This is a genomic window from Paracoccus kondratievae (genome assembly GCF_009301415.1).
GTDB lineage: Bacteria > Pseudomonadota > Alphaproteobacteria > Rhodobacterales > Rhodobacteraceae > Paracoccus > Paracoccus kondratievae.
The window spans coordinates 2,197,161-2,253,539 of sequence record NZ_CP045072.1 but is presented as its reverse complement, the minus strand read 5'-3'; the positions used below and the strand labels follow the sequence as shown (position 1 = coordinate 2,253,539).

Below are 56,379 nucleotides of genomic sequence, written 5' to 3'. Positions count from 1 at the left end.
CCACAGCCTGGACGAGCTGCGCACCCCGGTGCGCGAAGGGATCACTGGCGCCCGTGTTCCCGGCTCGATCGGTTTCAGCGCCATTCGTGGCGGCGATATCGTGGGCGAACACGATGTGATCTTTGCCACTGCGGGTGAACGGGTGGTGCTGCGCCATGTTGCCACCGACCGCGCCATCTTTGCCCGCGGTGCGTTGCGCGCTGCGCTGTGGGGACAGGACAAGGGGCCGGGGGAATACGACATGGCCGACGTTCTGGGGCTTTGACAGGGGCGCGTCCCGCATTAGGTTTCCTGTGATGACCCTGCTTGCGACGCTTGATCATGCCGATGCCGACCTGACCGCATGCCTTGCGCGGATCATGGCGGCTGTTCTGAAACCCGGCGACGTGGTCGCGTTGCAGGGGCCGGTCGGTGCGGGCAAGACGCATTTCGCCCGCGCCCTTATCCGCGCACGTCAGGGTGCGGGGGCCGAAGAGGTGCCCAGCCCGACCTTTACCCTTGTCCAGACCTATGCCGACCCGATGGGGACCGAGATCTGGCACGCCGATCTTTACCGGCTGACCCATCCCGACGAGCTGGAAGAGCTGGGCCTTGATGATGCCATGCGTGAGGCGATCGTGCTGATCGAATGGCCCGAACACGGCGGCCCCCTGCCCGATCCGCTGACCATCGGGCTGGAGCCCTTGCCCGAGGCGCCCGATCTGCGCCGTATCACGATTGCCGGGGCCGAGCCGCATTGGGGCGCGATGACCCGCCTGCCCGCCATTGCCCGGCTGATCCATCGCGCCGGCTGGTCCGAGGCGCGGCTGGTCCCGCTGGCCGGAGATGCCTCGTCGCGGCGCTACTTCAGGCTGATCGAACCGGACGGGCGCAGTGCGGTGCTGATGGATGCCTCGCCCGGTGTGACCGCGCCCTATGTGGCGATGACGCAATGGCTGCGCGCCCTTGACCTGCATGCGCCCGGGATACTCGCCACCGATCAGGCGCAGGGCCTGCTGCTGATCGAGGATCTGGGCGACGATCTGGTTGCCCGCGTGCTTGAGGCCCAGCCCGAGCTTGCGCCGCGTATCTATGATCGCATGACCGACCTTCTGGTGCAGCTGCATGGGCACGAGCCGCCCGATTTCGTGCTGCGCCTCGATGGGGCGGAACTGGCCCATCAGGTCGGGCTTTTTGCCGAATATTACCCCGCCGCCGCTGGCGCGCCCGGCAAGGGGGCCGAGGTCGCCCCGGTGATCGAACGGCTGCATGCCGAACTGGCCGCGGACATGCCTCCGGTGCTGGGTCTGCGTGACTTTCACGCCGAGAATGTCGTCTGGCGCGACGATGCTCCGCTGGGGCTTCTGGATTTTCAGGACGCGGTGGCGGTGCACCCGGCCTATGACCTTGTCTCGGCATTGCAGGATGCGCGCCGCGATGTCGCGCCCGAGATCGAAGAGGCCCAGATCGCCCGTTACATCGCCGCGACCGGGGTTGATGAGGCGCGGTTCCGTGCCGTCTATGCGCTGCTGGGCGCGCAGCGCAACCTGCGCATCATGGGTATCTTTACCCGGCTGGCACAGCGCGACGGCAAGCGGCGCTACCTGGCGTTCATGCCGCGCGTCTGGGCGGCGATCCAGCGCGACCTGACCCATCCTGCGCTGGCCCCGCTGGTCGAGGCACTGGAGGGTGTCCCCGCCCCCACGCCCAAGGTGATCGAAGGGATTGCCGGATGAGCTTGCCGATGATGGTCTTTGCTGCGGGCAAGGGCACCCGCATGGCGCCGTTGACCGACCGGGTACCGAAACCGTTGATCAAGGTCGGCAGCCAGACGCTGCTTGACCGGGCGCTGGCGCTGGGACGGCAGGCGGGCGCCACCCGGCTGGCGGTGAACATCCACCATCTGGGCCAGCAGATACGTGACCACCTTGCCGGACAGGATGTCGCCATTTCGGACGAATCCGATCTGTTGCTTGAAACCGGGGGCGGGCTGCGCAAGGCACTGCCGTTGCTGGGCCCGGGCCCGGTCATCACCGTGAATCCCGATGTGATCTGGACTGGTCCGAACCCGGTCCGCGCGCTGCTTGATGGCTGGCGCGAGGATATGGACGCGCTTTTGATGCTGGTGCCGCTTGCGCAGACGCGTGGCCGTCAGGGGGGCGGAGATTTCAGCCTTGACCCCGCAGGCCGGCTGATCCGCAAGGGGGACCTGGTCTATGGCGGCGCGCAGATCATCCGGCACGACCGGCTGGCCGAGATCCCCGATGAGGTGTTTTCGCTGAACCGCCTGTGGGACCTGATGATTGCCGAGGGCCGGGCTTACGGCCTTGTCCACCCCGGCCTGTGGTGTGACGTTGGCCGGCCTGACTGCATCCCGCTGGCCGAGGCACTGATTGATGAGTGACTGGCAGAACGGCCTGTTCGCCCTGCCCTGCGGAGCCGATTTTCCCGGCGCGCTGGCCGAGGGGCTGATCCGCCGCATGGAGGGCCGCCCCCCGCAAGAGATGGCACGGGTCACGGTCTATGCGAACTCGGGTCAGTCGCTGATGGCGCTGCGTCAGGCCTTTATCCGGCGCGGGCCGCTGCTTTTGCCGCAATTGCGACTGATCGCCGATCTGGGCGGCGGCGCGGCCACCGCGCCTCTGGCCCGCCGGCTGGAGCTGGGGCGGCTGATAGACGCGGCGCTGCGGGCCGATCCCGATCTGGCGCAAGGGCAGTCGGTGCCGGAACTGGCGGCATCGCTTGCGGCGCTGATGGCCGAGATGCAGCTTGAGGGGCTTGGTCCCGACGCGCTTGAAAAGATCGACGCCAGCGAACATGCCCAGCATTGGGGTCGGGCGCTGGCCTTTCTCAAGATTGCGGCGGGCTACTATCTTGCCGATCCGCCGCAGGACCGCGAGGCCCGGCAGCGCGCCGCGGCCGAGGCGCTTGCCGCTGCCTGGGCGCGGGGCGAGAAATTGCCGCAAGGGCCGGTGATTGTCGCGGGCTCGACTGGCTCGCATGGCGCGACCCGGGATTTCATGCGCGCCGTGGCCCGCCTGCCGATGGGGGCGGTGGTGCTGCCCGGGTTTGATGCCGACCTGCCGCAATCGGTCTGGGACGGGCTGGATGTCATGGCCGAGGATCACCCCCAGGCCCGCTATGCGCCCTTTCTGGAGGAATTCGGCCCACCCCGCGAATGGGTCGAGGGTGCGGCCCCTGATCCGGCACGCAACAGGCTGATTTCGCTGGCGCTGCGGCCTGCACCAGTCACCGACCAATGGATTGAGGAAGGTCCGCAGCTTGGCGATCTGCCGCCTGCGACCGCAAACCTGACACTGATCGAAGCCGAAAGTCCCGGCGAAGAGGCCGAGGCCGTCGCGCTTATCATCCGCAAGGCGGTCGGGGATGCCCGGCCGGTGACACTGATTGCCGCTGACCGCATGCTGACCCGTCGCGTGCAGTCAGCGCTGGACCGCTGGGGCATCATCCCTGACGATTCCGCCGGTCAGCCCCTGCCACTGACCGCGCCCGGCCTGTTCCTGCGTCATGTCGCCGATCTTTTCGGGACGGAAATGATGGTGGACGCGTTGCTGGTGCTGCTTAAGCATCCGGTGACGGCAACCGGGCTTGGCGCTGATTACCGGCGCGAACACAACCGCCACACCCGCGATCTGGAATTGCACCTGCGTCGCAACGGCCCCGCCTTTCCCGATGGTAAGGCGCTGCGGGACTGGGCGGACAGGGGCGATGCCTCTAGCAAACCCTGGGCGCTGTGGCTGGCAGGTCTGCTTGAGCGGATCGTGCCGCTGGCCCGCGACCGGGCACCGCGCCCGCTGGCCGACCGGCTGCGCGATCTGCGCGCCTTGGCCGAAGAGCTGGCCGCGGGTCCGGGGGGGGATGCAGAATCGTCCGGACTGTGGGCCAAGGCATCGGGCGGGCTTGCGCGCGGGGTGCTTGACCATCTGGCCGCTCATGCCGCCATGGGCCATGATCTGCGTCCGGGCGAATTCCGCGATCTGCTTTACGAAGAGCTGCAAGGTCAGGCGGTGCGGCAGGATGTGGCCGCCCATCCTCTGGTCCGTTTTCGCGGCCCGCGTGAGGCCCGGACCGAGGCGGTCGGACCCGAGGCCGGACTGGTCATCCTGTCCGGCCTGAACGAGGGAGGCTGGCCGCAGGCGCTGCCCCCTGATCCCTGGCTGTCGCGGCCGATGCGGCTGGCAGCGGGGCTGACCCTGCCCGAACGGCGCGTGGGTCTTGCCGCGCATGACTTTCAGCAGGCGGTTGGCGCTGCGCAGGTGGTGCTGACCCGCGCCCGCCGCGATGCCGAGGCCGAGACGATCCCCTCGCGCTGGCTGAACCGGCTTGTGAACCTGCTTGGCGGCCTGCCCGCCCAGCAGGGGCCCGAAGCGCTGGAGGCGATGCGCAGCCGCGGTCGGTACTGGCTTGATCTTGTCGAGGTCCAGGCCCGTCCGCGCATTCAGCCTGAGCCTGCGCCGCGTCCTTCGCCTGTCCCGCCGCCCCCGGCGCTGCGTGAAATGTCGGTGACCGAGGTGCGGACACTGATCCGCGACCCCTATTCGGTCTATGCCCGCCGGGTTCTGGGCCTGCGCGCGCTGGATCCCTTGCGCCCCGAGCCGGACGCGGCCGAGCGGGGCAACGTCCTGCATGTGATCATGGACCGCTTTCTGCGTGGCCTTCCCGAACTGCCCGAGACACCTGCGGCGATGAAATCGCGCTTGCTGTCCATCACCGATGAGGTGCTTGAGGCCGAGGTGCCATGGCCCTCGGCGCGGCTTTTCTGGCGGGCGCGTATCGCCGGTATTGCTGATCGGCTGATCGCGGATGAGGTCGACCGGCTGTCGCGCGGCACCCCGACCGTGGTCGAGGAATACGGCGCCCTGAGTGTCGAGGGGCTGGATTTCCGTCTGATCGCCCGACCCGACCGGCTGGATCTGCTGCAGGACGGCCGGGTGCATGTCTATGACTACAAATCCGGCCCGCCCCCGACCGATAAGCAGATCCGGCATTTCGACAAGCAACTGCCGCTTGAGGCGGCGATGGTTCAGAACGGAGCCTTTCAGGCGCTGGGTCCGGCTGAGGTCGAAGGGATCAGCTATATCCAGCTTGGCGGCGAGGGAAAAACCCAGGGCCGCGAGTTCAGCCCCGAACTTGCCGAGGAAACCTGGCAGGGCTTTGTGACCCTGATCCGCCGTTATCTGACGGGCGAGCGCGGCTTTACCGCCCGTCTGGCGATGGAGCGGTCGGACCATGCCAGCGACTATGACCACCTGTCACGGCATGGGGAATGGGACACGACCGAGATGCCGAAAAAGCAGAGGTTCGGCGATGATGGATGAGGCGACGCTGGCGCAGGTGCGGGCGGCGGACCCGCATCGCTCGACCTGGCTGACCGCGAATGCGGGCTCGGGCAAGACACGGGTGCTGACCGACCGCGTGGCGCGGCTTCTGCTGGCCGGAACCGCACCCGAGCGCATCCTGTGCCTGACCTATACCAAGGCCGCAGCGACCGAGATGCAGAACCGTCTTTTGTCGCGACTGGGTAAATGGGCGATGCTGCCCGAGGCCGATCTGCGCGCCGAGCTGGCCCGGCTGGGCGAGGCGGGCGCGCCTGATCTGCCTGCCGCGCGCCGGCTGTTTGCCCGCGCAATCGAGACGCCGGGCGGGCTGAAGGTCCAGACGATCCACAGCTTTTGCGCCGGGGTCCTGCGCCGCTTTCCGATCGAGGCCGGGGTGCCCCACGGCTTTACCGAACTTGATGACCGCAGCGCCGCCCTGATCCGCGCCGAGATCATCGAGGAGATGGCCCGCGATCAGGTGCCTGAATTGCAGGACCTTCTGCTTTTGCATTCCGGCGACAAACTTGACGCCTTTCTTGCCGGGTTGCGAGGGTTCGATGCACCTGCGGACCGCGATACGCTATGGGCGGCCAGCGGGCTTGAACCTGGCGAGGACATGCAGGCGCTGCTGGCGGAATGTTTCGCGGATGGCGCGATGGTCATTCCGGCGCTGATCCCGCATCTGCTGAAAGGCCGCAGCACCGACCAGAAGGCGGCAGAAAAGCTGATGCCCGGCAATTGGACGCAGCCGGGGCTGGCCGAGCTTGCGATCCTTGAATCGGTGCTGCTGACCGGTGCGGGGGCGAAGCAACCCTTCAGCGCCAAATATGACAGCTTTCCGACCAAGGATCTGCGCAACGGTCCCTGCGCCGGGCTGATCGACGACCTTGCCATCCTGATGGAGCGGGTCGAGGCCGCCCGCCCTCGTCGTGTTGCCCTGACCCATGCTGAGCGGACGCTGGCGCTGCACCGCTTTGGCCATGCGTTTCTGACCCGCTATCGCGCCCATAAGGCGGCGCATGGCCATCTGGACTTTGACGATCTGATCGAACGCACCGCACGGCTGTTGTCCGAAAACAGTATGGCGCAATGGGTGCTTTTCCGGCTGGATGGCGGCATTGATCATATCCTTGTCGATGAGGCGCAGGACACAAGTCCCGCCCAATGGCAGGTGATCGAACGGCTGACGGATGAGTTCACCTCGGGTCAGGGGGCGCGAACGGACCGGCGCAGCCTTTTTGTCGTTGGCGACCCCAAACAGTCGATCTATTCGTTTCAGGGTGCCGATATCGCCGTATTCGAGGCCCGGCGCGCGGGCTTTGCCGAGGCGTTCGAGGCGGTCCAGAACCCCATGCAGATGCTTGAGCTGCGCCATTCTTTCCGCAGTTCGACCGCGATCCTGTCGCTGGTCGATCAGGTCTTTGCCGGTGATGCGGCGCGCGGGCTTGGCGATCCGCCACAGCACCGCGCCTTTCGGGATAAGATGCCGGGCCGGGTGGATCTGTGGCCGCCGATCCCCAAACCTGAAAAGCCCGAACCGGGGGACTGGACCGCTCCGGTCGATCAGCCGGCCGAGAATTCGGAAACGGTGCAGCTGGCCCGCGCCATCGCCGCCGCGGTCGGTGACATGCTGGGCCAACCGATCTTTGACGCCAAGATCGGCAGGGCACGCCGGATCCGCGCAGGGGATGTGCTGATCCTTGTCCAGCGCCGGTCTGAGCTTTTTGCCGAGATCATCGCGGCGCTGAAGGCGGCAGACCTGCCTGTCGCCGGTGCCGACCGGCTGAAACTGGCCGGAGAGCTGGCGGTTCGTGACATCCGCGCCCTGCTGTCGGTGCTGGCCACGCCCGAGGATGATCTGTCGCTGGCCGCCTGCCTGCGCTCGCCGCTGTTCGGTCTGTCCGAAGAGGAACTTTATCGCCTCGCCTCGGGACGAAAACGTGGCGAATACCTGTGGCGGCGGTTGCGCGAATCCCAGCACCGTCATGCGGTCGAGGTGCTGTCCGATCTGATGGGTCAGACCGGCTTTATGCGCCCCTATGACCTGATCCAGCGCCTGCTGATCCGCCATGGCGGGCGCGAGCGGCTGATCGCCCGTCTGGGTCCCGAGGCCGAGGACGGCATAGATGAGCTGCTGTCCCAGGCGCTGAGCTATGAAAGCATGGAGACCCCCTCGCTGACCGGGTTTCTGGTCTGGCTGACCGGGGGCGATGTCGAGGTACGCCGTCAGGCCGGTTCCGCCGGAGATGGCGAAGGGTTGATCCGGGTGATGACCGTGCACGGCTCGAAAGGTCTGGAAAGCCCGATCGTCATCATGCCCGACTGCGCGACACGCCGTGCCCCGCGCGAGATGCCGGTACTGGTCGGGCCGGACGGGCTGGCGCTGTGGCGGGGCCGCAATGGCGAGCGTCCCGAGCCGGTCGAAGAGCTGGCCGCGCTGCAAACCGAGCGTCAGCTACAGGAACGCAAGCGGTTGCTCTATGTAGGTCTGACGCGCGCAGAAAGCTGGCTGATCGTTGCCGCAGCCGGTGATACCGGCGTGGGCGAGGACAGCTGGCACGCGATGGTCGAGGCTGGCATGGGCCGCAGCGATCTGACCCAAACACGCCTGCCCGCCCCTTGGGGCGGCGAGATCCGCCGCCTGTCTTTTGGCGACTGGCCCGAGAATGCGCCCGAAGCTATCCGGGAAAGCCGCGCACCTCTGGATGAGCCGCAGTGGCTGCGTTCGTCCCCGCCGCCTGCGCCGCCAAAGGCCCGGCCGGTGGCAGCGACCGCTTTGGGTGGGGCCAAGGTGATTGGTACCCCCGGCGATGGTGATGGCGACGCCGAGGCGGCAATGCTTGCCGGGACCCGGCTGCATCTGCTGCTTGAGCATCTGCCCGACCGTGACCCCTCGGACTGGCCCGGGGTCGCCCGCGACGTGCTTGCCGATGCCGAGGGCGGATTGCCCGGCTCCGAAGAGATGAGCGCGCTGCTGGATGAGGTTCGCGCGGTGATCGAGGCCCCGGACCTTGCGCAGGTCTTTGCCTTGTCAGACAAGGCCGAGGTGCTGACCGAGGTAGCTTTGGCCGCCGATATTCCGGGTATCGGCACCCTGACCGGTGCGGTGGACCGGCTGGTGATCGAGCCGGGACGGATCGTCGCCGTTGACTACAAATCGAACCGCGAAGTGCCCGACCGGCCCGAGGCGGTGCCCTTGGGCATTCTGCGCCAGATGGCCGCCTATCGCGCTGCGCTGCGCCAGATCTGGCCCGATGCGCAGGTCGGGGTTGCGGTTCTGTGGACGGTCGCGCGCAGCCTGATGGTGCTGCCGGATGCGCTGCTGGATCGGGTCATGGCGGGCCTTGACCCCGGCACCGACGGTGCATAGCTCTTGTCCGATACGCCCCGCCGGTGCCAGCCGGCACATTGCAGGAGAGCCCTATGGCCAACACTCAAGCCGTTACCGACGCCGAATTCGACAGCGAAGTCCGTCAGTCCTCGACCCCTGTCGTGGTCGATTTCTGGGCCGAATGGTGCGGGCCTTGCCGCCAGATCGGCCCCTCGCTGGAAGAGCTGGCAGCCGAATACGAAGGTCGTGTGAAAATCGTCAAAATCAACGTGGACGAGAACCCCGAAAGCCCCGCCGCCCTTGGCGTGCGCGGTATTCCGGCGCTTTTCCTGTTCAAGGACGGGCAAGTCGTTTCGAACAAGATCGGCGCTGCGCCTAAAGCTGCGCTGAAAGCCTGGATCGACGAGTCGATCTGATCCTTTACGCGTCGGGGGCGGTGCCGATAGGCCAGCCGCCCCTGCGCATTGCATCAATGATCCGCGCCCCTGCATCGGGCCGCGAGGCATTGATCGAATTTTCCTGAAGAAACCAGAACAGGTAGCGATCGAAATCCGGGGCATGTGTCTCGGCGCGGGCCAGCGCCTCTGCCACGCCCAGATCGGCGACATTCAGGCCGATATGGTGAAAGTCGATCTGCCCGAACAGCACCGCAGGCTTGCCCAACAGATAGCCGTCAAAAGCGACAGCGCTGTTTTGCGTCGCGACAAAGGCGCAGTCGCGCAAGATCCGCATCGTGTCGCCGCCGATTTTCAGGTTGGGGTAGCGCGCAGCAAGCTGGTCCAGCGCGGCATGGTCGGCGTCGTCATAGATCTCTCTTGGGTGCAGGGTGGCGACGGTCGGGCGCCCGGTGGCAGCAACGGCATCAAGCATCTCGACCGGGCTCGTGCTCTGGAATGACCGGCAGCGGCGGATGTGGCCCTGTAGCGGCACCAGCACTGTCTTGCCCCGCTGCGGCGGCGGCCCGGGCAGGACCCTTGTGCGCAGCCGCTCGGCAAAGGTGTGCGCTGCCTCGGGATCGACGGTTGCGGGGTCGTAGCTGCGTTTTGCGACCTGAAAGCGCCAGCGCTGCTGCACCGGCTCGATCTGCCAGAACGGATAGTGATAGGCGCGGCGAAAGGTCAGCGCCCGCTCATGCGTGGGGGCCTCCATGTGAAACAGCGCATATCCGCCCCGCAGGGGGGCCGCCATCCGCGCCATATGGCCGGTTTCGTGCCATTCGACCTGCCAGCCCGCGCCTTCGACCGCGCGGCGCAGAACGGCCATGAAGTTAAAGCTGCCTGCCCGGGCCGATCGCAGCATCGAACCTTCCAGATAGACACGCAGGATTGGCGCTTTGGTCATGCCGGCAAGCTATCGGCCCGCGCGGCGCTGTGGAAGGGGGCGGGTTGCGAAAGCGGCCATGGACCCATATCTGACGCGGCAGGGCTGAGATCGGAGATAGGCATGTCCGAAGACAAATTTCCCGGCTGGCACGGAACCACGATTCTGGCGGTGCGGCGCAATGGCCGTGTCGTCGTCGCCGGGGACGGGCAGGTCAGCGTTGGCCAGACGGTCATGAAGGGCACGGCACGCAAGGTGCGCCGGCTAAACCCGGGCGGGCATGACGTTGTCGTTGGTTTTGCCGGTTCGACCGCCGATGCCTTTACCCTGCTGGAACGGCTGGAAAAGAAGCTTGAGGCGGCGCCCGGGCAACTGGCCCGCGCCTGTGTCGATTTGGCCAAGGACTGGCGCATGGACAAATACCTGCGCAATCTTGAGGCCATGCTGATCGTGACCGATGGCAAGGATATTTTCGTCGTCACCGGCGCGGGCGACGTGCTTGAGCCTGAACATGACGTGGCGGCCATCGGTTCGGGCGGGAACTTTGCCCTTGCCGCTGCGCGGGGGCTGATGGAAAGCGACCTGGATGCCGAGGCTGTCGCGCGCAAGGCGATGGCGATTGCCGCCGATATCTGCGTCTACACCAACGGAAATCTGACGGTCGAGGTGCTGGGCTGACGCCCGCCGCCCGTGAGCAGGAAACAGGAAGGCCGCCGGTAGCCCCTGACAGGAAAGGTAGAGCATGAGTGACTTGACGCCGCGCGAGATTGTCTCGGAGCTGGATCGCTTCATCATCGGGCAAAGGGACGCCAAGCGCGCCGTGGCCGTGGCGCTGCGCAACCGCTGGCGGCGGCGGCAGCTTGGCGACGATCTGCGCGACGAGGTCTATCCCAAGAACATCCTGATGATCGGCCCGACCGGTGTCGGTAAGACCGAGATCAGCCGCCGCCTTGCCAAGCTGGCCCGCGCCCCTTTCCTGAAGGTCGAGGCGACCAAGTTCACCGAGGTCGGCTATGTCGGCCGCGACGTCGAACAGATCATCCGCGACCTGACCGATGCCGCGATCATCGAGACGCGTGAGCGTATGCGCGAACAGGTCAAGGCCCGCGCCCATAAATCGGCTGAGGACCGCGTTGTTGCCGCCCTTGCCGGCGAAGGCGCCCGCGAGCAGACCCGCGAGATGTTCCGCGAAAAGCTGAAACGTGGTGAGCTGGACGACAAGGTGATCGAGCTTGAGCTGCGCGACAGCTCGAACCCCCTGGGCATGATGGAGATCCCCGGCCAGCCCGGTGCCATGGGCGGGATGATGGATCTGTCAGGTCTTTTCAAGGCTTTCGGTGGCCGGCAGGTTCGCCGCAAGATCACCGTCGCGGAAAGCTATGAACTGTTGATCGCGGAAGAGGCAGACAAGCTTTTGGATGACGAGGTGGTCCGCGCCGCCGCGCTTGAGGCGGTGCAGGAAAACGGCATCGTCTTTATTGATGAGATCGACAAGGTCGCCGCGCGTACCGATGCAAGGGGCGGCGATGTCTCGCGCGAGGGGGTGCAGCGCGACCTGCTGCCGCTGATCGAGGGGACCACGGTTTCCACAAAATACGGCCCGGTCAGGACGGATCACATCCTGTTCATCACCAGCGGCGCTTTCCACATCGCCAAGCCATCGGACCTGCTGCCCGAACTTCAGGGCCGCCTGCCGATCCGGGTCGAGCTGCGGGCCCTGACCGAAGAGGACTTTATCCGCATCCTGACCGAGACCGACAACGCCCTGACCCGGCAATACACGGGCCTGATGGCGACCGAGGGGGTGACGGTCCAGTTTACCGATGATGGTATTCGTGCGCTTGCCCGGATCGCTGCCGAGGTGAACAGCTCGGTCGAGAACATCGGTGCCCGCCGCCTTTACACGGTGATGGAGCGGGTGTTCGAAGAGCTGTCCTTCAGCGCTCCCGACCGCTCGGGCGAGACGGTGGTGGTCGATGAAGCCTTTGTCGAAAAGCATCTGGGCGATCTGGCGCGTTCGACCGACCTGTCTCGCTATGTGCTTTAGGGAACCCTGACGCCTTTCCCACCGTTGTGCAGATGACGCAACGGTGGGGAACGCTTATGGGATATGTCTTCGGATTCATCATCTTCGCGCTGGATGTCTGGGCCATTGCCTCGATCATCAACACGAATGAAACCACGACGACCAAGCTGATCTGGATCGCGCTGGTGGCTATCCTGCCCGTGGTCGGGTTGATCATCTGGTGGCTGGCGGGTCCCAAGGCGAATTACGGCTGAGGACTTTCCCGCCGCGTCGCGGCATGGCATTGTCCCCCGCAAGTCTGAAAGGCGGGGGATATGTCGGCGCGGATCCTGTTTTCGCTTATCTTGTTGCTCGCGGCTTGTGCGCCACGGGGTGATATCACCATCGCCCCCGAGGCGGCGGGGGTCGGTCATGTCGAGCGCATCTATATCGCTACCAACCGCACCCCCGATGGCCGTGGTCAGGAGCAGGTAAGCTTTGGCCGCGTCGATGTCTCGGTCCCGCCCGAGCGCCAGCCCGGCTCGATCACCTATCCCCGCAGGGGGGCAAGGCCAGATCCCCGACGCGACTTTCTGGTTTCAGAATTTGTGCGCTATCCCCGCCCCCGGGATTTCCGCGCCGATCTGCGCCATGCCATCGCCGCGCGGCCCGCAGGCGACCGCGACGTAGTCCTGTTCGTTCATGGTTACAACAATACCTTTGCCGAGGGGCTTTATCGCTTTGCCCAGCTTGAACATGACCTGAGCCTGCCCGGAGTGCCGCTGCATTTCTCATGGCCATCACGCGGGCAGCCGCTGGCCTATGCGGCAGATCGCGAAACCATCCTTTATTCCCGCGATGCACTGGAAAGCAGCATCGACATCGCCACTGATGCGGGTGCCGGCAAGGTCATTCTGGTGGCACATTCGATGGGTGCTGCGCTGCTGATGGAGAGCCTGCGCCAGATGGCCATCGGCGGCAAACGTCAGACGCTTGACCGTATCGGCGGGGTGGTGCTGCTGTCGCCCGATATCAACGTCGACCTGTTCCGGATGCAGGCCAAAGCGATCGGGCGGCTGCCGCAACCCTTTGTCATCTTTACCTCGGGGCGGGATCGGGCGCTTAGCCTTTCGGCGCTGATCTCGGCCGAAGAGGTGCGGCTGGGCAGTCTGACCGATGCGGCGCCGGTGGCGGATCTGCCGGTGACACTGGTCGATGTCGGTGCCTTTTCGACCGGAGACGGGCATTTCAACGTCGCCACCTCTCCGGCACTGTTGCAGATCCTGTCACAGGCGCAAGAGCTGAACCAGAAATTCTCGCTCGATGCCTCGGGCGGGCTGGGGCCGCTGACCCGCGCCACGCTGCATGCCGAGCGTGCGGCCCAGATCGTGATCTCGCCCGCTTTCTAGCGGCGCAGATAAACGTAATAGGCGCCTTCACCGCCGTGGCGGCGATGCGCTGGACGGACCTGCAGCACGGCTGTGCTTAGTGGCGGCATATGCAGCCAATGCGGCACATTGTGGCGCAGGGCCCCGGGCCTGACCGGCAGCGGCGCATCCGGCCCGCCTGCCCGTCCCTTGCCGGTGATGACCAGAACCAGCCGTAATCGGTCTGCCCGCGCCTGCATGATAAAGCGGGTCAGCACCGGCTGGGCGACGGCCAGTGTCATGCCATGCAGGTCGATCCGCGCCTCGGGCGACAGCTTGCCGCGCGTCATCTGGCGATGGGTCTTGTGATCCATGCGCAGGGGCTGGGCGTCCAGCGCCTCATTCGGCAAGGGGGACAGGTCGATGCGGGTCGAGGCGGCATCCTTGCGGTTGCCAAGCCGCAGTCCGGCTAGCGAGGGCGGCGGCACCGGCTCGGCCGCCTGCCGCGAGGGCGCTATCTTTGTCGGGGTCAGTGCCGGGGGCGGATCATCCGCTGGTGCGGGATGCCTGCCCCCGGGGTGCAATGGATCGACGCTGGCGGCGACGCGGGACCACAGGACCTTGTCCTCGGTCGAAAGTCCCCGCCGCCGCTTCATGGTTCAGGCCGTGGCAACAAGCTGCCAGTTCGGATCATCCTGACCCATGCGGCGGGCAAAGGTCCAGATGTCGCGCTGTTTGCGGGCAGCCTTGGGATCGCCTTCGACCACATTGCCTTCGGCATCGCGGGTGGCGACGATCATTTCGCCGACGAAGCGCACCGAAAGCTCGGCCATGCCGGTCGCCTGCGTGAACTCGGCCGCTGCAAGCGCGGTTTCGCGGGTGCCAAGGAACTGCGCCTCGGTGGTCAGGCCGCGCGATTTGCGATCCTCGATCACCGCATCAAAGGCCTGCGCGATCTCGGGGGCGAGAAAGGCGCGGACCTCGGACAGGTCGCCGCGTTCAAAGGCCATCAGGATCATTTCATAGGCAGCTTTTGCGCCGGACAGGAACGGGCCAACGGCAAAATCGGGTTCAAGCCGCTTCATCTCGGCCAAAGCCCTGGCGGTGGGGCTGCCCGGTTCGGCGTGATCGGCGATGTCGCTGTCACCCGGTTCGGCTGTGCCGTCGATAACGTCGAACCGGCTGCGCTGCGCCGGTTCTTCGGGCACGCGTGGCGGTTCGAATCCATCTCGTGTGCCCAGGACCCCCCTTAGACGCAGGATCAGGAACACGGCAATCGCCGCCAGGACGATCAGTTGCAGCAGGGGGTTCGACATCAACGGACCTAACGAGCTTTGTAACGGCGGTTTGCATGCTTATGTAGGGTGGAGACCGGCCCAAGTCCAGTTGACGCCGGAAAGAGAAGCTGCCGGAGGATAAGGCTTTATGTGGCTGTTCTTGCCATTCGTGGTTTTGCCGATCATCGAAATCGCGCTGTTCATCCAGGTCGGAGGCGCGATCGGCGTCCTGCCAACCATCGCGCTGGTCATCGGCTCGGCGTTTTTGGGGGTGGCAGTGATGCGCTGGCAAAGCACGCGTGCTGCGATGGATCTGCAACGTGCGATGCAAGAATTTCGCGCGCCCGGCCGGCCTATGGCCCATGGTGCGCTGGTGATGATCGGCGGCATGCTTCTGGTGGTGCCCGGGCTTTTCACCAGCATGCTTGGACTGTTGCTGCTGATCCCGCCGGTGCGCAGTCTGATCCTGCGACAGATGGCCTCACGTGTTCAGGTCTCGGGTATGGGGCTGCACTATAGCCAAAGCGGCGCTGATTTCGGCACCGATTATCCGGCGGGTTTTCGGCCCGGTCGGGGCGGGCGCGAGGATGGCGTGATCGACGGCGAATATTCGGTTCAGGACGACCCGCCAGCCCCGGTGCGCGAGGGTCTGACCGATCAAAGCGGGACCGGCGGGAAACCCGGCAACTCGGGCTGGACCCGGCATTGAGTGGCGGGCCGGGCGGTGCTAGAACCGCCTCAAGATCCGAGGAGAACTTGATGAGCGACGAAAACAACAACGGCGCTGGCGCGCCCGATGCCCAGAACCCCGGGCAGAATGCGGGCCAGCAGCCAGCGGTGCGCCTGCAGATCCTGACGCAATATGTCCGCGACCTGTCCTTTGAGAATGTGGTTGCGCAAAAGGGTCTGCCCTCGGGCGAGGTCCAGCCCGAGATCAGCGTGCAGGTCAGCCTGGACGCCCGCAAGCGCCCGGCCGACAACCAGTACGAAGTGATCAGCAAATTCCGCGTGCAGTCCTCGAACGCCAAGGACAAGTCGCCGCTGTTTCTGTGCGAACTGGATTATGGCGGGATCTTTCTGGTCGAGGGCGTGCCCGAGGACCAGTTGCATCCGTTCCTGATGATCGAATGCCCGCGGCTGATGTTCCCCTATGTGCGACGCATCGTTTCGGACGTGACGCGTGACGGTGGCTTCCCGCCCTTTAACATGGACCCGGTGGATTTCGTGACGTTGTACCGGCAGGAAATTGCCCGGCGCATGCAGGACCAGCGTCCTGCCGATCAGCCGCTGTCCTGAACCGTTCACTTCTAAGTGAGACTGGTCCCTTGGGGTCTGCGGTTTCCTGACCGCAGACCCTTTGCATGTCTGGCGTGGGCCTGACGGCCCTGCCCATTGCAAAAAAGACGGAGCGCAGCATGACAAAAGGCACAAAACGGGCCTGGCAGAGGATGCTGTCAGGGCGGCGGCTGGATCTTCTGGACCCGACCCCGGTCGATATCGAGATCGGCGACATTGCCCATGGTTTAGCCTTTGTCGCGCGCTGGAACGGGCAGACCCGGGGCGACTGGGCTTATACGGTGGCCGAACATTCACTGTTGGTCGTGGAGATCCACGACCGCATAAATCCCGGATGCGATCCGCGCTGGCGTTTGGCCGCACTGCTGCACGATGCACCGGAATATGTGATTGGGGACATGATCTCCCCGGTAAAAGCCGCGCTTGGCAGTGAATATGGAGAAATGGATGCGCGTTTGACGGCGGCAATTCATCGCCGCTTTGGTTTACCCGCGCAATTACCCGCCCCGGTTAAGCGCGCAATAAAGCGTGCCGACCGGATTTCGGCCTGGCTGGAAGCCATTCAGATTGCCGGGTTTTCCAGGGCAGAAGCAGATCGGTTATTTCCAGTTCCACAACCAGAAATTGTACAAGGGCTGGAAATACGTTTGCGTCCACCACTGGAAACCCGCAACGCGTTTCTACGCCGCTTTTCCGAACTCATAACAGAATTAGACAAATACTAATAAACATAAAGCAAGTCACCGCATGGAGAATGCAGTAACGGCCTAGATTTCCATATCTTTCAGATTTTTACCTGCGTCCAGAGCTTCTTGTACCCAGCGGGGCTTGCGTCCGCGGCCGGTCCAGGTCTGGGACGGATCCTCGGGGTTCGCGTATTTGGGTGCGACTTTGCCGCGTGCTTGCTTGGCAACGGTCAACTCGGCCAGGTTAAAGCCAAATTCCCGGGCAGCACTCTCGGCTGCGGCCAAAGCTTCACGCTTGCGACGGTCTTCAAAAGTCGAAATAGCGCGATCAAGCTTATTCCGCAGGTCCCGAAGCTCGCGTAAGGACAGGGCGTCCAGATCGATGCTCATACGTTTATCCTTATTCTGCAGTTTGTGTGCCTCAATATTTGCATTCTGCATTGGAATGCAATCTTTTTCAGGCCTCTGCTATTAACGTGGGCTGCGCTTTGCCAAAATTCTTTGTAGGGTCCGGCGATGCATATGCAGCCGCCTTGCCGTCTCGCTGACATTACGATCACATTGTTCGTAAACGCGCTGAATATGCTCCCAGCGCACCCGATCAGCAGACATGGGGGTTTCGGGCGGGGGCGGCAGCGTCTCATTCCGCGACAGCAGCGCGCGGGTCACATCATCGGCATCAGCAGGTTTTGACAGGTAATCGGTCGCGCCCATTTTGACCGCCGCCACGGCTGTGGCGATCGCGCCGTAGCCGGTCAGAACGACGATGCGGGCGTCTTCGCGGGCCTCGCGCAGGGCATCGACGACATCCAGCCCGTAGCCATCTTCCAGCCGCAGATCGACCACCGCATAGGCCGGGGCGCGTTCAGCGACTGCGGCGCGGGCCTCGGCGACCGAGGCGGCGCGAATGACGTTAAAGCCACGTTTTTCCATGGCGCGCGCCAGACGGTTCAGAAAGATCTCGTCGTCATCGACCAGAAGCAGACTGGGGTCGGGTCCGATTGCGTAATCCTCTGCCATATTTGCTCGCCTTTGAACGCTGTGTGTTGATTAGGGGGTTTTTCCGGATCGGTCAAACTCTGCCGCTACGGTAACGAAACAGGCAGAGCGGTCTGCAACCTCTTGCGCCGGAATGTCGCGGCCAAAGATTTCGACCGTCCCGGCGGCGGGAATGATCAGGTAAGTGCTGGTGGTATGGTCCACGAGATAGTTTTCCGGATCGTCCTGATCATTCACCATGTAATAGCTGCGCCAGGATTTTGCGACCTTTGCGATTTCATCGGGGGTCCCGGTCAGCCCGATCATCCGTGGATGCATGGCCTGGGCGAAGCCTTTCAGCACCTCGGGCGTGTCGCGCCCGGGATCGACAGAGATAAAGACCGGCCTGACCGCGATGCCCTGTTGATCAAGGATCGAAACCGCCTCGGCATTGCGCGCATTGTCTAGCGGGCAGACATCGGGGCAATAAGTATAGCCGAAATAAAGCAGTGCGGGTTCTGCCAGCACCTGCCCGTCGCTGACACGCTGCCCGTTTTGATCGGTCAGTTCAAATGACCCGCCCAACCCGCCAAAATCACCAGAGACCGTGCCTTTACGGCAAACGGCAAAGGGATCAGCCCGACCCGGAGAAAGCCAGAACGCGCCGGCGACAAGCAAAATTCCCGCAATCAGGCTGCCAAAGATCAGGATTCTGCGGTCTTTGCTCGTCATCGTGACGCACCTTTGCGGCTGTGCGGCGCATTGATCGCCCATTCTGCCGTGGCTATCAATGCGAAACCCTGTCTCAAGCAGAAAGACCCGACGTGCCCCTCGGCCTTGTCTCTCGCCGCATCGACCTGTTCCCCGGACAGCCCGCGCCCGAACCGATCCGCCTGCGTACGCTGATCCTGCTGCGCTGGGTGGCCATTGCCGGACAGCTTGCCGCCGTTGGCGCCGCGCTGGTGATCGGCGCGGGCTTTCCCCTGCTTGGGGTTCTCTTGGTGATCGGGCTGGCCGTGGCGCTGAACGTGATGCTGATGGCGCGTCCGGGCCGACGCATCCCGGCGCGCGAGGCCGCCTGGCAGCTGGGCTTTGATCTGGCGCAGGTTGCGACCTTGCTTGCACTGACCGGGGGGCTTGCGAACCCGTTTGCCCTGCTGTTGCTGGCCCCGGTGACGATTGCTGCAACGGCTCTGCCGCCTCGGCACCTGCTGGCGCTGGGGATTGCCACTTTCCTTATGGTCACTCTGGCTGCGATTTTTGCCCAGCCGCTGACCTTTGGACCGCAGGGGCTGGTGGCGCTGCGCGAGCCACTTCTGGTCGGGCACTGGTTCGCCATTGTCATCGGCGCGGTGTTTTTCTCGGCCTATGCCCGTCTGGTTGCGGGTGAGGTCAATGCCACCTCGGACGCGCTGTTCGCTGCCCGTCTGGCACTGGAGCGGGAACAAAAGCTGCAACATCTGGGCGGTGTCGTCGCCGCAGCCGCGCATGAGCTGGGAACGCCCCTGGCCACCATCAAGCTGGTCAGCGCCGAGCTTGCCGACGAGCTTGCCGACGCCCTGCCTGATCGTGAGGATCTGGCCGAGGACGTCGCTCTGGTCCGCCAGTCCGCGGATCGTTGCCGGGACATTCTGAACTCGATGGGCGGTGCGGGGCGCGATGACCTGCTGATTCGGTCAGCACCCCTGACCGAGGTTCTGGCCGAGGCAGCCTCGCCCCACCAGGATCGCGGGGCCGAGATCTCGATCCTGCCCGCGCCCGAGCGGCTGATTGTCCAGCGCGACGCCGCGGTGATCCACGGCCTGCGCAACCTGATCCAGAATGCTGTCGATTTCGCCTCGGGCCGGGTGACGATTGAGACCGGGGCCGACCGTCGCAATATCTGGGTGCGGATCGTCGATGACGGTCCCGGCTTCCCCTCGGGGCTGCTGCCGCGCATTGGCAGCCCGTTTCTGACCACCCGCCCCCGGGCCGAGGACGGGCGCAGCTACGAGGGGATGGGGTTGGGCCTCTTTATTGCCAAGGCGCTGTTGGAACGCTCTGGTGCGTGGCTGAACTTTGCCAACGCCCCCCAAGGCGGTGCCCAAGTCGTGGTGACCTGGCCGCGCGAGATGATCGAGGCTGAAAATCGGGCGGCTTTGGGGCCAAATCCTGAAATTCGCTCATAATTTTCAAATAGCGTTAACCACTTTTTAAAGTATCCGCTTCAGGCTGTAAGCGTTGGTCTTGCTCAGGGATGCTTTGCCATGGTCGTGCATTTCCTTATCGCCTTCCTGGCGGCGGCGCTGGCGGTGCTGCTGGCACTGGCGTTGATCCGGCTGCTGGACCGGCAAGGCGAAAAGGCCCGGCGCGCAGGCCAGCTGGAACGGGAAATCGAGCCTATTGTTTTCCTGTTCTGCGGTACCGCACTGGTCGATGCGACACCACCGGCCCGGGCGTTGCTTGCAACTTTGCCGGGTGAGGGCGACTGGCAGCGCCTGACCGCATGGCTTGGTATGCGCCTGCCAGAGTTTGCGGCGCGTTTACCAGATCTGGGCAGTGCCGCGCGCCATGAACTGTGTGAACATGAGAGCGAAAGTCCCTTGCGCCTGCTGATCGAGGATCTGGGAGAGGGGTTCATGCGTCTGACGCTTGCCGATCTTGCGGCGGAAAACGCAGGAATTCTGGTCGACTCCCTGACACTCCGTGCGATGGAGCAAGAGCTTGAGACCCTGCGCAGCACTATGGATCATTCGCCGATGCTTGCCTGGCGCGAGGACCGGCAGGGACAGGTAACATGGGCGAACTCGGCCTATCTGGGGCTGGTTGACGCGCAGGGACATGTGGCCTGGCCGCTGCCGCAGCTCATTGATCTGTCCGCACGGCCAGCGCAGGCCAGTACCAGCAGCCCGGGTTCGGCGCGACGGGTGCAGGTTGATGCGGGTGGGCAAAGCCGCTGGTATGATTGTTATCTGCATGAAATGTCTGATCAGACTGTGGCCATCGCCCTGCCTGCGGATGCTGCGGTGCGCGCCGAGCGCTCTTTGCGCGAATTCGTCCAGACGCTGACCAAGACCTTTGCAGATCTGCCCATAGGGCTTGCTATCTTTGACCGTGATCGCAATCTGCAACTTTTCAACCCGGCATTGATCGATCTGACCGGGCTTGCCACCGGCTTTCTGACCGCGCGTCCGACGCTTTACGCCTTTCTGGACCGCCTGCGCGAGGCGCGGATGGTGCCTGAGCCCAAGGATTACCGCAGCTGGCGCAATCAGATGAACAGCCTTGAGGCTGCCGCATCTACCGGCCACCATGTCGAAATGTGGTCTCTGCCCGGTGGTCAGACCTATCGCGTTACCGGGCGCCCGCATCCCGACGGCGCGGTGGCCTTCCTGTTTGAGGATATCACCTCGGAAATCTCGCTGACCCGCAAGTTCCGGGCTGACCTGTCGCTTGGGGCCGAGGTCTTGGACGCGATTGAGGATGCGATGGCGGTGTTTTCCGGCAATGGTGCGCTGCTGCTGTCGAACCGCCGCTATGCCGAACTTTGGGGCAAGGCGATTCCGACCACCCTGACGGATCATGTCGCGGTCTGGTCGGCTGCCTGCGGTGCCAGCCCCGGCCTTGCCACCCTGCGCGAGGCGCTGGATTCTGCCCTGCTTGACGAGCCTCTGCACGGGGCTATGGCAGGCCCTGCTGGCGGGCTGCTGTCCTGGGAGTTGCGCGGCCTGTCGGGCGGGCGGTTGCTGCTTTGCTTTGCTGCGTCGATGCCCAGCCTGCCTTTGGGGCACGAAACTATCCACGGGGCTGCGACCAACCTTAAGCCTGCGGAAAAGGCCAAGGAACGGCGTATGGTGACCGGGTGATATCTTGCCCTTTCGGCCGGTCCGCGCTTCCTTGTCCGAAATATTCAGGGAGCGATTGATGACAGGGTGGATGTCTCGTCAATCCGGGCGGTCATGACGACCAGCCCCGATCTTGTCGCCGGGCGGCGTGTGCTTTTCGTCATGGCGGTCGATAGCGAATACGGTCCGCATCTGCGGGCGCGGATCAGGCCGTTGATGACGGGTGTTGGCCCGGTCGAGGCGGCAGTGGCGCTGACAGCGGCCCTGACGCAGCTGTCACTGCAGGGTGAGTTGCCCGAACTGGTGGTCTCGCTCGGCTCAGCCGGATCGCGGCGGCTTGAGCAGCTTGGCATATATCAGGTTTCATCGCTGGAATATCGCGACATGGATGCCTCGGCACTGGGCTTCCCACGGGGCGAAACGCCGCTGCTGGGTCTGCCGGGGCGCATCGATCTGGCGCTGCGCATCCCGGGCATTGCCGAGGCGAGCCTTGCGACCGGGGCAAGCGTTGTCAGCGGTGCTGCCTATGACGATATCCATGCGGATATGGTCGATATGGAAACCTATGCTGTGCTGCGCGCCTGTCAGCGTTTCAACATCCCGCTGATTGGGCTGCGCGGCATTTCGGACGGGGCCGAAGAGCTGTCGCACCTGTCGGACTGGACACAGTATCTGCATCTGGTCGATGAGCGGCTGGCTGAAGCGGTGGACCGCCTTAGCGAGGCACTGGAAAGGGGGGACCTGCTGCTGGAATGCGGCTGACCGCAGCATCGGGCAATGTGATCATCAAAGACGTGCCCGATATGATGCTGCCAATCTTGGCATCCTTTAGCTGAGGCGGTGGGTCACACAACCCTGGTCCGGCAATAAAAGGCAAAGGTGGGCGCTTGCGGTCCATGACCTCCCTCGCGGAGGGGTTTGCGGGGAAAAGGCTGCGCCAGCCAGGCATGCTCCGGCATACCACCTGGGCCAGTAGCGCCAGCCGGGTATCCGCCTAACCGGAAAGGTTTTGACCTGTCAGAACCCCAAAACCGGGGGCGATCTTGATCCGCATGCTCTGGCTGCGGATGCCGGTTTCCCGTTCCTGGCATGCTGATTCTGACCCCCCTTCGGGAATTTGTCCTGCGTTTGCAGAAAAAGGCTGTACCGTTGAAACTAGTGAGGAAGCCATTGCCCTGGACTGGCCTTATGCCTGTTCAAGAGCGGTCACCGACCATCTGATTTCCGGCCCCGGGCGCCATTGGTAAGTTTCTGCATAGCAACTACACTCGGCTAAGGCAGCAAAACCCGATCAGCCGGCCGGGGCGATTTCGCCCCGGTATTGATCGCGGGACGGGCGCGTCACTCGCCGCCGACCAGCGCCTGCCCTTCGGGCCAGCGTAGCGCGGTGGTCAGGGTGATCTGCTGTGTCTCACCTGCCTTGATCTCGCCGTTCCAGACCAAAAGCCCGCGCTTGCCATCAGGGTCGGTCTCATCCGGTTCGGGCTTGGCGGACCAGTCGATGCGCAAAGCCTCCTGGGTCGAAACTGGAACCTGATCGATCACCCGCAGCGGCCATGCCTCGGCGGTCAGGTTGCGGATCTGCAAGATCGCGGTTTCGCGCCGCTCAGAGGATTTTGAGATCAGCCCGCGATTGCCCTCGACCTCGTCGGGAATGCGCCGTTCCAGCTTGATGCCGGTCAGCGGACCGAAGCCCAGTTTCATATCGTCGCCGGCGGCGGTCAGCTCAAGTGCGCTGCGTCCGACCATGGCGCCGTCGGCATAGAAGGTCGCCTGTCCCGGCAGGATGATGGCGCCGGTCGAGTTAACCGTGTCGGCGACCAGATAGGCGGTGCTGTCGCGCCGCGGGACGGCTTCGGCAAGGATCCTGGGCGTCAGATCGTGGGAATCGAGCGGCAGGCGCAGCGCGTCGGCCCCATCGCGCAGCGTTACCGGCGCCGGGTAGTCATAGACCACTGTTTCGCCCAGCATCCCCATCAGCGCGGTGCCGGCGATCCTACCTCGGGCGAGGGGGGCGGCCTCTGCAGTCGCATCCATGGCCATTTCTGCCATCGGTTCACCTGAACGGCTGTAGAGCTTTCTGTCCTGACCTTCGAGGCGGGGGAACGAAGGGTAAAGCTCGCTCGGTGCCGATTGATCCATAGGCCGCGCGGTGGAAAGCAGCAGATGCGCGCCCAGCCAATCCTCGCCGGTTTCCTGCCGGACGACCAGCCCGCGATCCAGCCGCAGCGTCTTTTCCTTGCGCTGCAGCCAAAGGTCATAGACCGGCGACCAGCTTGCCTCGTCAGTCAGGCTTGTGATGCGGATACGGGCGGGCTGGCCCTGCCCCTGCACTGCGATGACCAGCGCGCCGCGACCGGAATCCGTACCGCGCAAAGCCTCAAGCCGGGCCTCGGCGCGGGCCAGCTCTTCTTCCAGATCCTCGCGCCCGGCCTCGGCGGTCTCGGCCTCCAGCTCGGCGCGAATCGCGGTTTGCCGGGCCTGCAAAAGTTGCTCGCCAACCGTATTTGCCAGGGTGGTGATGTCCGTGGCACCGACGGTGTCGGATTCGGCAAGCTTCATCAGGAATTCGATGGTGTCTTCTGCGGCTTCGGCACGGGCCTTGATTCCGGCCACGCTGGCGTCGCGTTCGGCGAGTGCGGATTTGAGGCGGCGGACCTCTTGCTTTGCCTCGCGCAGTGCGGGGGATTTCGCCGGAGTTTCGGGCAGCGCGCGTTCCTGCTGAAAGCCGGTCGCGCCAATCACCGCGCCTTTGGCGGTGACGCGCAGGCTGGCGGGATCGATCCCTTCGGGAATGCCGGGGATGACCAGTTCATGCGCTCCGTCGGGCAGATCAAGGCTGGCTTCGCGCGTAACGCTTGCACCCCACGGATAGACGGTGACGTCAGTGACGCGGGCAGTGGCCTCGATCCGGTCGGCAAAGGCCGGGCCGGCGGCAAGAATGGCGGTGGAAAGCAACAGATGGCGCATCAATTTCCCTCGTCGTGAATCCGGTCAGGGTCTGCAAGCGCCGTGGGAAATGCAAGAGGGCGCCCCCACGAAATCTGCGGGAGCGCCGTCACATCTTCGTATCCGATCAGCCCTTCCTGAGGCAGCGATTGCCCAGAAGCTCGGCGATCTGGACCGCGTTCAGCGCCGCACCCTTGCGCAGGTTGTCGCTGACGATCCACATGTTCAAGCCGTTTTCAACCGTCACGTCCTGACGGATGCGGCTGACGAAGGTGGCGAAATCGCCGACGCATTCCACCGGGGTCGCGTAGCCGCCCGGCTCGCGCTTGTCGATGACCAGCAGGCCCGGAGCCTCGCGCAGGATGTCGCGGGCCTCGTCTTCGTCGAGGAACTCTTCGAATTCGATGTTCACCGATTCCGAATGGCCGACAAAGACCGGCACGCGCACACAGGTTGCCGTGACCTTGATCGCCGGATCGATGATCTTTTTGGTCTCGACCACCATTTTCCATTCTTCCTTGGTGTCGCCGCTATCCATGAAAACGTCGATTTGCGGGATCACGTTGAAGGCGATCTGCTTTTGGAACTTCTTGGGCTCGACTTCCTGACCGGGGACATAGACGCCCTTGGTCTGGTTCCACAGCTCGTCCATACCCTCTTTCCCGGCGCCCGACACCGACTGATAGGTCGAGACGACGACGCGCTTGATACGGGCGCGGTCATGCAGCGGCTTCAGCGCCACCACCATCTGCGCGGTCGAGCAGTTGGGGTTCGCGATGATCATCTTGTTGCGATAGTTCTCGACCGCGTCGGGGTTCACCTCGGGAACGACCAGCGGGATCTCGGGGTCGTAGCGATACAGCGACGAGTTGTCGATCACCACGCAGCCTTGCGAGGCGGCGATCGGCGCATAGGTCTTGGTCGCGTCGGAGCCGATGGCAAAAAGCGCGATGTCATGGCCGGTAAAGTCGAACCCTTCGATGTCCTTGCACTTCAGGGTCTTGTCGCCATAGCTGACCTCAGTGCCAATGCTCCGGCGCGAAGCCAGAGCAACAACCTCATCGGCAGGGAACTGGCGCTCGGCCAGGATGTTCAGCATTTCACGGCCCACGTTCCCCGTGGCGCCGGCGACAACGACCTTGTAGCCCATTGGGGTCTCCTATGACAAAGGACGACGCGATATAGGGTGTTTCCCGGGAAAGGGAAAGCAAGATTTCGTCAAAAAGACTGATATAATGGCAAAATTCTGTCCTAATGACGAATAATTCGGCGATCTGACGAGATCAGCTCCTGAACCCAGGCAGATTCCTGTGAAAAATCATGGGGAACCTGCTCGGCGGTTCGCCGGCCCGACAGCGACAGAGAGGCAAAGAAATCAAAGCCGAAAAGCTCTAGCCGCGCCATTTGCGACCAGGTGATCAGCGCGATCATCATTGCTCCGGTGGTGGGCGGTGCGCCAAGCTGGTCTCTTAGTGCCTGATAATCGCCCAGTGGATGCAGGTAAAAGCCGGGGCTGGTCGCGGTTTGCCAGTCCAGCCGCTTGCGCTTGGGCGACATCCACAGGATGCGCGCGGGCGCGATACGGTCACGGTCCGCATCGGGCAGCCGTGTCGCCAGCGCCAGCCAGTCGGTGCGGGTGCCGTGGCTTGCGGCGGCGGGCATCGGGGCGCGGTTGATGCGGATAACCAGGTCGGCGTTGTCGATACGCTTGCCGTGTCCGGTCTGGGCCAATGCGCGCGCATTACCGACCAGTGCGACATGTTTGTCCTTTAGCGCCGCAAGCAGGTCGCTTTGCGGTACCGAGAGGCTTTGCAGCGCCGTCTCATTGCGCAAGGTCCGGGCGATCAGAAAGCCCAGGCGGTTCACGACAACAGCCTGCGATAGACCTCTGTGATGGCGCGGGCCTCGCCCTCGATGGCGTGATTGGTCTGGACATGCTCGCGCGCCGCCTGCCCCGCCGCCTGCCTGCCCGCATCGTCGTCCAGCCAGTGCGCCAGTGCTGTGGTCAGCGCATCAAGGTCCTCGCGGTCGACAAGGCTGCCCGTTTCTCCGTCGCGGATCAGCGTTTCATAGGCACCGACCCGGGTGGCGACGGTCGGCACGCCGCAGGCCGCGGCTTCAAGCGGGGTCAGGCCAAAACCTTCCCATCGGGCCGGGGCGGTGAACAGGTCGATGGCCTGGTAGTTGCGCACCACCTGCTCCCACGGGACTTCGCCGAGAAAGCGGATACGGTCTGAAAGGCCGGCGGCCTCGATTTTCGCCTTCAGCCCGTCCGCAAAGGCCTGATTGTCGGCGGTGATACGTCCGCTCATGATCAGCCGCGCACGCGGTCGCGAGGGGAACAGTCGCAGCGCCGCCTCGACCAGCAGATCAATGCCCTTTTGCGCACGGACGCGGCCAAAACAACCGATCACGATGTCATCAGGTGCAAAGCCCAGCTCGGCCCGCAGCGCCGCGCGATCGGGGGCGGGATGAAAGACCGACAGGTCCACGCCGTGCAGGATCACCGTGGCGGGACGTTCAAGATAGCTCGCAGCCTGCGGCGAGGTGGCGATCAGCGCGTCCTGACGACGGATCAGCCAGCGGGTAAAGCCGGTATGGCGGCGTTGCGCGGCCGAGGTGAACAGCAGCCGGTAACGCCGCCGCAGCATATGCCGCAGGATCAGCCCCAGCGCCATTTCCGTGTTGCGCCGCGCGTGCCAGACCCGCCAGCGGTCCCGGGGCAGCAGCGCGGCGCGGGTCAGTGGAATATGTGGCAGATCGGGTGGCAGACCGGGGCCGGTGGCGACGATGCCGATCATGCGTGCCTGTACCGGGATCAGCCGCACCACGGTGGCCGTCACGCCCGACAGGCGGCGTTTCAGGTTCGGGGCAACCACATTGATCCGGTCGGCGGGAATTTCAGGCATCAGGTGTCTCGGGCGTCAGGAAATACAAAAGGAACCCCACCGTAAGCGGAATCAGGAAAAACAGGAACAGGGTCGAGTAAGCATGCGCCGCATCCCCGCCCGCCGAGGCCCAGCGATAAACCGGGCGCGAGGAGAATTGCAAAAGTCCGGTTCCTCCGATCGAGAACATGTTGAGGAAGGTGACGCCCCGCCCTACCAGATGTTGTGGTAAAAAGGCGCGGCCATGCGCCATGAGGACGCTGTAACTGACCCCCGACAGCCCGACGAGCGCCAGCAGCGTGACCGACAGCGGGACGCTTTCGGCGGGAAAGAGCCATAGCGCCGCCATGACCGCCACCCCGCCGCCGTTCGAGATCAGCGCCAGACGCCGGATCGAGCCGACAAGCCGCAGTGCCGGCCCGACAAGAAAGTTGCCGACCACCATGGCAACACCCATCGCCAGCGTTGCCTGGCCGATAAGCTGGTCCGATGCGTCGTGCACCTCGGCCATATAGGGGCCCGCCCATAGCCCGCGGATCGCGGCCGAGGCGGCATAGTTCACTGAAAACAGCGGCAGGATGAACCACAGCGGCCGCAGTCGCAGGATTTCGGCCAAAGAGCCGGGCCGCTCGGTCGGGGGCAGCCGCTCGGGGTCGCGGGTCAGCGCAAGGATCGCCACCGCCACCGCAAGTGTGGCAAGCGCAAGCAGGGCCAGCGTTTCGCGCCAGCCGATGGCCTCGATCGCCCAAAGCAACGGGGCCGTGCCCAGAATATTGCCCATCGAGCCAAAGCCCACCGTCGCCCCGGCCAGCGTGCCAAAGACTGCCGCCGGATAAGTGCGCGCAAAGATGTAATAGCTGCCCATCAGTGCCGGCGCGCAGCCAACCCCCATCAGGGCCAGTGCGACGTGCAGATGCCAGGGCGCCTGCGCCAGCGCAAAGACCGCTGCCCCGCCCGCGCCCCCAAGCGCCAGCAAAGCTGCTACGGTCCGGCGCGGCCCGACCCGGTCCAGTGCCGTGCCGATGGGGATCTGCATCAGGGCAAAAGTCAGGAACCACATGCCAGATGAGATCGCCAGATCTTCGGGGTCGGCCCCCAGTTCGGTGCGTAGCACCGGCGCCAGAACCGCCAGGAAAGCGCGGTAAAACTGGCTAAGTGTATAGGCCAGGATCAGGCTGATGATCCCCGCCGACATCAATGCACGCATGAACCCCCTCCGGCCAGACGGGCCGAGACTTGCCGATCCCCCGGCCAGAGGCAATGGTCCTTTCGGCGGTTATTCGGTCTTGAGCACGGCGTCCCAGCCGGTCAAAGGTGCCTCGCTCCATTCGCCATAGGTGGCGTTTGGCAGCACGATCCAGTCGGTGCCGAAATGGGCGCGGTTTTCTTCTACCTTCTGCCGTTTGGTGGCGGTGTCGGCCTTATGAAATACGCCGTCAAAGTCGTGCAGCGTATCGCCGAGCAGCAGGATGATCTGATGATCCTTTGACACGACGCCGCGCCGCTCGACCTTGGTGGTGCCGTACAGCAGCACCTGATCGTCCGAAACCTGCGGCAGCCCAAGTTCGTTCAGCGTGGCGATGGTCGAGGGTTTGTTCTCGCCGAAACGGTCCGAGATGTAGTAGATCGCTACCCCTGCCTTGTCGGCATGATCCAGAAACTCTTTGGCGCCGGGGATCAGGGTGGGTTTGCCCTCACGTTCCCAGAAACCCCAGGTGTCCCAGGTGTCGTATTGGTGGCATTCCTGCATGTCACGGACCAGCAGCGCGCTGTTGTCGATCACGGTTTCATCGAGGTCAGTGACAACAGCCAGCTTTGACGGGTCTTCGGCCTTGGCAACGGCGGCATCCAGCCGTTCGGTCGCCAGCGCAAAAGCCTGCAATTGCAGCGCCTGCACCTCGGCCGATTGCTGCTGATAACGCAGACCCATGGCAAATTCGCGCACCTGGCATTGCGGCATTTCCCCGGCGTCCTGCGCCAAAGCAGCCGGAACAAGCAGCGCCGTTGCGGTCAGGCCTGCCGCCAGACGGCGGGCAAGGCGGTCAATGGACATGAAAACTCTCCCTGTTTCGCGGTGGCGCTTCTGTCTGCGCCTGACCGCAAAAGCTAGATTTCATTGATTGACCAGTCAAACAAAAAACCGCCTGGTTCAGGTAGTGGCCAACCGTGAGGGGGCCTCGCGCACGGGCAGGTGGATCAGCGCGCTGAAGGCTCCGACGCCGACCCCTACCCACCAGACGATCGTATAATCGCCGTAGATGTCGTACATCTTGCCGCCCAGCCACACGCCAAGGAACGAACCAAGCTGGTGGCTAAGAAAGACAAAGCCGTAAAGCGTGCCCATGTAGCGCAGCCCGTAGATATAGGCGACCAGCCCCGAGGTCAGCGGTACGGTCGCAAGCCACAGCCCGCCCATGACCAGCGAAAAGATGATGACGCTGGTCGGCGTGATCGGCAGCAGGATAAAGGCAGCGGCGGCAATGGTGCGCAGCGTATAGATTCCGGCCAGCAGGTATTTCTTGGTATAGCGCTTGCCCAACCAGCCCGCAAAGATTGATCCGGCGATATTTGCAAGCCCGATCAACGAGATAGCTGCCGCACCAAGTGTCGAAGTGGTGGTGATCCCGATGCTTGCCAATGTTCCAAGGGGGCTGATCGGTCCGCACATCTCGGTCACCATGGCGGGGAAATGCGCGGTGATAAAGGCCAACTGATAGCCGCAGGAAAAGAAGCCGGCAAAGATCATCAGATAAGACGGGTCGGTAAAGGCGCGTTTCAGCACCGAACCCATGCTTTCCTCAAGCTCGCTGCGGCTGGCGGGCTTGCCACTGCTCAGCATGGGCAGGAAAAACAGACAGGCCAGCACGATCACCCCAAAGATGATGAACACGCTTTGCCACGGGTAATGCATCAGCAGCATCTCGGCGAGCGGCGCGCCAAAAACCTGCCCGGCCGAGCCGGCGGCAGTGGCGATCCCCAGCGCCAGGCTGCGGTTTTCGTCGCTGGCGGCCCGCCCGATCACGGCAAGGATCACGCCAAAGCCGGTGCCGGCGATGCCAAAGCCGACCATGACCTCTAACAGCTGCACGGTCAGTGGGTCGGTCGCATAGGCAGTCAGGATCAACCCGGCAGAGTACAGGAATGCGCCGATGATCACCGACCAGCGGTCGCCCCAGCGTTCGGCCAGCGCGCCAAAGATCGGCTGACCGATCCCCCAGGCCAGGTTCTGGATGGCGATGGCCAGGCTGAACTCGGCGCGCGGCCAGCCGAATTCCTGCGCGACGGGGATCTGGAACACGCCAAAGCTGGCACGCAAGGCAAAGTTGATCAGCAGGATAAACGATCCGCCGATCAGCACCGCATTGAACAGCGGGGCGCGCAGTGTCCTGTTCATGAAGATCTCCCTCTCGCAGCCCGCAATTCCTGCGCCTCGATGGCGGCCGCGTCAATGGCGCTGATTGTGGGAATCGTCCCGTCGGTCTAGCCTTGGATCATAAGGCAATGCGAGGAGCCAGATGTATCAGGTAATCGGAACTGGCAAGAGCCGCGCCCTGCGCGTGCTCTGGATGCTCGAAGAGCTTGGGCGTCCCTATGAGCATGTCGCCGTCAATCCGCATTCCGAAGGGGTCACACCCTTCAACCCCGCAGGCAAGGTGCCGGTGCTGGTGGTGGACGGCACGCCCATCACTGATTCGACCGCGATCCTGACCTATCTGGCCGACAAGCATGGCGCGCTGACCCATCCCGCAGGCACGCTTGAGCGCGCGCGCCAGGACAGCCTGATGCAATTCGTGCTGGACGAATTCGACGCCGCCTTATGGCTTGCCGCGCGCCACAGTTTCATCCTTCCCGAGGAAATGCGCCTTGCCGCGATCAAGAATACCCTGCGCTGGGAGTTTGAGCGCAGCCAGCGTACCCTTGTCCATCGCATGGCCGACGAAGGTTTCCTGATGGGCGACCGCATGACGGTGCCCGACATCATTCTGGCGCATTGTCTGACCTGGGCCCTGACCGCACGGTTTCCGATCATCGAACACCGGCTGACGGGTTATCTTGAGATGATGCGCGCCCGGCCCGCCTATCTCCGTGCCGCGGCGAGATAAGCGGCGGCACCCCGGCCAGCCCGGCGCCCGGTGGCAAGACAGCCGGTCAGCAGATAGCCCCCGGTCGGAGCCTCCCAATCCAGCATCTCGCCCGCGACAAAGACCCCGGGCATCGCCTTCAACTCCAGAGTCTCAGCCACGCTCTCGGCGGCAATCCCTCCTGCAGAAGAGATCGCGCGCGCAATACCCATCGGCCCCTCATGCGACAGCACCAGCGCTTTGGCGCGACGGGCCAACTCATCGTTCGCCAAAGGCAGCGGCCTGCCCCATTCCATCAGCAGCGCAGCGCGAACCGGATCGCCCAGCCCCCGGCGCAATCGGTTGCCGATCGACAGTCTGGACGGTGCGCGTGCAAACCGCCGCGCCAGCTCATCAACGCCCAGATCCGGCGCCAGATCGACGTGGACCCGGGCGCCGTCGCGAATGGCAGCCGAGACCTCATAAACGCCCCCGCCCTCAATCCCCTTGGCAGTGACGACCCATTCGCCCCGGCTGACATGCTCTCCGGCCCATAGGGCGACACCCTTGACCGCCTGCCCAAAATGCCGCGCCATCTGCGCTGACCACGAGACGCGAAAACCCATATTCGCAGGCTGGAAGGGCACGACCTCAACGCCGCGCCCGACAAGCCAGGGCACCCATGCCGCGTCCGAACCAAGCCGGGGCCAACTCGCCCCTCCCAGTGCCAGCACCACGGTGCGGGGACGCAGCAAGGCTGTACCCTCCGGTACTTCAAACCGCCAGAACACTCCGTCAAAGCCGTTCCAGCGCCAGCGGGTACGCAAATCGACGCCTTGCCCCGCTAATCGCGCCAGCCAGGACCGAAGCAGCGGCGACGCCTTCATCCCGACCGGAAAAACACGCCCGGTTGAGCCGGAAAACAGCTCGATTTCCAACCCGCGCGCCCAGCTGATGACCTCCTGCGGCCCGAATTCTTCTGTGATCAAATATCCCGGGGGACGCGCGCCCGCCCCCATTGAGGGGGCGGGCGCGCGGGGGGCAGAGCCCCCGTACCGCGTCATGAACAGCTCCCAAGGCTCATCCTTAGTCAGGTTCAGCCCAGATTTTCCGGCCATCAGGAATTTGCGCGCCGGGGTCGGCATGGCCTCGGCCACCATCACCTGCGCACCCTGTCCGGCCAGAACCTCGGCCGCCATCAACCCGGCAGGCCCCGCGCCGATCACCAGTGCCCCGACGTCTTGCGGATTTGTCACCGCACCCCCCGCGGCATCATGCATAACCGCAGCAGCATCCGCTCCATCAGCGCCATCGCCGGAGCGCGAGAGGATGAGCGCAGCACCAGATCGGTCTCGATCAGCTGATGGATCGCATCTTCCAGCGCGCGCATCCCCCAATCCTGGGCCTGCCGGATCATCCGGTCACGGCGTGGCCCAAAGACCGGAGGGCGCAGCCGTGCCAACCCTGCCCCCGGTCCGCCGGGGTCCGAGGCGGCGGTATGCAGCGCCCTGAAATGCCGCAGCGCCGCGATGCACAGCGTCACCGGGGCAATGCCTTGTCCCTCGATGCGTCGCATCAGCTTTCCGAATTCGCGCGCCCTGCCCTCGGCCACGCAATCAATCAGGTCGTCGACCTCGGCCTCGATGGTCGCAGGTGCAAGGGCTGCGATCTCGGCCGGGCTTAGCGGTTCGGGGTCACCATGTTTGTAAAGGCCGATCTTTTCCACCGTCTGGCGGAAATCGCCGGGATCAAGCGCGCGCGCCAGCGCCATCAGATCGCGCATCGATTCACGCGGGATTTCCCGCAACCCGGCATCGCGCAACCAGCGCCCGACCTCATCCTCACCAGGCGGGTCGTCATAGATCGGGGCGGTGACAGCGGCAGGATGGGGCTCGAAAAGCTTGCGCAGCGCCGAGGATTTGTTCAGCGCCCCGGCCGCGACAACGATCACGGCATCGCCCGACCTCCATTCCGAGATTGCCGCGGCGATGGCGGGGGCAGCAGCATCCGTTGCGTCATCGACCAGCACCACGCGCTGACCGGGAAAAAAACCGACCGCCTTGACGGCATCAAGCAGGGTTGCGGGGTCGCGGCGCAGGTCACCGCCCGGGATGCGGGTCAGTCGCATCTCTTCCTCGGCACCCTCACCGACCAGAGCCTTGATGGCCTCGGCCCGTTTCAGTGCCACCCGCATCGCGTCCTGGCCATGGATCAGCAGTGCCGGGCGGGTCGGATCGGGCCGCGCCAGATAATGTCCGATCTCGGCGCCCTTGAGGATCATGGCACCGCGTCTGGCTGAACGGCCAGCAGCCGCGTCACCACCTGATCGGCCAGCATACGGGCCAGCCGGTCATGCGCGTCCTGTTCGGCCGCCATGGTGGCGATGGTGGTCCCCGTGGTCGAATATGAGGTAAAGCTGCTCACCTGTCCGCGCGTCACCTCGCGGGCTGAGCTTGCCTCGGTCAGCACGAAATCGGCGGTGCCGTTCAGGGCGTAGCGCGTCGTCACCTCATCCCGGGTGATCGCCTGCGGAACAACAGCGATGCGCAGCCGGTATTCCAGCAGGAAGCGCGCGTCTTTTTCCGGCCCCAGCTGCTCGGCAATCCGGCCTGCAAAGGCAAAATCGTCCGGGGTACGCGGATCGGCGGTGCGGACCTGGCCAAAAAGCTTGCCGCCCGTGCCCCCCGGTCCGTAGACCGGGGAAAAGCCGCAGGCCGCCAGCGCCAGCGCGCCAAGGATCGCCGTTCGTCTAGACCACGACATTGACGATCCGCCCCGGCACGACGATCAGTTTCTTGGGCGCAGAGCCGGCCATGAATTTCTGCACCGTCTCATCGGCCAGAACGAGCGATTCGATCTGTTCCTTGGGCATGTCTTTGGGCACCTCGATCTCGGCACGGCGCTTGCCGTTGATCTGGATCGGCAGCACGACCGAATCCGAAATCAGCAACGCCGGGTCCGCCTTGGGCCAGGGGGCATCGACAACCATGCCCTGTCCGCCGGCCCTGGACCAGACTTCTTCGGCCAGATGCGGCACCATCGGGGCCATCAGCTGGGCAAGGATGCGCAGCACTTCGCGCCGCGAATCGCCGCCTGCCTTTGATTTTGCGGTCGTGTTCGCCAGTTCGTAAATCTTGGCCACAGCCTTGTTGAAGGCAAAGCTTTCTATGGCGCGCGTCACCTCATCAATGGCGCGGTGTGCGGCGCGGATCAGATCGGGGTCTTCGCCCCCTTCGGGGATCTCGTCGGCAAGCCGCCACACCCGGCCAAGAAAGCGGTTCGCGGCCTCGGCCCCGGCGGCGGTCCATTCGACGTCACGTTCGGGCGGGCTGTCCGAAAGCATGAACCAACGCGCGGTATCCGCACCAAAGCTTCCGACGATATTGACCGGATCAACGACGTTTTTCTTGGATTTCGACATTTTGGCCGAGGGAATCACCTCAACCGCTGTGCCATCGCTCAGCTTTCCGTCGACGACATCTTCGGGCAGGTGATAGACCGGGCGACCGCGTCCATCCCGGGTCATGTAGATCTCATGCGTGACCATGCCCTGGGTAAAGAGCGCATCGAAAGGCTCTTTCGCGGCTTCGGGCAGGTGGCCGGTCCTGACCATCGCCCGGGCAAAAAAGCGCGAATAAAGCAGATGCAGAATCGCATGTTCGATGCCGCCGATATATTGGTCGACATTCATCCAGTAGTCAGATTCGGCCCGATCGGTCGGGGTCGCGGCATGGGGCGCGGTAAAACGCGCATAATACCAGGACGAATCGACAAAGGTGTCCATGGTGTCGGTTTCGCGCCGCGCGGCAGCACCGCAATTCGGACAGGTCACCTGACGCCAGTTCGGATGGCGATCCAGAGGGTTGCCGGGCTGGTCAAAGCTGACATCCTGCGGCAGCAGAACCGGCAGGTTGTCTTTCTTTTCAGGCACCACACCGCAGCTGTCACAATGGACCACAGGGATCGGGCAGCCCCAATAGCGCTGGCGCGAGATGCCCCAGTCGCGCAGCCGGTATTTGGTCACGCCTTCGCCATAGCCATTCGCCTCGGCATGGGCGATGGCGGCATCCACCGCGGCCTCTCCGGTCTGTTCGGCCTCTCCGGCAAAGCCGCGCACATAGGTCACGACTTCGGATTTCAGCGGCACATAGGGTTCTTTGGCGACCAGCGCGTCGGCCTCGTCCAGCGTCGTGCCGCGCGGGCCAAAGGTGGCGCGGATCGGCAACCCGTATTTCACCGCGAATTCATGGTCGCGCTCATCATGGGCGGGCGAACCAAAGATGGCGCCGGTGCCATAGTCCATCAGCACGAAATTCGCGATCCAGACCGGCAGTTCCCAGCCGGGATCAAGCGGATGACGAACCCTGAGCCCGGTGTCAAAGCCCAGCTTTTCTGCCTTTTCAAGAGCTTCCTCGCTGGTGCCGAGCTTGCGCGCCTCGGCGGCAAAGGCGGCAATGCGAGGGTCGGCCTCAAGCCTGCGCGCCAAGGGATGATCGGGCGAGATCGCGACAAAGGACGCCCCGCGCAGCGTGTCCGGGCGGGTGGTATAGACCTCAAGTTTTTCAAAGCCTTCTGGGGCGTTCACGGTTTCGAACCGGAATTGCAGGCCCCGCGACTTGCCGATCCAGTTCTGCTGCATCAGCCGGACCTTCTCGGGCCAGCCCTCCAGCCCGTCCAGCGCCGCAAGCAGCTCTTCGGAATAGTCCGAGATGCGGAAGAACCATTGCGTCAGCTCGCGCCGCTCGACCGGGGCGCCCGACCGCCAGCCCTTGCCGTCGATCACCTGTTCGTTGGCAAGCACGGTCATATCGACCGGGTCCCAGTTGACCATGGCCGATTTGCGATAGATCAGCCCCGCCTCAAGGAAATCCAGAAACAGCGACTGCTGCTGCTTGACGTAATCGTCGTCGCAGGTGGCAAATTCGCGGCTCCAGTCGATTGACAGGCCCAGCGGTTTCAGCTGCCCCCGCATGGTGGCTATATTGCCGTAGGTCCAGTCGCGCGGATGGCCGCCCTGTTCCATCGCGGCGTTTTCGGCCGGCATGCCAAAAGCATCCCAGCCCATCGGGTGCAGCACGGAAAAGCCCTGCGCGCGTTTGAACCGGGCCACAACGTCGCCCATGGTATAGTTGCGCACATGGCCCATATGGATGCGCCCCGAAGGATAGGGGAACATCTCGAGCACGTAATATTTGGGCCGTTCGTCCCGGACGGCGCGGAACGCGCTCGCCTCTTCCCACGCTTTTTGCCAGCGCGGCTCGCTGATTGCGGGATCATAGGGCATGGAAACCTCCGGGCGTCAGACTGCCCGCAGGGTATTAGCCGCTTGCCCGATGCAGGTCCAGCGGGGTCGGTGCTGCTTAGAGATTACGGTCCTGCAGCCGCAGCTGACGGGCGCGGGTCAGAATCGCGTCTTCGACCGCGCGGACCGTGTCCGGCGCCACCGCTGCGCCGCCCGAACCCTGCAGCGAAACCTTAAGCGCACGCGCATCAAGCGAAGGATCGCTGACCTTGATTGTGGCGCGATAGGCGCGGCCACCGCCCGGAGGCGTGCCGTAGCCGGTGACGATCACGCCGGTAAAGGGGTCGACCGACTGGATCGGCAGAAAGTCCAGAACCTCCAGACTGGCGTTCCAGAGATAGCGGTTGACGGCCACCGTATCGTTCGGGTCGCGGCGATTCGAAAAGACGTCCCAGATCGTGGATTCGCGCTGTTGCGGCTGCGTGGTCTGGGACTGGCCCTGACGTCCTGTGCCCGAACAGGCGGCAAGCCCCGCCAGGATCAGCAGGGTGGCGGTCAGCCGTACGGCGCGTCTGGTCATCTGAAGTCCCCCGGATCGTCCTTGCCGGAGCCATAGCGCAATTTTGCCCCTTGCGACAAGAGATGCCGCGCCTGCCTGCGCAATCCGGCTGGCCGTGGTGAATATAGTACGCGCGCGGGACAGGGGGCGCATGGCTCCGCGGCGGGGCAAAACCGGCACCGGGGCGTTGCAATGGGGTGTGGCTCATGTGCATCACAGCATCCCGGAAACTGGCTAAGTGGATGCGATTTCGTTGCAATGCGGGGGGGAAAGCGCGACACAACAGGCATACCCCAGCCGGTACTCCGGGGTGGGGCATACGAGAGAGACAAGAGGGAAAACCATGAAAAAGGTTCTTTTCGCCACCACCGCGCTGGTTATGACCGCCGGTGTTGCCGCTGCCGAAGTCGCCATCTCGGGCGACGGCCGCATGGGTGTGATCTATGACGGTGACGATGTCCAGTTCGCCAGCCGCGCCCGCGTGAAGTTCACGCTGACCGGCGAATCGGACGCTGGTCTGTCCTTCGGCGGTGAATTCCGCGTTGACCAGGAAGACTGGAACAACGAGTACCGTTCGGCTGCCCGCGGTGAGCGTGGCGCTGTCTGGATTTCGGGCACCTACGGCAAACTGTCGATGGGCGACGTCGTTTCGGCTTCGGAAGCCGCGATCGGCGACCTGTATGAAATCGGCTACACCGACGGCGCCGTTGCCGGCGATCCGGAAGAGATCAGCTACCTGGTCGGCGACGGTGCCAACCGCAATCAGGGCCCGACGATCCTGTACGAATACACCGTCAACCAGATCTCGTTCTACGCTTCGGCTACCGATGGTGTTGACACCAGCGTCTACGACGTGACCACCGGCGCTAACCTCTACACCCCCACCGGCAACCCCGACACCGACGCTCTGTCGGATCACGTTGCCTACTCGCTGGCCGCTAAATACGACGCCGGCAACTGGTGGGCCGCTCTGGGCTATGCCAAGCACGACGACATGAGCGAAATCTCGCTCGGCGGTGAAGCCAAATTCAATAATTTCTCGGTGAAAGGCGTCTTCGTCAAATACGACGACGTGTTCGTCGGCACCGGCGCTGAGTTCGACTCGACCATCGGTCTGTCGGCTGCTTACCAAGCTGACGCTCTGACCGTGAAGGGCTTCTTCCGTCAGGACAAAGTTGACGTGTATGGCGCCAGCGACATCAAACCGCGCGCTATCGGTATCGGCGCTGACTACGACCTGGGCGGCGGCGCCGTTCTGGCCGGCGGCATCATCAACGTCGACTCCGACGTTGCTGGTGTAGACGACGACACCTACGCTGACGTCGGCGTGAAGTTCAAGTTCTGATCCGTCAGAACCTGGAATCAGGAAGAGCGGGCCTTGCGCCCGCTCTTTTCTTTTGGGAATCATGCACTCATGGGACTGGAAGAGATCAAGCGCCGCATCGCGGCGGCCGAAAAGGCATCGGGACGCGCAGCAGGAGAGGTCACTCTGATTGCGGTCAGTAAGGTGCAGCCCCCCGGGCGGGTCGAGGCGGTATTGGAAACCGGCCACCGCATCTTTGGCGAGAACTACGTCCAGGAAGCGGTCGGAAAATGGCCCGATTGGCGCACGCGCTTTTCCGGGGTCGAGCTGCACATGATCGGCCCCTTACAGACCAACAAGTTGAAACCTGCGCTTGAGCTTTTTGACGCGATCCACACGCTGGACCGTCCGTCTTTGGCAAGCAAACTGGCCCGGCAGGTGCAGGCACGCGGCAATTGTCCGCAGCTTTTCGTTCAGGTGAATACCGGTGCCGAGCCGCAAAAGGCGGGTATTCTGCCGGATGATGCCGATGCCTTCATCGCCGAGTGTCAGGCCATGGAGCTGGTTTTGTCGGGGTTGATGTGCATCCCGCCCGAGAGCGAAGATCCGGTGCCGCATTTCCGCGCTTTGCGTGACATCGCCGCCCGTAATGGTCTGCGCGGCCTGTCGATGGGCATGAGCGCCGATTTCGAAACCGCCATTGCCGAAGGCGCGACCCATGTCCGCGTCGGCAGCGCAATCTTTGGCGCTCGCGATTATAGCTGACCCGTTCAGATCACCCTTTTACTGAACCCCCGGTGCAGCCGTGAGGAGCATCTGCTTTGTTAACTCATTGTTGACATTGAGGATGCGAGCCCAGCGGTGCCGCGCTAGGTTGCTCGTAAAGGTTGTGTGATTCTTTCGGGTGTTGTCATGTTATTGCTCAGCAGTCTGCTCACGATGCTGTTCGCTGGTCTTGCCATTGACGTGACCTCGACGACCCGGAACCCGACGACTGATGATGAGCCGGACGGTTCGGGCAGCCCGCCTGACGGTGATGAGGGTAATGGGGCTGAAAGTTCCGTTCAGGATGGCACCGAAGGTTCGGACTGGCTGGCCGGCGGCGAGGGTGATGACCTGCTGCGCGGTCATGGCGGCAACGACGATCTGCATGGCGGGCAGGGGAATGATACCCTGTTGGGCGGCAACGGCGATGACTGGATCTATGGCGACGGCGATTATGGTCCGGGTGGCGACGATCTGATCGGCGGGGGCGAGGGCAACGATTACCTCACCGGTCAGGGCGGCAATGACACTCTGCACGGTGGCGGTGGTAACGATACGATCTTTGGCGGTGAGGGCGATGACCTGCTTACCGCTGGTGACGGCGATGATTGGCTGTGGGGCGGGATCGGCAATGACACCCTGATCGCCGGGCGGGGCGAGGATGATCTGGACGGAGGTGAGGGCGACGATCTGCTGATCGGTTCGGCCGATCCGGATCGCGCCTGGCTGCATGGCGGTGAGGGTCGCGATACGCTGTTGCCCGGCGCGGGCGATTTCGCCGAGGGGGGCGAGGGCGAGGATCTGTTCGCTCTCGAAATGCCTGGCGACCGGGCTGACTTGGACGCGCCTCCGGCCGTTATTGCCGATTTCAACCCACGTGAGGACCGGATTGAACTGCGCTATCAGGATGATGGCAGCGGCACCGAACCTGTCGTGACGGTTGAGCGGGACGAAAACGACGCAGCGGTGATCCGCGTGGACGGGGTGATTATCTGCGAGGTTCAGAACGCTCCGAACCTGCGCGCAGAAGATATCCTTTTGAACCAGATCAAACCGCAGAAGTAACCGTGCTGGCCAAGGAATCCGCTTTCCTTTTGCACCGATTCCGCCTATACGCCCGCATCCGCCTGAACGATTCTGGCGGTGTTCTCCATGGGCCTGTGCTGGACGACATCCCGGCCTGAGCCATAACCCTTTGTTCTGAAAGGAGCCCCCGATGTCGATTACGGTTGAAGAAAAGAACCGCGTCATGGCCGAATTCGCCACCAAGAAAGGCGACACCGGCTCGCCCGAGGTGCAGGTTGCGATCCTGTCCTCGCGCATTGCTACTCTGACCGAGCACTTCAAGACCCACAAGAAAGACAACCACTCCCGCCGTGGTCTGCTGAAGCTGGTCGCGCAGCGTCGTAAGCTGCTGGACTATCTGAAGCGCAAGGACGAAGCCCGCTACACCGCGCTGATCGGCAAGCTGGGCCTGCGCCGCTAAGGCAGGAACAGGGTGGCGCAAGCTGCGCCGCCAAGCGTTGCGCCCGTGGCCAAGGCCGCGGGCGTTTGCATTTTCCGGCCACGGATTTGCCCGTTACGCTGCTGGCCTGAAGGGGCAGGGCGCTGGCAAACCACTTCCCATGCACCCTGTTTTCCTGTATGGGGCAACTCCATCTGTGACGTGACGCCAGGCCCCGGGGCACATGCAAAGGATAGGGGCGGCGGCAATGGGGCCGCCATTTGACACGGGACGCGACCGGAGGGCCGGCGCGTCGCCAGAGGAAACCGAATGTTTGATGAAGTGAAGAAATCGATCCAGTGGGGCAATGAAACGCTTACGCTGGAAACGGGCAAGGTTGCCCGTCAGGCCGACGGCTCGGTGATTGCCACTCTGGGCGAAACCAGCGTGATGGCCAACGTCACTTTCGCCAAGGAACCCAAGCCCGGTCAGGATTTCTTTCCCCTGACGGTGCATTATCAGGAAAAATACTATGCCGCCGGCAAGATCCCCGGCGGTTTCTTCAAGCGCGAAGCACGCCCGAGCGAGCGTGAGACGCTGACCGCGCGCCTGATCGACCGTCCGATCCGCCCGCTGTTCGTCCCCGGCTTCAAGAACGAAGTGCTGGTGATGTGCACCGTGCTCAGCCACGATCTGGTCAACGATCCCGATATCGTCGCCATGATTGCTGCCTCGGCTGCCCTGACCATCTCGGGCGTGCCCTTCATGGGGCCGATCGGCGCGGCGCGCGTTGGCTTTGCGAACGGCGAATATGTGCTGAACCCCGAAGTTGCCGATATGGAAAACCTGCGCGGCAACCCCGAGCAGCGCCTTGATCTGGTCGTCGCCGGTACCCGCGACGCGGTGATGATGGTCGAATCCGAGGCCTATGAGCTGACCGAGGCCGAGATGCTGGGCGCGGTCAAGTTCGGCCACGAGGCCATGCAGCCGGTGATCGACCTGATCATCTCGCTGGCCGAAGAAGCCGCCAAAGAACCCTTTGAGTTCCAGGCGCCGAACTACTCGGCCCTGTATGACCGCGTGAAATCGCTGGGCGAGGCCGATATGCGCGCCGCCTATGCAATTCAGGACAAGGGTCAGCGCCGCGACGCCATCGAGGCAACCAAGGCAAAGATCCTCGAAGGTCTGAGCGAGGAAGAGCAGCTTGACCCGAACCTGGGTTCGGCGCTGAAAAAGCTGGAATCGGGCATCCTGCGTGGGGGCATCATTGATGGCCGCCCGCGGATCGACGGCCGCGACAACCGCACCGTGCGTCCGATCGACGTGGAAGTCGGCTTCCTGCCGCGTACCCATGGTTCGTCTCTGTTCACCCGCGGCGAGACGCAGGCGCTGGTCGTGACCACCCTGGGCACCGGCGATGACGAACAGATCATCGACGCGCTGCACGGTAACTTCCGCAGCAACTTCCTGCTGCATTACAACTTCCCGCCCTATTCGGTCGGCGAGGTTGGCCGTGTGGGTTCGCCGGGCCGTCGTGAGATCGGTCACGGCAAGCTGGCATGGCGCGCGCTGCAGGCGGTTCTGCCTGCGCCGACCGACTTCCCCTACACCATCCGCGTGGTCAGCGAGATCACCGAATCGAACGGCTCGTCCTCGATGGCTTCGGTCTGCGGTGGCTCGCTGTCGATGATGGATGCGGGTGTGCCGCTGAAGGCTCCGGTTGCCGGTGTCGCCATGGGTCTGATCCTCGAAGAGGATGGCCGCTGGGCAGTCCTGACCGACATTCTGGGTGACGAGGACCATCTGGGCGACATGGACTTCAAAGTTGCCGGGACGGAAAACGGCATCACCAGCCTGCAGATGGACATCAAGGTCGCGGGCATCACCCCCGAGATCATGGAGCAGGCCCTGGCCCAGGCCAGGGACGGCCGGATGCACATCCTGGGCGAAATGTCGAAAGCTCTGTCCGAGGGCCGTCGCGAATTCAGCGCCCATGCTCCGCGTATCGAAACCATGACCATCCCGGTCGACAAGATCCGCGAAGTTATCGGCTCGGGTGGCAAGGTCATCCGCGAGATCGTCGAGACTTCGGGCGCCAAGGTGGACATCAACGACGATGGCACCATCAAGATCGCCTCGTCCAACGCCGATGCGATCCGCAAGGCGCATGAGATGATCTATTCGATCGTGGCCGAGCCCGAGGAAGGCAAGATCTACACCGGTAAGGTGGTCAAGCTGGTCGACTTTGGTGCCTTCGTGAACTTCTTTGGCAAGCGTGACGGCCTGGTCCATGTCAGCCAGATCGCCAACAAGCGCCTGAACCACCCCAATGAGGTGCTTAAGGAAGGCCAGGAGGTCAAGGTCAAGCTGCTGGGCTTTGATGACCGTGGCAAGGTTCGCCTTGGCATGAAAATGGTCGACCAAGAGACGGGCGAAGAGATCCAGCCCGAGAAAAAAGAAAAAGAAGACGCCGAAGGCTGATCTTTCTTTTTCTTAGTGCATATCGGCCCGTCCGCAGGTTTGCGGGCGGGCTGTTGCTTTTTCGGCGAGGTTATTGTCCGCCAGGGCGGTCGGGTCAGCTGTTTGTTTCCCCGGTTTGATGGTGCGATCCATTCTTTGGAATGGAAGGATGCCTTATAGGCGAGTTCGTTGTGGAAGCGCCACGACCACGCTCGCCGTCCAAGCGGCCATACAGTGATTGGCGGCCTTGCCCGCAGGCTCAAGACCCTCGACGGTCAATACATCTGCAAGATCCGGACATCAGAGCCGGAACGATTCATCCAGAACCGTCCGCCAGATGTCCGGACTGAACAATCCAGGCGGGGCGAAAGGCCCCACCCGGCCCGGAGTTACGCCGGGTCCTTGGCAAAACGCAGGTAAGGCAGCTTTTTGTCAAGCTGGCCATAGCGCGCCTCGGCGGCGGCGTCGTCCAGCGCCAGCGCCACGATCACATCCTGGCCCGGGACCCAGTTTGCCGGGGTTGCCAGCGGAACGCCGTCGGTTTTCCGCACCGCGTCAAGCGCGCGCAGGATTTCGGCAAAGTTGCGGCCGACCGACATCGGATAGGTCATGGTCAGGCGCACCTTTTTGTCCGGCCCGATGATGAACACCGTCCGCACGGTGGCCGAGTGTTGGGGCGTGCGGCCTTCGTTCGGCAGGTAATAGTCGGCGGGCAGCATGTCATAGGCCTTGGCGACCGTCAGATCGGTGTCGTCGATGATGGCGAAATTGGCCGGAACGCCAGCGACTTTTTCAATGTCGGCCTTCCATTTCCCGTGATCCTCGACCGAATCGACCGAGACGCCCAGCACCTTGGTGCTGCGCTTTTCGAACTCGGGGACCAGTTGCGCCACGGCACCGAATTCCGTGGTGCAGACCGGGGTAAAGTCCCGCGGATGCGAGAACAGGATCGCGTAACTGTCGCCGATCCAGTCGTGGAAGCTGATCTGCCCCTCGGTCGAGTTGGCAGTGAAATCGGGGGCGATATCGTTGATGCGCAGGGACATTGCAGGTCCTTTCGGTTGGCTCTCCCGCGTCAAGATAGTCATGCGTATCGGATTGTCCAACACGATCTTTCAAGTCGTGATAAAAATCGGGGCGGCTGCTGTGGCTTGCAGCCCGGCTGTCCGGGTGCCAGTCTGCTGGCCAATCGCAGATCAAGGGAGGCTCTCATGAGCGGACTTGCCGACAAGCGGAAATTTTACATCAACGGCGCCTGGGTTGCGCCCAGCCAGCCGCGCGATCTTGAGGTGATCGACCCCTCGACCGAAGAGCCGGTGGCGGTTATCAGCCTTGGCGATCAGGCGGATACCGATGCGGCGGTTGCGGCGGCCAAGGCGGCTTTCCCGGGCTGGTCCCGGACGTCTCCGGCCGAACGGCTGGCCTATGTCGAACGGATTCTGGAGATCTACAAGCGCCGCGCCTCTGATATGGCCGCCGCGATCACCGCCGAGATGGGCGCGCCGCAGGACATGTCGTTGAACGACCAGACCGCAGCCGGCAGCTATCATATCGAGACCTTCATCGAGGCGTTCCGCAACTTTGAATTCATCCGCCCGCTGGGTCCGCATGCCCCAAACAGCATGGTCGCGTGGGAGCCGGTTGGCGTTGTCGGGCTGATCACGCCGTGGAACTGGCCGATGAACCAGGTGACGCTGAAGGTGATCCCGGCGTTGCTTGCGGGCGATACCGTTGTGCTGAAGCCCAGCGAGATCGCGCCGCTTTCCTCGGTCGTCTTTACCGAAATCGTGGATGAGGCCGGGTTGCCTGCGGGTGTGTATAACATGGTGAACGGGGACGGCTTGGGGGTAGGGACCCAGCTTTCCACCCATCCTGATGTGGATATGATCAGCTTTACCGGCTCGACCCGCGCCGGGATTGCGATCACCAAGGCTGCTGCCGACACGCTGAAGAAAGTGGCGCTGGAACTGGGCGGCAAGGGTGCGAACCTGATCTTTGCCGATGCCGACGAAAAAGCGGTGGTGCGCGGGGCCCGGCATTGCTTTTACAACAGTGGCCAGTCCTGCAACGCGCCGACGCGGATGCTGGTCGAGCGTTCGTTCTACGAAACCGCGGTCGAGCAGGCCCGTAAGGTTGCCGAGGAAACCCAGGTCGCCAGCGCCCATCAGCCCGGTCGTCACATCGGTCCGGTGGTCAGCAAGCAGCAATGGGACAAGATTCAGGGTCTGATCCAGCAGGGCATCGACGAGGGCGCGCGTCTGGTCGCCGGTGGTCCCGGCCTGCCCGAGGGCGTCAATCGCGGCTATTTCGTCCGGCCGACCGTCTTTGCCGATGTGACCAATGAGATGACCATCGCGCGGCAAGAGATATTTGGTCCGGTGCTGTCGATCATCCCATTTGACAGCGAAGAAGAGGCGGTCGAAATCGCCAATGACACGATCTATGGGCTGACGAACTATGTTCAGACGCAGGATGGTGCCCGTCGCAACCGACTGGCACGTCAGCTGCGTGCCGGCATGGTCGAAATGAATGGCCAGTCGCGCGGGCGCGGCGCGGCCTTTGGCGGGGTCAAGGCTTCGGGCCGGGCGCGTGAGGGTGGTGTCTGGGGGCTCGAAGAGTTCATGGACAGCAAGCAGATCAGCGGCTGGGACCCCGAGGCCTGATTCCTGCGCCTTTGCCCGAGCGGCCCTTTTCCTGGGCGGATGTTGTCGCTAGCATCCGCCCACGACGGGAAAAGGGGGGCATGCGATGAAAACGATCCTGATTACCGGCGGTGGCAGCGGCATTGGTCGGCTTACCGCCCGACGGTTTCTTGATGGGGGTTGGAAGGTCGGGCTGATCGGCCGACGCGAGTCGGCTTTGGCCGAGACGGCGGATGGCCATCCTGATGCGCTGATTCTGCCCTGCGACGTGACGGATGAGGCGGCGGTCGATGCCGCCTTTGCCCGTGCGGTGGCCGAATGGGGGCGACTGGATGTTCTGTTCAACAATGCAGGCGCGATCCTGATTTCGCGCCTGATCGACGAAATTTCCTGGCAGGACTGGCAGGGCGTTGCGCGGGTCAATATCGACGGTATGTTCCTGTGTGCCCGTGCAGCCTTTCGCCAGATGCGGCGGCAGGACCCGATGGGCGGGCGGATCATCAACAACGGCTCGATCGCTTCCGAGGCGCCGCGCCCCGGTTCGGTTCCCTATACGGTTTCCAAACATGCGGTGACGGGGCTGACGCGGACGCTGGCGCTGGATGGGCGGCCCTTTAACATCGCCTGCGGTCAGATTGACGCCGGCAATGCCGCGACCGAGATGATTACGGGTGTGGCGACGCAGGGTGCGCCCCAGGCCGATGGCTCGATCCGGCCCGAACCGGTGATGGACGCGGCGAATGTCTCTGAGGCGGTGTTTCATATGGCGAACCTGCCCGAGGGCGCAAATGTCCTGCATATGACTGTCATGGCGACCAACATGCCCTTTGTCGGGCGCGGTTGATACGCCGCCCGAGCCATAGGCGAACAAGCGAAAGGATCAGCGATGAAACTGCTGCGCTATGGCCCGGCGGGTCAGGAAAAACCGGGGCTTCTGGATGCCGAGGGGCGTATTCGCGACCTTTCGGCCCATATCGCCGATATCTCGGGCGAGGTGCTGGGCCCCGATGGGCTGGCGCAGTTAGCGGCGCTGGATCTTGATGCGCTGCCCATCGTGTCGGGTCAGCCGCGCCTTGGGCCCTGCGTCGGCCATGTGCCGAAATTCGTGGCTATCGGGCTGAACTATGCCGATCACGCGGCCGAGGCCGGTTTGCCAGTCCCGGCCGAACCGGTGGTGTTCAACAAATGGACCAGCTGCATCATTGGCCCGGATGATGATGTGATCATTCCGCCCGGCGCGCAAAAGACCGATTGGGAGGTCGAGCTGGGCGTCGTCATCGGCGCGCGCGCAAGTCAGGTGTCCGAGGCGATGGCGCTGGAACATGTCGCGGGTTATTGCGTCGTCAATGACGTGAGTGAGCGCGAATGGCAGGCCGAACGCGGCGGCACCTGGGACAAGGGCAAGGGTTTTGACACCTTTGGCCCCATCGGCCCGTGGCTTGTCACCCGGGACGAGATCCCCGATCCGCAGGCGCTGGACCTGTGGCTTGAGGTGGACGGGGTGCGTCGCCAGCATGGCTCGACCGCGACGATGATCTTTGGCGTGGCCGAGATTGTTGCCTATTGCTCGCGGCTGATGACGCTGATGCCGGGGGATGTGATCACGACCGGCACGCCCCCGGGTGTGGGCATGGGCGCGAAACCCCCGGTCTTTCTGCGCGGCGGCGAGGTGATGCGGCTTGGTATTTCAGGCCTTGGCGAACAGTCCCAGAGGGTACGGCGCTCGTGACAGGCCGGGCGCGGCTCAGCTTTCAGCGGCGAGGGTTTCGGCCAGCGTGTCGGTTTTGGTGAAATAGTTCGGAGACAGGCGCAGCACGCCCGGCAGCTCCATCAGTACCCGGCGCAGGTGGTCGCGGATCGCGGCCTCGGCCCGGTCGGGGTCCTGGGCGGCGATGGCCTGGGCGATCTCCCGGTGCTGGGCCAGCATATCGTCCTTGGGCGTCATCGCCGCCAGCAGGTGGCGGGCACGGTCCAGATGCACCTTGAGCTGTTGCAGATGGTTCCAGACCATCACCTTGCCCGAGATCCGGGCCAGCATGGCGTGAAACTCTTCGTCAAGCTGGGCGAGGTTGGCGGGGTCGGTTTCGGCCTCGTGCCGCGCGATCTGGGCGAAAAGCGCCTCGTGGTCCTGCGGCTGGGCGCGGGTCGCCGCCAGCCGCACGATGTCGGATTCCAGCGATTCGCGAATAAAGCGAGTACAGAGCACCCATTCCATATCAATGCGGGTGACAAAGGTGCCGCGCTGGGGGCGGATCTCAAGCAGGCCCTCTCCGGCAAGGCGGATGAAGGCTTCTCGCACCGGCTGGCGGGAAAGCTCGTATTGATCGGCGATTTCCTGTTCGGACAGGCGCGTCCCGGGCGGCAGTTCGCCGCGAATGATGCGTTTCCGCAGCCGGATCTGTAGCTGCACCGCAAAGGGCGCCTGCACGAAAGGCTCGGAATAGGCGTTTATAATCGGTGCAGGGTCCATGGCTCCTCCCTGTCCCGCATTAGGGGCTTGGTTGATGTAAGGTCAAGCTACCCTGCCACGAAAGCTCATGACCGTGGTTTGGCGGTAAAGCCGCCCCGGCTCTAACCGCGCCGAGGGATAATCGGCGTGGTTCGGTGCGTCAGGCCATATCTGCGATTCCAGCGCGACCCCGGCATGACGGTCATAGGGCCTGCCGCCGTGGCCCGGCGCCCCGGGGGACAGATGTTCAGCGGTATAGACCTGCAGGCCCGGTTCAGTCGAGCTAAGGTCCATACTCAGCCCACCTGCCTGCAGGGTTGCGACCTTGCGCGGCAGGACATGGCGCTGGTCCGACAGGCAAAGATTGTGGTCGATACGCGGCCCGCCCAGCCTTTCCCCCAGACGGGTGGGGTTCTGGAAATCCAGATGGGTGCCCTGAACAGGTGCGGGCGCACCAAGGGGAATCAGGTCATCATCCACCGGCAGATAGGTCGCAGCGGGCACGGACAGGCGGTGATCGGCAATCGTATCCGAGCCGTCGAGGTTGTAATAACTGTGCTGGGCAAAGTTGCAAAAGGTCGTGTCGTCCGATGTGGCCAGAATGGTCAGCATCAGGACCGGCCCTGGCAGGATCGACCAGGTCGCCCGAATCAGCATCGCCCCCGGAAAGCCCATGTGGCCGGCAGGCAGGTGATCGGCCATCGCAACCGAGCTTTTGTCCCAGTCGGCAAGTATCCAGTTGCGGGTGCCGCAGCCGTCATGGCCGCCGTGCAGCATGTGGCGACCGTCCTGATTGCGGTCAAGCTGCAGCTTTTGCCCGTCAAGGACGGCCCGGCCATGGGCGATGCGGTTGGCATAGCGCCCGACCACAGCCCCGAAATAGCGCCCTTCGTCAAGATAGGGTTCAAGCCGGGGAAAGCCCAGCACCAGAGAATGCCCGATCCCGTCGAGCCGCAGTTCCTGAAGCGAAGCCCCAAGCGTGATGATCGAAGCCCTTAGCCCGTGCCCCGAGATTGTGACCTGCATGACCCTTTGCCCATCGGGCAGAGTGCCGAATTCGCTGGCCATCACGCGTGGACCCGTGGTTCGGCCCGCCCCCGTGCGTTGGGGGCCAACAGCCAGGTGCGACCGTCATCGGGGCCGTGCCGGCCTTCGGCGGCGCTGGTGACGATCAGCCGTGTCAGGTCGGGTCCGGCAAAGACCGGGCAGCTTGGCTGGACGGCGGGCAGGGCCAGCTGTTTCAGCAACCGTCCGTCGGGCGCGTGGCAGGCGACCGTGCCGCTGCCCCAGCGCGCATTCCAGAACCGGCCCTGATCGTCGGTCACGGCCCCGTCGGGGAATTGATCGGTGCCGCTCAGGTCCAGAAAGACCCGTGCCTCGGCCAAGGGCCAGCCCTGCTCATCAAGGTCTTGCGACCAGACGACCTGGGCGGCGGTGTCGGCGAAATAGGCCAGTCGGCCATCAGGAGAAAAGCAGATCGCATTCGGAATCGACATGTTTCCCCGCAAAAGGCGCAACTCTCCGTCAAGATAGCGATAAATTGCGCCCTGGCCAGCCTGAGCGTTCCGCGCCATCGTGCTGATCCAAAATCCGCCGAAGGGATCGGCGCGCCCGTCGTTCGAACGGTTGCCGGGCCGGTCGGCCTCAAGCGCGATCAGCCGCTTTTGCTGGCCATTGCGCAGGTCAAACCGGATCAGCGCGCTTTCGCTTGCGATCAGCAACTGGTCGCGGCCGATCCACCCTGCGGCCGAGACCATTTCGTCAAAGCGCCATTCCAGTTCGGCCCCGTCCTGACGCGACAGCAGTCGCCGGCCAAGGATGTCGAACCAGAAAGGCTGGCCGCGTTCGGGGTGCCAGAATGCGCCTTCGCCCAATTCACAGATGCGAGGGTCAAAGACCTGCGCGCTCATGTCAGGGCCTGTAGTGCCGCCACCACCTCTCGTGCCCTTGCTGCGACTGTTTCGGGGGTGTCGCCGGGGCGATAAAGGGCGCTGCCGATGCCAAAGCCCTGCGCCCCCGCCGCGCGCCACTCGGCGAAATTATCAGGGCCGACGCCGCCCACGGCATAGACTGCGACCTCGCTGGGCAGCACCTGCCGCAGCGCCTTCAGCGTTCCGGTTCCGGCCTGATCGGCGGGGAACAGTTTCAGCCCGGTCGCCCCGGCAGCGATGGCGGCAAAGCATTCGGTGGCGGTATAAACGCCGGGCCAGGCTTGCATCCTGCGCGAGCGCGCCTCGCGGATAACCGCCGGGTCGGTATTGGGCGAAACGATCATCCGCCCGCCGGCATCGGCGACTTGGGCCACTTGTGCGACTGTCAGAACGGTGCCCGCCCCGATTGTTGCCTGCCCTGCCAGCGCCGCCGCCATCAATCGGATGCTGTCGAGCGGCTGGGGTGAGTTCAGGGGCACCTCGATACGGTCGATCCCCGCTTCAACCAGAGCGCGACCAATGGGTAGGGCCTCCGCGGGGGTCAACCCGCGCAGGATGGCAATTATAGGCTGGTTCATGTGTTCTCCGGCAACGCTAAGCTGGCGGCGACAAGACCGGCAAGGACAAGGGCCGCGCCATCCTTTTGGCACGCCTTTGCGCCCGCTGCCAGCAGCAGATCTTCGTAAAGTTGTGCCAACCCTGCCGTGCCAATGATCACGGTTGAGTTACCTTGCCAGAGGTCGCGCGCTGCGGCGAGTTCGGCGCCGATCAGCAGGCCTGACAGCCGCCCCGCCGCCTGTTCCGGCGTAAGCCCCTGCAACAGCGCGGCGGCGCGCAGCGTGAAAAGCTGCGCGTTCGCGGCATGGGGGTCAGCCAGCGCCAACGCGCCGGCCCTGGCAAAGGCCGTGGCGTCGGGCTTTGCCGTCCCGATCGTCAGCCGCAGTACCGATTGGCCGGCGAGCAGAGAGAACAGCTCTCCGGTCAGGAAGGTGCGGAAACCAACGACACGCCCGCGCGCCAGCCGGACCCATTTGCAATGGGTGCCGGGCAGACAAAGCGTGCCGTCAAAATCCGGGTTTTCAGCCAGAAAGCCTGCGATCTGGGTTTCTTCGCCGCGCATGACATCGGGCGGATCGTTCTGTGACAGGCCGGGCAGGATGCGGACATCCAGCCGTGGATCAATAGCGGGGGCGTGAATGGCTTGCAACGGGTCAAGCGGGGGGCAGGGGATGGCGCGGTAGGCGGCTTCGGTCCAACCGCCCCGCGCGCCGACCATGCCGCAGGCGATGACCCGTATCCGACCCGAGGCGGGCAGCCAGTCGCTGACAAGATCAAGCAAGGCCGGCTCGAACCCTGCGGGGCTAAGTGCACCCATCCCCCTGTCCGAGGCCCGTGCCTCGACCGCTTGGGTCCCGCGCATGGCCCAGGTCCGCAGCCGGGTGGTGCCCCAGTCGACAGCGATCCAGTCCGGGGTCACGTCTTGCTCTTGTTCGAGACGTCGAAGATCACGGCGGCCATAAGCACCAGCCCCTTGATGACCTGCTGATAGTCGATGCCGATACCCAGGATCGACATGCCGTTGTTCATCACGCCCATGATAAAGGCTCCGACCACTGCGCCGATCACCGTGCCGACGCCGCCTGCCATCGAGGCGCCGCCGATAAAGACCGCCGCGATCACGTCAAGTTCGAACCCGACCCCGGCCTTTGGCGTGGCCGAGTTCAGCCGGGCCGAGACTACGATCCCTGCCAGCGCCGCCAGCATCCCCATGTTCATAAAGGTCAGGAATACCACACGTTCCGAGTTGATGCCCGAAAGCTTGGCCGCCTTGGCGTTGCCGCCGATCGCATAGATGCGCCGCCCCAGCGTCGTGCGCTCAGAGATAAAGGCGTAAAGCGCGACCAGCACCGCCATGACGATAAAGACGTTGGGCAGACCGCGGAAATTCGCCAGCACCCAGCTGATCCACACCAGTGCCAGAAAGATCAGCGTGTTCTTGGCGGCAAAGAAGGCAAAGGGTTCATCCGCGATACCGACGGCCTCTTCGCGGCGGCGGGCCCGGATCTGTAGCCACAGGATCAATGCCGCCGCCCCCCAGCCAAGCAGCAACGACAGGGTGTGCGGTTTGTCGGGGCCAAAGATATCCGGGATGAAGCCCGAGGCGATCATCTGAAAGCCACGCGGAAAGGGGCCGATATTCTGGCCCTGCAGGATCCACATGGTCAGCCCGCGGAAAATCAGCATACCCGCCAGCGTGACGATAAAGCTGGGGATTTTCCAATAGGCGATCCAATAGCCCTGAATGCCGCCGATAACTGCGCCTGCGGCAAGGCTAAGGACAACCACGACCGGAATGGGCAGTCCCAGCCGTACCACCATCAGCGCCGCCAGTGCCCCCACAAAGGCCGCGACCGAACCGACCGACAGGTCGATATGGCCCGCGACGATGATCAGCAACATGCCTACCGCCATGATGACGATGTGGCTGTTTTGCAGGAACAGGTTGGTCAGGTTGACCGGCCGGAACAGGATGCCGCCGGTGACCACCTGGAAAAAAGCCATAATGATGATCAGCGCGAACAGGATGCCATATTCGCGGATGTTGCGGCGGATGAAGCCGAACGTATCGCCGGAGCGTTCAGTGGTCGTGTCAGACATGTGCGGCCTCTGCCTCGATTTGCTCGGGGGTAACGTTTTCGTCGGTCAGGTCCTGGCCCGACCTGATGATGACCTGCATGATACGTTCCTGCGTGGCCTCTGCGGTCGGCATCTCTCCGACCAGACGGCCCTCGTTCATGATCAGGATGCGGTCGGTGATGCCCAAAAGCTCGGGCATTTCTGACGAGATGACGATGATCGACTTTCCAGCGGCGGCGAGGTCGCGGATGATCGTATAGATCTCGTATTTCGCGCCTACGTCGATGCCGCGCGTCGGCTCGTCAAGGATCAGGATCTCGGGCCCGGCGAAAAGCCATTTCGCCAGCACTACCTTTTGCTGGTTCCCGCCCGAGAGGTTGACGGTCCTTTGCTCGACCGAGGGCGAGCGGATGTTGATGCGCTGGCGAAAGTCGCGCGCGACCGCACCTTCGCGCTGACGGTCCACCACCCCCTGGCGCGAGATACCGGGCAAATTCGCCAGCGGAATATTGCGGCGGATCGTGTCCTCAAGCACGAGGCCCAGCGATTTTCGGTCCTCGGTCACATAGGCAAGGCCGGCCCTGATCGCCGCGGGCACCGTGGACAGATCGACGGGCTTGCCGTGCAGCGCGACCGATCCGGATCTGAACTCGCCCATCGAGCGGCCAAAAATGCTCATCGCCAGTTCGGTCCGGCCAGCGCCCATCAGTCCGGCGATGCCCAGCACCTCGCCGCGCCGCAGTTCAAAGCTGGCCTCTTTGACCAGCAAACGGCCATCGCGCGCGGGATCTGCAACGGTCCAGTCGCGCACCTGCATCACCACCTTGCCGATCTGAGGCTGGCGCGGCGGATAGCGGTCATTCATCGAGCGACCGACCATATCGCGAATGATGGCGGATTCATCGACCATACCGTCGTGATGTGCGACCGTCGCGCCGTCGCGCAGCACGGTGATACTGTCGCAGACCTGACTGATCTCGTTCAGCTTGTGCGAAATCAGGATCGCGGTCATCCCCTGTTCGCGGAACCGCTCAAGCAGCCGCAACAGCGCGTCCGAGTCATGTTCGTTCAGCGATGAGGTCGGCTCATCAAGGATCAGAAGATCGACTTTTTTCGACAGGGCCTTGGCAATCTCGATCAGTTGCTGCTTGCCCATGCCCAGCGTGCCGACCTTGGTCTCGGGGCTTTCTCGCAGCCCGACCTGGGCCAAAAGCCCGGCCGTGCGGCGGTTGGTCTCGCGCCGGTCGATGACGCCATGTCTTGCGATCTCGTTGCCAAGAAAGATGTTTTCGGCAATCGACATCTGCGGCACCAGCGCCAGTTCCTGATGGATGATGACGATGCCTTGCTCTTCGCTGTCCCTGATCGAGCGAAAGGCCATCGGCTTGCCGTTATAAAGGATATCGCCCTGATAACTGCCATGCGCATAGACGCCCGACAGCACCTTCATCAGCGTCGATTTTCCGGCACCGTTCTCGCCCACCAAAGCACGGATCTCTCCGCGCCGGATGGTCATGTTCACATTGTCGAGGGCTTTTACACCAGGGAATTCCTTGGTGATTCCCCGCATTTCCAGAATAGCGTCCATGGCCACCCCTTGCGGTCACGCCGAAGGCGCCGCCGCGAGAGGGTCCGCGACAGCGCCGGTTGGTGTCACTTCAGCTGGTCTTCGGTGTAATAGCCTGAACCGATCAGCGCCTCTTCGAGGTTCTTTCCGGTCACGGCCACCGGCTCCAGCAGGTAAGAAGGCACGGTCTTGACGCCGTTGTCATAGCTTTCGGTGTCGTTCACCTTGGGCTCTTCGCCCTTCATCATGGCATCGACCATGCTGACGGTGACTTTGGCCAGTTCGCGCGTGTCTTTGAAGATGGTCGAATACTGCTCGCCCGACTTGATCGACTTGACCGACTGGATTTCTGCATCCTGACCCGAGACGATGGGCATTTTCAGGTCGCCCGAGCCATAGCCGACCCCTTTGAGCGAGCTGAGGATACCGATGGACAGCCCGTCATAGGGAGACAGGACACCATGCACCTGTTTGTCGGTATAGTTTGCGGACAGGATGTTATCCATGCGCGCCTGAGCGGTGGCGGGGTCCCAGCGCAGGGTGCCAACCTTGTCCATGCCCATCTGTCCCGAAGGGATCACGATCGAACCGTCATCAATCAGCGGCTGGATGACCGACATCGCGCCGTCATAAAAGAAATAGGCGTTGTTGTCGTCCGGGCTGCCGCCAAACAGCTCGACGTTCCACGGCTTCACCTCCGGGAAACGTTCCTTGAGGCCGTCTACCAGAGTGGTCGCCTGCTCGACCCCGACCTTGAAGTTGTCGAATGTCGCGTAATAGTCGATGTCGGGCGTGTCGCGGATCAGCCGGTCATAGGCGATGACCTTGATATCGGCGGCTTTGGCATTGGCCAGTGCGTTCGACAGCGTGGTGCCGTCGATCGCCGCGATCACCAGAACGTTCACGCCCTTGGTGATCATATTCTCGATCTGCGCAAGCTGGTTCGGGATATCGTCGTCAGCATATTGCAGGTCGGTCTGGTAGCCCGCATCCTGGAACTGCTTGACCATATTGTTGCCGTCGTCGATCCAGCGCGCCGAGGTCTTGGTCGGCATCGAGATCCCGACCATGCCTTCGGCCACAGCAATGCCGGGCAGCGAAAGTGCTGCCGCCGAGGCCAGCGCCAGGGCGTATTTCCTGAGGTTCACCATCATTCCTCCCACTCCATTTGCCCGGGTGGCGGCTGCCTCCACAGCCGGGGTCCAGCCCGTGCCTTCCCCTTTCTGCGCGGGTGCAGGGCGGTCCTTTCGGGACGCATCCGCGACGCGGCGGTGGCCAGGCCACCTGCCTCCCCGCGAAGCTAGACATGGACGACATGTCCGTCAATTATTCAGAAAGTGAGTTTACATACCGGTACTGATATGTTTGTTTGCGCTAACATAGCAAAGCGTACAATGTGACGGCGCGTCAATCGCGGTCAGACCTCTGCCTGAAGATCGGACCATTCGGGATGGCGCCTGAACTGGGCACGGACATAGGAACAGGCCGGGATGATGCGCAGGCCACGCTCACGGGCATCAGCGATCAGCCGCTGAACCATCGCTGAGGCCGCGCCGGTGCCGCGCATCGAGTCGGGGGCGTAGGTATGGTCGGCCACGATGATCCCCGGGCCGGCACTGCGCCAGGTCAGCTCGGCCTCGCCCTCGACCCCGGGCAGGGTGACGACGTAACGGCCTGAATTTCCTTGATCTTCATGCGCGACATGGATGGTTGGTTGCGCCATGTTGATTTCCCTGTCCTTGATAAAAAATTACGGGGAAACCTGATCCTGCCATATCGGCTGATTTCCCGTCATTGACTAAATCTACGCTAATTCTAGGCTTGCAAACCTGCGCTTGACCATAGCCGGAATAAAAACTGGCGGAATATCTGTTATGCGCAACCATTGCAGTAAGCTAAAGAATCGCTGATAATATCGTTGCGCGTTATTTGCAGACGGCGCAATTAATGGCGGGCAAGCCCGCATAATTCCGCGACAGCTTTGACAAGCTTGCAGGAATTCCGCCTCGCGAGGCTTGAACCGTGGGGGTAAACGCCTATATCCACCCCCGTGTCCTTCGGAAACCCGATCACGCTTGCA

Annotated in this window: 53 protein-coding genes and 1 pseudogene (1 of these 54 cut by a window edge); 26 read left to right on the top strand and 28 right to left on the bottom strand. The window is 63.5% G+C overall.

The annotated features are described in order from the left end of the window. The 6 genes in view from dapB to trxA are tightly spaced (at most 53 nt apart) and all read left to right on the top strand, a layout consistent with a single transcriptional unit that may run on beyond the window. Window positions 1-265: the 3' end of a 4-hydroxy-tetrahydrodipicolinate reductase gene (dapB, locus tag F8A10_RS11215; RefSeq protein WP_152367311.1), read on the top strand. The gene continues 542 nt to the left of window position 1, outside the view; 265 of the gene's 807 nt are visible here — the last part of the coding sequence; the start codon falls outside the window, past its left edge; the stop codon is at window positions 263-265. A gap of 31 nt (window positions 266-296) precedes the next feature. Then, entirely contained in the window at window positions 297-1,715 is a 1,419-nt protein-coding gene (gene tsaE / locus F8A10_RS11210) for a tRNA (adenosine(37)-N6)-threonylcarbamoyltransferase complex ATPase subunit type 1 TsaE (protein WP_085502404.1), read from the top strand. Next, entirely contained in the window at window positions 1,712-2,383 is a 672-nt protein-coding gene (locus F8A10_RS11205; protein WP_085502405.1) for a nucleotidyltransferase family protein, read from the top strand. Before tsaE ends, F8A10_RS11205 begins: the two co-directional genes overlap by 4 nt. After that, window positions 2,376-5,318, top strand: coding sequence for a double-strand break repair protein AddB (gene addB / locus F8A10_RS11200; protein ID WP_152367310.1), 2,943 nt, complete (start codon window positions 2,376-2,378; stop codon window positions 5,316-5,318). Before F8A10_RS11205 ends, addB begins: the two co-directional genes overlap by 8 nt. Beyond that, on the top strand, window positions 5,308-8,688 hold the full coding sequence (gene addA / locus F8A10_RS11195) for a double-strand break repair helicase AddA (RefSeq protein ID WP_152367309.1): 3,381 nt from the start codon (window positions 5,308-5,310) through the stop codon (window positions 8,686-8,688). Before addB ends, addA begins: the two co-directional genes overlap by 11 nt. A 53-nt stretch (window positions 8,689-8,741) precedes the next feature. Next, the gene (gene trxA, locus F8A10_RS11190) at window positions 8,742-9,065 is read left to right on the top strand and encodes a thioredoxin (protein WP_010392022.1); all 324 of its coding nucleotides are present in this window, start codon (window positions 8,742-8,744) and stop codon (window positions 9,063-9,065) included. 4 nt (window positions 9,066-9,069) lie between these two features. Here trxA and F8A10_RS11185 read toward each other — a convergent pair whose 3' ends face one another. After that, a complete protein-coding gene (locus tag F8A10_RS11185) occupies window positions 9,070-9,990 on the bottom strand; it encodes a hypothetical protein (protein ID WP_010392020.1) in 921 nt (306 codons plus the stop codon). A 102-nt stretch (window positions 9,991-10,092) separates the two neighbouring features. Here F8A10_RS11185 and hslV point away from each other — a divergent pair, with 102 nt between their 5' ends. The 4 genes from hslV (at window position 10,093) to F8A10_RS11165 (ending at window position 13,383) form a co-directional block, all read left to right on the top strand. Continuing rightward, on the top strand, window positions 10,093-10,647 hold the full coding sequence (hslV, locus tag F8A10_RS11180; protein WP_010392018.1) for an ATP-dependent protease subunit HslV: 555 nt from the start codon (window positions 10,093-10,095) through the stop codon (window positions 10,645-10,647). 64 nt (window positions 10,648-10,711) lie between these two features. Beyond that, entirely contained in the window at window positions 10,712-12,016 is a 1,305-nt protein-coding gene (gene hslU, locus F8A10_RS11175) for an ATP-dependent protease ATPase subunit HslU (RefSeq protein WP_010392016.1), read from the top strand. A gap of 56 nt (window positions 12,017-12,072) precedes the next feature. After that, on the top strand, window positions 12,073-12,249 hold the full coding sequence (locus F8A10_RS11170; RefSeq protein WP_010392014.1) for a PLDc N-terminal domain-containing protein: 177 nt from the start codon (window positions 12,073-12,075) through the stop codon (window positions 12,247-12,249). A 60-nt stretch (window positions 12,250-12,309) separates the two neighbouring features. Beyond that, window positions 12,310-13,383, top strand: a complete 1,074-nt coding sequence (locus F8A10_RS11165; protein WP_010392012.1) for an alpha/beta hydrolase — start codon at window positions 12,310-12,312, stop codon at window positions 13,381-13,383. Here F8A10_RS11165 and F8A10_RS11160 read toward each other — a convergent pair. Next, a complete protein-coding gene (locus tag F8A10_RS11160) occupies window positions 13,380-13,997 on the bottom strand; it encodes a Smr/MutS family protein (RefSeq protein WP_085502408.1) in 618 nt (205 codons plus the stop codon). The genes F8A10_RS11165 and F8A10_RS11160 overlap by 4 nt on opposite strands. A 3-nt stretch (window positions 13,998-14,000) precedes the next feature. Then, entirely contained in the window at window positions 14,001-14,657 is a 657-nt protein-coding gene (locus F8A10_RS11155) for a Tim44/TimA family putative adaptor protein (protein ID WP_152367308.1), read from the bottom strand. Between the two features lie 109 nt (window positions 14,658-14,766). Between F8A10_RS11155 and F8A10_RS11150 the strand changes: the two genes are divergently transcribed. From F8A10_RS11150 to F8A10_RS11140, 3 genes are all read left to right on the top strand, one after another. Then, window positions 14,767-15,327 carry an FxsA family protein gene (locus F8A10_RS11150; RefSeq protein ID WP_152367307.1) on the top strand — a complete coding sequence of 187 codons (561 nt, stop codon included), beginning with the start codon at window positions 14,767-14,769 and terminating at the stop codon, window positions 15,325-15,327. 50 nt (window positions 15,328-15,377) lie between these two features. After that, entirely contained in the window at window positions 15,378-15,914 is a 537-nt protein-coding gene (gene secB, locus F8A10_RS11145; protein WP_010392003.1) for a protein-export chaperone SecB, read from the top strand. Window positions 15,915-16,033: 119 nt separating this feature from the next. After that, window positions 16,034-16,639, top strand: coding sequence for an HD domain-containing protein (locus tag F8A10_RS11140; RefSeq protein WP_029371215.1), 606 nt, complete (start codon window positions 16,034-16,036; stop codon window positions 16,637-16,639). Between the two features lie 42 nt (window positions 16,640-16,681). On the opposite strand, the gene F8A10_RS11135 is transcribed toward F8A10_RS11140, so the two are convergent. From F8A10_RS11135 to F8A10_RS11125, 3 genes are all read right to left on the bottom strand, one after another. Further along, a complete protein-coding gene (locus F8A10_RS11135) occupies window positions 16,682-16,990 on the bottom strand; it encodes an H-NS histone family protein (RefSeq protein ID WP_029371213.1) in 309 nt (102 codons plus the stop codon). Window positions 16,991-17,071: 81 nt separating this feature from the next. Continuing rightward, complete coding sequence (locus F8A10_RS11130) at window positions 17,072-17,620, bottom strand: ActR/PrrA/RegA family redox response regulator transcription factor (protein ID WP_010391997.1); 549 nt, start codon at window positions 17,618-17,620, stop codon at window positions 17,072-17,074. A 30-nt stretch (window positions 17,621-17,650) separates the two neighbouring features. Then, the gene (locus tag F8A10_RS11125) at window positions 17,651-18,310 is read right to left on the bottom strand and encodes an SCO family protein (RefSeq protein WP_152367306.1); all 660 of its coding nucleotides are present in this window, start codon (window positions 18,308-18,310) and stop codon (window positions 17,651-17,653) included. A gap of 92 nt (window positions 18,311-18,402) precedes the next feature. On the opposite strand from F8A10_RS11125, the gene F8A10_RS11120 reads away from it, so the two are divergent. The 3 genes from F8A10_RS11120 to F8A10_RS11110 all read left to right on the top strand — a co-directional run bounded on the left by F8A10_RS11120 (window position 18,403) and on the right by F8A10_RS11110 (window position 22,164). Continuing rightward, on the top strand, window positions 18,403-19,746 hold the full coding sequence (locus F8A10_RS11120; RefSeq protein ID WP_193668127.1) for an ActS/PrrB/RegB family redox-sensitive histidine kinase: 1,344 nt from the start codon (window positions 18,403-18,405) through the stop codon (window positions 19,744-19,746). 78 nt (window positions 19,747-19,824) lie between these two features. Further along, window positions 19,825-21,423: a PAS-domain containing protein gene (locus F8A10_RS11115; protein WP_010391992.1), complete on the top strand. Its 1,599-nt coding sequence runs from the start codon at window positions 19,825-19,827 to the stop codon at window positions 21,421-21,423. 93 nt (window positions 21,424-21,516) lie between these two features. Beyond that, complete coding sequence (locus F8A10_RS11110) at window positions 21,517-22,164, top strand: 5'-methylthioadenosine/S-adenosylhomocysteine nucleosidase (protein ID WP_085502411.1); 648 nt, start codon at window positions 21,517-21,519, stop codon at window positions 22,162-22,164. Window positions 22,165-22,743: 579 nt separating this feature from the next. On the opposite strand, the gene F8A10_RS11105 is transcribed toward F8A10_RS11110, so the two are convergent. From F8A10_RS11105 to F8A10_RS11075, 7 genes are all read right to left on the bottom strand, one after another. Beyond that, entirely contained in the window at window positions 22,744-24,372 is a 1,629-nt protein-coding gene (locus F8A10_RS11105; RefSeq protein ID WP_152367305.1) for a DUF4139 domain-containing protein, read from the bottom strand. A 106-nt stretch (window positions 24,373-24,478) separates the two neighbouring features. Next, complete coding sequence (locus F8A10_RS11100) at window positions 24,479-25,501, bottom strand: aspartate-semialdehyde dehydrogenase (RefSeq protein ID WP_152367304.1); 1,023 nt, start codon at window positions 25,499-25,501, stop codon at window positions 24,479-24,481. A gap of 101 nt (window positions 25,502-25,602) precedes the next feature. Next, window positions 25,603-26,217, bottom strand: coding sequence for a glycosyltransferase family 29 protein (locus tag F8A10_RS11095; RefSeq protein WP_152367303.1), 615 nt, complete (start codon window positions 26,215-26,217; stop codon window positions 25,603-25,605). After that, window positions 26,214-27,260, bottom strand: coding sequence for a glycosyltransferase family 4 protein (locus F8A10_RS11090; protein WP_010391981.1), 1,047 nt, complete (start codon window positions 27,258-27,260; stop codon window positions 26,214-26,216). The genes F8A10_RS11095 and F8A10_RS11090 overlap by 4 nt, the downstream gene beginning before the upstream one ends. Beyond that, window positions 27,253-28,446, bottom strand: a complete 1,194-nt coding sequence (locus F8A10_RS11085; protein ID WP_010391979.1) for an MFS transporter — start codon at window positions 28,444-28,446, stop codon at window positions 27,253-27,255. Before F8A10_RS11085 ends, F8A10_RS11090 begins: the two co-directional genes overlap by 8 nt. 69 nt (window positions 28,447-28,515) lie before the next feature. Continuing rightward, entirely contained in the window at window positions 28,516-29,292 is a 777-nt protein-coding gene (locus F8A10_RS11080) for a 5'-nucleotidase, lipoprotein e(P4) family (protein WP_152367302.1), read from the bottom strand. Window positions 29,293-29,388: 96 nt separating this feature from the next. Beyond that, window positions 29,389-30,633 carry an MFS transporter gene (locus F8A10_RS11075; RefSeq protein WP_085501986.1) on the bottom strand — a complete coding sequence of 415 codons (1,245 nt, stop codon included), beginning with the start codon at window positions 30,631-30,633 and terminating at the stop codon, window positions 29,389-29,391. A 121-nt stretch (window positions 30,634-30,754) separates the two neighbouring features. Between F8A10_RS11075 and F8A10_RS11070 the strand changes: the two genes are divergently transcribed. Next, on the top strand, window positions 30,755-31,342 hold the full coding sequence (locus tag F8A10_RS11070; protein ID WP_010391973.1) for a glutathione S-transferase family protein: 588 nt from the start codon (window positions 30,755-30,757) through the stop codon (window positions 31,340-31,342). Here the strand turns inward: F8A10_RS11070 and F8A10_RS11065 are convergent. From F8A10_RS11065 to F8A10_RS11045, 5 genes are all read right to left on the bottom strand, one after another. After that, window positions 31,318-32,580 carry a TIGR03862 family flavoprotein gene (locus F8A10_RS11065; RefSeq protein ID WP_152367301.1) on the bottom strand — a complete coding sequence of 421 codons (1,263 nt, stop codon included), beginning with the start codon at window positions 32,578-32,580 and terminating at the stop codon, window positions 31,318-31,320. The two genes, F8A10_RS11070 and F8A10_RS11065, sit on opposite strands and share 25 nt — an antisense overlap. After that, on the bottom strand, window positions 32,553-33,581 hold the full coding sequence (holA, locus tag F8A10_RS11060; RefSeq protein WP_152367300.1) for a DNA polymerase III subunit delta: 1,029 nt from the start codon (window positions 33,579-33,581) through the stop codon (window positions 32,553-32,555). Before holA ends, F8A10_RS11065 begins: the two co-directional genes overlap by 28 nt. Then, entirely contained in the window at window positions 33,578-34,063 is a 486-nt protein-coding gene (lptE, locus tag F8A10_RS11055; protein ID WP_010391970.1) for an LPS assembly lipoprotein LptE, read from the bottom strand. Before lptE ends, holA begins: the two co-directional genes overlap by 4 nt. Then, window positions 34,050-36,584, bottom strand: coding sequence for a leucine--tRNA ligase (gene leuS, locus F8A10_RS11050; protein WP_152367299.1), 2,535 nt, complete (start codon window positions 36,582-36,584; stop codon window positions 34,050-34,052). The genes lptE and leuS overlap by 14 nt, the downstream gene beginning before the upstream one ends. 76 nt (window positions 36,585-36,660) lie before the next feature. After that, complete coding sequence (locus tag F8A10_RS11045; protein ID WP_010391967.1) at window positions 36,661-37,122, bottom strand: DUF3576 domain-containing protein; 462 nt, start codon at window positions 37,120-37,122, stop codon at window positions 36,661-36,663. Between the two features lie 322 nt (window positions 37,123-37,444). Here F8A10_RS11045 and F8A10_RS11040 point away from each other — a divergent pair, with 322 nt between their 5' ends. From F8A10_RS11040 to F8A10_RS22040, 6 genes and pseudogenes are all read left to right on the top strand, one after another. Further along, window positions 37,445-38,446, top strand: coding sequence for a porin (locus F8A10_RS11040; protein ID WP_152367298.1), 1,002 nt, complete (start codon window positions 37,445-37,447; stop codon window positions 38,444-38,446). 69 nt (window positions 38,447-38,515) lie between these two features. After that, window positions 38,516-39,169: a YggS family pyridoxal phosphate-dependent enzyme gene (locus F8A10_RS11035; RefSeq protein ID WP_152367297.1), complete on the top strand. Its 654-nt coding sequence runs from the start codon at window positions 38,516-38,518 to the stop codon at window positions 39,167-39,169. Window positions 39,170-39,343: 174 nt separating this feature from the next. Continuing rightward, entirely contained in the window at window positions 39,344-40,234 is an 891-nt protein-coding gene (locus tag F8A10_RS11030) for a calcium-binding protein (protein WP_152367373.1), read from the top strand. 151 nt (window positions 40,235-40,385) lie between these two features. Continuing rightward, the gene (gene rpsO / locus F8A10_RS11025) at window positions 40,386-40,655 is read left to right on the top strand and encodes a 30S ribosomal protein S15 (RefSeq protein ID WP_010391962.1); all 270 of its coding nucleotides are present in this window, start codon (window positions 40,386-40,388) and stop codon (window positions 40,653-40,655) included. A gap of 288 nt (window positions 40,656-40,943) precedes the next feature. Then, window positions 40,944-43,094 carry a polyribonucleotide nucleotidyltransferase gene (pnp, locus tag F8A10_RS11020; RefSeq protein WP_010391961.1) on the top strand — a complete coding sequence of 717 codons (2,151 nt, stop codon included), beginning with the start codon at window positions 40,944-40,946 and terminating at the stop codon, window positions 43,092-43,094. Window positions 43,095-43,322: 228 nt separating this feature from the next. Beyond that, window positions 43,323-43,425, top strand: a pseudogene (locus F8A10_RS22040) (IS481 family transposase); the annotation flags it as partial. 37 nt (window positions 43,426-43,462) lie between these two features. Here the strand turns inward: F8A10_RS22040 and F8A10_RS11015 are convergent. Then, entirely contained in the window at window positions 43,463-44,119 is a 657-nt protein-coding gene (locus F8A10_RS11015) for a peroxiredoxin (RefSeq protein WP_010391960.1), read from the bottom strand. A gap of 165 nt (window positions 44,120-44,284) precedes the next feature. Between F8A10_RS11015 and F8A10_RS11010 the strand changes: the two genes are divergently transcribed. From F8A10_RS11010 to F8A10_RS11000, 3 genes are all read left to right on the top strand, one after another. Further along, the gene (locus F8A10_RS11010; RefSeq protein ID WP_010391959.1) at window positions 44,285-45,736 is read left to right on the top strand and encodes an aldehyde dehydrogenase family protein; all 1,452 of its coding nucleotides are present in this window, start codon (window positions 44,285-44,287) and stop codon (window positions 45,734-45,736) included. A gap of 85 nt (window positions 45,737-45,821) precedes the next feature. Continuing rightward, on the top strand, window positions 45,822-46,559 hold the full coding sequence (locus F8A10_RS11005; protein ID WP_010391958.1) for an SDR family oxidoreductase: 738 nt from the start codon (window positions 45,822-45,824) through the stop codon (window positions 46,557-46,559). Between the two features lie 42 nt (window positions 46,560-46,601). Beyond that, a complete protein-coding gene (locus F8A10_RS11000) occupies window positions 46,602-47,444 on the top strand; it encodes an ureidoglycolate lyase (RefSeq protein ID WP_010391956.1) in 843 nt (280 codons plus the stop codon). A gap of 15 nt (window positions 47,445-47,459) precedes the next feature. Here the strand turns inward: F8A10_RS11000 and F8A10_RS10995 are convergent, their stop codons facing one another. The 9 genes from F8A10_RS10995 to F8A10_RS10955 all read right to left on the bottom strand — a co-directional run bounded on the left by F8A10_RS10995 (window position 47,460) and on the right by F8A10_RS10955 (window position 56,022). Next, window positions 47,460-48,185: a GntR family transcriptional regulator gene (locus tag F8A10_RS10995; protein ID WP_010391955.1), complete on the bottom strand. Its 726-nt coding sequence runs from the start codon at window positions 48,183-48,185 to the stop codon at window positions 47,460-47,462. A gap of 42 nt (window positions 48,186-48,227) precedes the next feature. After that, on the bottom strand, window positions 48,228-49,232 hold the full coding sequence (locus F8A10_RS10990; RefSeq protein ID WP_152367296.1) for an aldose epimerase family protein: 1,005 nt from the start codon (window positions 49,230-49,232) through the stop codon (window positions 48,228-48,230). Continuing rightward, complete coding sequence (locus F8A10_RS10985) at window positions 49,232-50,074, bottom strand: SMP-30/gluconolactonase/LRE family protein (protein ID WP_010391953.1); 843 nt, start codon at window positions 50,072-50,074, stop codon at window positions 49,232-49,234. The genes F8A10_RS10990 and F8A10_RS10985 overlap by 1 nt, the downstream gene beginning before the upstream one ends. Next, on the bottom strand, window positions 50,071-50,673 hold the full coding sequence (locus F8A10_RS10980) for a 2-dehydro-3-deoxy-6-phosphogalactonate aldolase (RefSeq protein ID WP_152367295.1): 603 nt from the start codon (window positions 50,671-50,673) through the stop codon (window positions 50,071-50,073). The genes F8A10_RS10985 and F8A10_RS10980 overlap by 4 nt, the downstream gene beginning before the upstream one ends. Beyond that, window positions 50,670-51,572, bottom strand: coding sequence for a 2-dehydro-3-deoxygalactonokinase (locus tag F8A10_RS10975; protein ID WP_152367294.1), 903 nt, complete (start codon window positions 51,570-51,572; stop codon window positions 50,670-50,672). Before F8A10_RS10975 ends, F8A10_RS10980 begins: the two co-directional genes overlap by 4 nt. Further along, window positions 51,569-52,753 (bottom strand): multiple monosaccharide ABC transporter permease, encoded by a 1,185-nt coding sequence (gene mmsB, locus F8A10_RS10970; protein ID WP_085501997.1) that lies wholly within the window; start codon window positions 52,751-52,753, stop codon window positions 51,569-51,571. The genes F8A10_RS10975 and mmsB overlap by 4 nt, the downstream gene beginning before the upstream one ends. Beyond that, complete coding sequence (gene mmsA / locus F8A10_RS10965; protein ID WP_152367293.1) at window positions 52,746-54,320, bottom strand: multiple monosaccharide ABC transporter ATP-binding protein; 1,575 nt, start codon at window positions 54,318-54,320, stop codon at window positions 52,746-52,748. The genes mmsB and mmsA overlap by 8 nt, the downstream gene beginning before the upstream one ends. Before the next feature lie 65 nt (window positions 54,321-54,385). Further along, window positions 54,386-55,450 (bottom strand): multiple monosaccharide ABC transporter substrate-binding protein, encoded by a 1,065-nt coding sequence (gene chvE / locus F8A10_RS10960; RefSeq protein WP_029371206.1) that lies wholly within the window; start codon window positions 55,448-55,450, stop codon window positions 54,386-54,388. 266 nt (window positions 55,451-55,716) lie between these two features. Further along, window positions 55,717-56,022: a GNAT family N-acetyltransferase gene (locus tag F8A10_RS10955; RefSeq protein WP_010391946.1), complete on the bottom strand. Its 306-nt coding sequence runs from the start codon at window positions 56,020-56,022 to the stop codon at window positions 55,717-55,719. Between the last annotated feature and the right edge of the window lie 357 nt (window positions 56,023-56,379).

Coding starts and splice junctions, on each gene's coding strand:
- tsaE (WP_085502404.1), top strand. CDS start 297: ATGACCCTGCTTGCGACGCTTGATCATGCCGATGCCGACCTGACCGCA.
- F8A10_RS11205 (WP_085502405.1), top strand. CDS start 1,712: ATGAGCTTGCCGATGATGGTCTTTGCTGCGGGCAAGGGCACCCGCATG.
- addB (WP_152367310.1), top strand. CDS start 2,376: ATGAGTGACTGGCAGAACGGCCTGTTCGCCCTGCCCTGCGGAGCCGAT.
- addA (WP_152367309.1), top strand. CDS start 5,308: ATGATGGATGAGGCGACGCTGGCGCAGGTGCGGGCGGCGGACCCGCAT.
- trxA (WP_010392022.1), top strand. CDS start 8,742: ATGGCCAACACTCAAGCCGTTACCGACGCCGAATTCGACAGCGAAGTC.
- F8A10_RS11185 (WP_010392020.1), bottom strand. CDS start 9,990: ATGACCAAAGCGCCAATCCTGCGTGTCTATCTGGAAGGTTCGATGCTG.
- hslV (WP_010392018.1), top strand. CDS start 10,093: ATGTCCGAAGACAAATTTCCCGGCTGGCACGGAACCACGATTCTGGCG.
- hslU (WP_010392016.1), top strand. CDS start 10,712: ATGAGTGACTTGACGCCGCGCGAGATTGTCTCGGAGCTGGATCGCTTC.
- F8A10_RS11170 (WP_010392014.1), top strand. CDS start 12,073: ATGGGATATGTCTTCGGATTCATCATCTTCGCGCTGGATGTCTGGGCC.
- F8A10_RS11165 (WP_010392012.1), top strand. CDS start 12,310: ATGTCGGCGCGGATCCTGTTTTCGCTTATCTTGTTGCTCGCGGCTTGT.
- F8A10_RS11160 (WP_085502408.1), bottom strand. CDS start 13,997: ATGAAGCGGCGGCGGGGACTTTCGACCGAGGACAAGGTCCTGTGGTCC.
- F8A10_RS11155 (WP_152367308.1), bottom strand. CDS start 14,657: ATGTCGAACCCCCTGCTGCAACTGATCGTCCTGGCGGCGATTGCCGTG.
- F8A10_RS11150 (WP_152367307.1), top strand. CDS start 14,767: ATGTGGCTGTTCTTGCCATTCGTGGTTTTGCCGATCATCGAAATCGCG.
- secB (WP_010392003.1), top strand. CDS start 15,378: ATGAGCGACGAAAACAACAACGGCGCTGGCGCGCCCGATGCCCAGAAC.
- F8A10_RS11140 (WP_029371215.1), top strand. CDS start 16,034: ATGACAAAAGGCACAAAACGGGCCTGGCAGAGGATGCTGTCAGGGCGG.
- F8A10_RS11135 (WP_029371213.1), bottom strand. CDS start 16,990: ATGAGCATCGATCTGGACGCCCTGTCCTTACGCGAGCTTCGGGACCTG.
- F8A10_RS11130 (WP_010391997.1), bottom strand. CDS start 17,620: ATGGCAGAGGATTACGCAATCGGACCCGACCCCAGTCTGCTTCTGGTC.
- F8A10_RS11125 (WP_152367306.1), bottom strand. CDS start 18,310: ATGACGAGCAAAGACCGCAGAATCCTGATCTTTGGCAGCCTGATTGCG.
- F8A10_RS11115 (WP_010391992.1), top strand. CDS start 19,825: ATGGTCGTGCATTTCCTTATCGCCTTCCTGGCGGCGGCGCTGGCGGTG.
- F8A10_RS11110 (WP_085502411.1), top strand. CDS start 21,517: ATGACGACCAGCCCCGATCTTGTCGCCGGGCGGCGTGTGCTTTTCGTC.
- F8A10_RS11105 (WP_152367305.1), bottom strand. CDS start 24,372: ATGCGCCATCTGTTGCTTTCCACCGCCATTCTTGCCGCCGGCCCGGCC.
- F8A10_RS11100 (WP_152367304.1), bottom strand. CDS start 25,501: ATGGGCTACAAGGTCGTTGTCGCCGGCGCCACGGGGAACGTGGGCCGT.
- F8A10_RS11090 (WP_010391981.1), bottom strand. CDS start 27,260: ATGCCTGAAATTCCCGCCGACCGGATCAATGTGGTTGCCCCGAACCTG.
- F8A10_RS11085 (WP_010391979.1), bottom strand. CDS start 28,446: ATGCGTGCATTGATGTCGGCGGGGATCATCAGCCTGATCCTGGCCTAT.
- F8A10_RS11080 (WP_152367302.1), bottom strand. CDS start 29,292: ATGTCCATTGACCGCCTTGCCCGCCGTCTGGCGGCAGGCCTGACCGCA.
- F8A10_RS11075 (WP_085501986.1), bottom strand. CDS start 30,633: ATGAACAGGACACTGCGCGCCCCGCTGTTCAATGCGGTGCTGATCGGC.
- F8A10_RS11070 (WP_010391973.1), top strand. CDS start 30,755: ATGTATCAGGTAATCGGAACTGGCAAGAGCCGCGCCCTGCGCGTGCTC.
- F8A10_RS11065 (WP_152367301.1), bottom strand. CDS start 32,580: ATGCATGATGCCGCGGGGGGTGCGGTGACAAATCCGCAAGACGTCGGG.
- holA (WP_152367300.1), bottom strand. CDS start 33,581: ATGATCCTCAAGGGCGCCGAGATCGGACATTATCTGGCGCGGCCCGAT.
- lptE (WP_010391970.1), bottom strand. CDS start 34,063: ATGTCGTGGTCTAGACGAACGGCGATCCTTGGCGCGCTGGCGCTGGCG.
- leuS (WP_152367299.1), bottom strand. CDS start 36,584: ATGCCCTATGATCCCGCAATCAGCGAGCCGCGCTGGCAAAAAGCGTGG.
- F8A10_RS11045 (WP_010391967.1), bottom strand. CDS start 37,122: ATGACCAGACGCGCCGTACGGCTGACCGCCACCCTGCTGATCCTGGCG.
- F8A10_RS11040 (WP_152367298.1), top strand. CDS start 37,445: ATGAAAAAGGTTCTTTTCGCCACCACCGCGCTGGTTATGACCGCCGGT.
- F8A10_RS11035 (WP_152367297.1), top strand. CDS start 38,516: ATGGGACTGGAAGAGATCAAGCGCCGCATCGCGGCGGCCGAAAAGGCA.
- F8A10_RS11030 (WP_152367373.1), top strand. CDS start 39,344: ATGCTGTTCGCTGGTCTTGCCATTGACGTGACCTCGACGACCCGGAAC.
- rpsO (WP_010391962.1), top strand. CDS start 40,386: ATGTCGATTACGGTTGAAGAAAAGAACCGCGTCATGGCCGAATTCGCC.
- pnp (WP_010391961.1), top strand. CDS start 40,944: ATGTTTGATGAAGTGAAGAAATCGATCCAGTGGGGCAATGAAACGCTT.
- F8A10_RS11015 (WP_010391960.1), bottom strand. CDS start 44,119: ATGTCCCTGCGCATCAACGATATCGCCCCCGATTTCACTGCCAACTCG.
- F8A10_RS11010 (WP_010391959.1), top strand. CDS start 44,285: ATGAGCGGACTTGCCGACAAGCGGAAATTTTACATCAACGGCGCCTGG.
- F8A10_RS11005 (WP_010391958.1), top strand. CDS start 45,822: ATGAAAACGATCCTGATTACCGGCGGTGGCAGCGGCATTGGTCGGCTT.
- F8A10_RS11000 (WP_010391956.1), top strand. CDS start 46,602: ATGAAACTGCTGCGCTATGGCCCGGCGGGTCAGGAAAAACCGGGGCTT.
- F8A10_RS10995 (WP_010391955.1), bottom strand. CDS start 48,185: ATGGACCCTGCACCGATTATAAACGCCTATTCCGAGCCTTTCGTGCAG.
- F8A10_RS10990 (WP_152367296.1), bottom strand. CDS start 49,232: ATGGCCAGCGAATTCGGCACTCTGCCCGATGGGCAAAGGGTCATGCAG.
- F8A10_RS10985 (WP_010391953.1), bottom strand. CDS start 50,074: ATGAGCGCGCAGGTCTTTGACCCTCGCATCTGTGAATTGGGCGAAGGC.
- F8A10_RS10980 (WP_152367295.1), bottom strand. CDS start 50,673: ATGAACCAGCCTATAATTGCCATCCTGCGCGGGTTGACCCCCGCGGAG.
- mmsB (WP_085501997.1), bottom strand. CDS start 52,753: ATGTCTGACACGACCACTGAACGCTCCGGCGATACGTTCGGCTTCATC.
- mmsA (WP_152367293.1), bottom strand. CDS start 54,320: ATGGACGCTATTCTGGAAATGCGGGGAATCACCAAGGAATTCCCTGGT.
- chvE (WP_029371206.1), bottom strand. CDS start 55,450: ATGGTGAACCTCAGGAAATACGCCCTGGCGCTGGCCTCGGCGGCAGCA.
- F8A10_RS10955 (WP_010391946.1), bottom strand. CDS start 56,022: ATGGCGCAACCAACCATCCATGTCGCGCATGAAGATCAAGGAAATTCA.